This is a genomic window from Streptomyces massasporeus (genome assembly GCF_014648995.1).
Classification (GTDB): domain Bacteria; phylum Actinomycetota; class Actinomycetes; order Streptomycetales; family Streptomycetaceae; genus Streptomyces; species Streptomyces massasporeus.
Genome location: NZ_BMSE01000004.1, coordinates 227,952 through 284,675 on the forward strand (window position 1 = coordinate 227,952; position 56,724 = coordinate 284,675).

Annotated in this window: 52 protein-coding genes and 1 pseudogene (1 of these 53 cut by a window edge); 28 read left to right on the forward strand and 25 right to left on the reverse strand. The window is 70.8% G+C overall.

The window, feature by feature from the left end:
- On the reverse strand, positions 1–519 hold the 5' portion of the coding sequence (locus tag IE153_RS12595; RefSeq protein WP_189589800.1) for an ATP-binding protein. The gene continues 171 nt to the left of window position 1, outside the view; only the first 519 of its 690 coding nucleotides appear in the window; its start codon is at positions 517–519; its stop codon lies off the left edge, out of view.
- A 243-nt stretch (positions 520–762) separates the two neighbouring features.
- Between IE153_RS12595 and IE153_RS12600 the strand changes: the two genes are divergently transcribed.
- The 3 genes from IE153_RS12600 (at position 763) to IE153_RS12610 (ending at position 2,769) form a co-directional block, all read left to right on the forward strand.
- On the forward strand, positions 763–1,623 hold the full coding sequence (locus IE153_RS12600; RefSeq protein WP_189589801.1) for a Sco1979 family transcriptional regulator: 861 nt from the start codon (positions 763–765) through the stop codon (positions 1,621–1,623).
- Positions 1,624–1,878 (forward strand): DUF397 domain-containing protein, encoded by a 255-nt coding sequence (locus tag IE153_RS12605; protein WP_030852880.1) that lies wholly within the window; start codon positions 1,624–1,626, stop codon positions 1,876–1,878.
- 78 nt (positions 1,879–1,956) lie between these two features.
- Positions 1,957–2,769, forward strand: a complete 813-nt coding sequence (locus tag IE153_RS12610; protein ID WP_189589802.1) for an SAM-dependent methyltransferase — start codon at positions 1,957–1,959, stop codon at positions 2,767–2,769.
- A gap of 289 nt (positions 2,770–3,058) precedes the next feature.
- On the opposite strand, the gene pdxR is transcribed toward IE153_RS12610, so the two are convergent.
- Entirely contained in the window at positions 3,059–4,471 is a 1,413-nt protein-coding gene (pdxR, locus tag IE153_RS12615) for a MocR-like pyridoxine biosynthesis transcription factor PdxR (protein ID WP_189589803.1), read from the reverse strand.
- Positions 4,472–4,518: 47 nt separating this feature from the next.
- Between pdxR and IE153_RS12620 the strand changes: the two genes are divergently transcribed.
- Positions 4,519–5,004 (forward strand): carboxymuconolactone decarboxylase family protein, encoded by a 486-nt coding sequence (locus tag IE153_RS12620; RefSeq protein ID WP_189589804.1) that lies wholly within the window; start codon positions 4,519–4,521, stop codon positions 5,002–5,004.
- Positions 5,005–5,037: 33 nt separating this feature from the next.
- On the opposite strand, the gene IE153_RS12625 is transcribed toward IE153_RS12620, so the two are convergent.
- The 3 genes from IE153_RS12625 to IE153_RS12635 form a co-directional block, all read right to left on the reverse strand.
- Positions 5,038–6,528, reverse strand: a complete 1,491-nt coding sequence (locus IE153_RS12625; protein WP_189589805.1) for a glutamate synthase subunit beta — start codon at positions 6,526–6,528, stop codon at positions 5,038–5,040.
- 242 nt (positions 6,529–6,770) lie between these two features.
- Complete coding sequence (locus IE153_RS12630; protein ID WP_189589806.1) at positions 6,771–7,250, reverse strand: anthrone oxygenase family protein; 480 nt, start codon at positions 7,248–7,250, stop codon at positions 6,771–6,773.
- 260 nt (positions 7,251–7,510) lie between these two features.
- A complete protein-coding gene (locus tag IE153_RS12635) occupies positions 7,511–8,209 on the reverse strand; it encodes a DUF2293 domain-containing protein (RefSeq protein ID WP_189589807.1) in 699 nt (232 codons plus the stop codon).
- A 123-nt stretch (positions 8,210–8,332) separates the two neighbouring features.
- Between IE153_RS12635 and IE153_RS12640 the strand changes: the two genes are divergently transcribed.
- Entirely contained in the window at positions 8,333–8,974 is a 642-nt protein-coding gene (locus IE153_RS12640) for a nucleoside/nucleotide kinase family protein (protein WP_189589808.1), read from the forward strand.
- Between the two features lie 141 nt (positions 8,975–9,115).
- Positions 9,116–9,544, forward strand: a complete 429-nt coding sequence (locus tag IE153_RS12645; RefSeq protein ID WP_185010008.1) for a CBS domain-containing protein — start codon at positions 9,116–9,118, stop codon at positions 9,542–9,544.
- 56 nt (positions 9,545–9,600) lie between these two features.
- Here the strand turns inward: IE153_RS12645 and IE153_RS12650 are convergent, their stop codons facing one another.
- Positions 9,601–10,728 (reverse strand): magnesium and cobalt transport protein CorA, encoded by a 1,128-nt coding sequence (locus tag IE153_RS12650; RefSeq protein WP_189589809.1) that lies wholly within the window; start codon positions 10,726–10,728, stop codon positions 9,601–9,603.
- A gap of 267 nt (positions 10,729–10,995) precedes the next feature.
- Between IE153_RS12650 and IE153_RS12655 the strand changes: the two genes are divergently transcribed.
- Positions 10,996–11,787, forward strand: coding sequence for a methyltransferase (locus IE153_RS12655; RefSeq protein ID WP_189589810.1), 792 nt, complete (start codon positions 10,996–10,998; stop codon positions 11,785–11,787).
- A 27-nt stretch (positions 11,788–11,814) separates the two neighbouring features.
- Here IE153_RS12655 and IE153_RS12660 read toward each other — a convergent pair whose 3' ends face one another.
- Positions 11,815–12,780 carry a carbohydrate kinase family protein gene (locus tag IE153_RS12660; protein ID WP_189589811.1) on the reverse strand — a complete coding sequence of 322 codons (966 nt, stop codon included), beginning with the start codon at positions 12,778–12,780 and terminating at the stop codon, positions 11,815–11,817.
- Positions 12,777–13,685: a pseudouridine-5'-phosphate glycosidase gene (locus IE153_RS12665; protein ID WP_189589812.1), complete on the reverse strand. Its 909-nt coding sequence runs from the start codon at positions 13,683–13,685 to the stop codon at positions 12,777–12,779. The genes IE153_RS12660 and IE153_RS12665 overlap by 4 nt, the downstream gene beginning before the upstream one ends.
- Positions 13,686–13,791: 106 nt before the next feature.
- Between IE153_RS12665 and IE153_RS12670 the strand changes: the two genes are divergently transcribed.
- Positions 13,792–14,220, forward strand: coding sequence for a VOC family protein (locus IE153_RS12670; protein ID WP_189589813.1), 429 nt, complete (start codon positions 13,792–13,794; stop codon positions 14,218–14,220).
- A 13-nt stretch (positions 14,221–14,233) separates the two neighbouring features.
- On the opposite strand, the gene IE153_RS12675 is transcribed toward IE153_RS12670, so the two are convergent.
- Positions 14,234–14,788: a methylated-DNA--[protein]-cysteine S-methyltransferase gene (locus IE153_RS12675; protein ID WP_189589814.1), complete on the reverse strand. Its 555-nt coding sequence runs from the start codon at positions 14,786–14,788 to the stop codon at positions 14,234–14,236.
- Positions 14,789–14,840: 52 nt separating this feature from the next.
- Positions 14,841–15,713, reverse strand: coding sequence for a glycerophosphodiester phosphodiesterase (locus tag IE153_RS12680; RefSeq protein ID WP_189589815.1), 873 nt, complete (start codon positions 15,711–15,713; stop codon positions 14,841–14,843).
- 289 nt (positions 15,714–16,002) lie between these two features.
- On the opposite strand from IE153_RS12680, the gene IE153_RS12685 reads away from it, so the two are divergent.
- The 7 genes from IE153_RS12685 (at position 16,003) to IE153_RS12715 (ending at position 24,700) form a co-directional block, all read left to right on the forward strand.
- On the forward strand, positions 16,003–16,869 hold the full coding sequence (locus IE153_RS12685; RefSeq protein WP_189589816.1) for an MHYT domain-containing protein: 867 nt from the start codon (positions 16,003–16,005) through the stop codon (positions 16,867–16,869).
- A gap of 40 nt (positions 16,870–16,909) precedes the next feature.
- Positions 16,910–19,060 (forward strand): excinuclease ABC subunit UvrB, encoded by a 2,151-nt coding sequence (gene uvrB, locus IE153_RS12690; protein WP_189589817.1) that lies wholly within the window; start codon positions 16,910–16,912, stop codon positions 19,058–19,060.
- A 139-nt stretch (positions 19,061–19,199) separates the two neighbouring features.
- The gene (locus IE153_RS12695; RefSeq protein ID WP_031109141.1) at positions 19,200–19,778 is read left to right on the forward strand and encodes a TerD family protein; all 579 of its coding nucleotides are present in this window, start codon (positions 19,200–19,202) and stop codon (positions 19,776–19,778) included.
- Between the two features lie 76 nt (positions 19,779–19,854).
- Positions 19,855–21,870, forward strand: coding sequence for a TerD family protein (locus IE153_RS12700; protein ID WP_189589818.1), 2,016 nt, complete (start codon positions 19,855–19,857; stop codon positions 21,868–21,870).
- A 222-nt stretch (positions 21,871–22,092) separates the two neighbouring features.
- Positions 22,093–23,094 carry a TerC/Alx family metal homeostasis membrane protein gene (locus tag IE153_RS12705; protein WP_189589819.1) on the forward strand — a complete coding sequence of 334 codons (1,002 nt, stop codon included), beginning with the start codon at positions 22,093–22,095 and terminating at the stop codon, positions 23,092–23,094.
- Positions 23,095–23,224: 130 nt separating this feature from the next.
- Complete coding sequence (locus IE153_RS12710) at positions 23,225–23,527, forward strand: hypothetical protein (protein WP_189589820.1); 303 nt, start codon at positions 23,225–23,227, stop codon at positions 23,525–23,527.
- Between the two features lie 72 nt (positions 23,528–23,599).
- Positions 23,600–24,700 carry a calcium:cation antiporter gene (locus IE153_RS12715; RefSeq protein WP_189589821.1) on the forward strand — a complete coding sequence of 367 codons (1,101 nt, stop codon included), beginning with the start codon at positions 23,600–23,602 and terminating at the stop codon, positions 24,698–24,700.
- Positions 24,701–24,773: 73 nt separating this feature from the next.
- On the opposite strand, the gene IE153_RS12720 is transcribed toward IE153_RS12715, so the two are convergent.
- Both IE153_RS12720 and IE153_RS12725 read right to left on the reverse strand, forming a co-directional pair.
- Positions 24,774–26,048, reverse strand: a complete 1,275-nt coding sequence (locus tag IE153_RS12720; protein WP_189589822.1) for an MFS transporter — start codon at positions 26,046–26,048, stop codon at positions 24,774–24,776.
- A 94-nt stretch (positions 26,049–26,142) separates the two neighbouring features.
- Complete coding sequence (locus tag IE153_RS12725; protein WP_189589998.1) at positions 26,143–27,189, reverse strand: S66 family peptidase; 1,047 nt, start codon at positions 27,187–27,189, stop codon at positions 26,143–26,145.
- 112 nt (positions 27,190–27,301) lie between these two features.
- On the opposite strand from IE153_RS12725, the gene aroQ reads away from it, so the two are divergent.
- The gene (aroQ, locus tag IE153_RS12730; RefSeq protein WP_031143876.1) at positions 27,302–27,775 is read left to right on the forward strand and encodes a type II 3-dehydroquinate dehydratase; all 474 of its coding nucleotides are present in this window, start codon (positions 27,302–27,304) and stop codon (positions 27,773–27,775) included.
- Between the two features lie 55 nt (positions 27,776–27,830).
- Here aroQ and IE153_RS12735 read toward each other — a convergent pair whose 3' ends face one another.
- From IE153_RS12735 to IE153_RS12755, 5 genes and pseudogenes are all read right to left on the reverse strand, one after another.
- Positions 27,831–28,583 (reverse strand): amino acid ABC transporter ATP-binding protein, encoded by a 753-nt coding sequence (locus tag IE153_RS12735; protein ID WP_189589823.1) that lies wholly within the window; start codon positions 28,581–28,583, stop codon positions 27,831–27,833.
- Positions 28,580–29,476, reverse strand: coding sequence for an amino acid ABC transporter permease (locus IE153_RS12740; protein ID WP_189589824.1), 897 nt, complete (start codon positions 29,474–29,476; stop codon positions 28,580–28,582). The genes IE153_RS12735 and IE153_RS12740 overlap by 4 nt, the downstream gene beginning before the upstream one ends.
- Complete coding sequence (locus IE153_RS12745; protein WP_189589825.1) at positions 29,473–30,345, reverse strand: ABC transporter substrate-binding protein; 873 nt, start codon at positions 30,343–30,345, stop codon at positions 29,473–29,475. Before IE153_RS12745 ends, IE153_RS12740 begins: the two co-directional genes overlap by 4 nt.
- A gap of 308 nt (positions 30,346–30,653) precedes the next feature.
- Positions 30,654–30,841, reverse strand: a pseudogene (locus tag IE153_RS12750) (MBL fold metallo-hydrolase); the annotation flags it as partial.
- A gap of 120 nt (positions 30,842–30,961) precedes the next feature.
- The gene (locus IE153_RS12755) at positions 30,962–31,585 is read right to left on the reverse strand and encodes a TetR/AcrR family transcriptional regulator (RefSeq protein WP_189589826.1); all 624 of its coding nucleotides are present in this window, start codon (positions 31,583–31,585) and stop codon (positions 30,962–30,964) included.
- Between the two features lie 418 nt (positions 31,586–32,003).
- Here IE153_RS12755 and IE153_RS12760 point away from each other — a divergent pair, with 418 nt between their 5' ends.
- The 4 genes from IE153_RS12760 (at position 32,004) to IE153_RS12775 (ending at position 39,658) form a co-directional block, all read left to right on the forward strand.
- The gene (locus IE153_RS12760; protein ID WP_189589999.1) at positions 32,004–33,026 is read left to right on the forward strand and encodes an NAD(P)/FAD-dependent oxidoreductase; all 1,023 of its coding nucleotides are present in this window, start codon (positions 32,004–32,006) and stop codon (positions 33,024–33,026) included.
- Between the two features lie 93 nt (positions 33,027–33,119).
- Complete coding sequence (locus IE153_RS12765) at positions 33,120–34,751, forward strand: MFS transporter (protein ID WP_189589827.1); 1,632 nt, start codon at positions 33,120–33,122, stop codon at positions 34,749–34,751.
- A gap of 961 nt (positions 34,752–35,712) precedes the next feature.
- Positions 35,713–36,120, forward strand: a complete 408-nt coding sequence (locus IE153_RS12770; protein WP_229828977.1) for a hypothetical protein — start codon at positions 35,713–35,715, stop codon at positions 36,118–36,120.
- A gap of 400 nt (positions 36,121–36,520) precedes the next feature.
- On the forward strand, positions 36,521–39,658 hold the full coding sequence (locus IE153_RS12775) for an RHS repeat-associated core domain-containing protein (RefSeq protein ID WP_229828978.1): 3,138 nt from the start codon (positions 36,521–36,523) through the stop codon (positions 39,656–39,658).
- Positions 39,659–39,893: 235 nt separating this feature from the next.
- Here the strand turns inward: IE153_RS12775 and IE153_RS12780 are convergent, their stop codons facing one another.
- A complete protein-coding gene (locus IE153_RS12780) occupies positions 39,894–40,265 on the reverse strand; it encodes a helicase associated domain-containing protein (protein WP_435811958.1) in 372 nt (123 codons plus the stop codon).
- Between IE153_RS12780 and IE153_RS42570 the strand changes: the two genes are divergently transcribed.
- Entirely contained in the window at positions 40,207–40,815 is a 609-nt protein-coding gene (locus IE153_RS42570) for an RHS repeat-associated core domain-containing protein (protein WP_438817915.1), read from the forward strand. The genes IE153_RS12780 and IE153_RS42570 overlap by 59 nt on opposite strands.
- 29 nt (positions 40,816–40,844) lie before the next feature.
- A complete protein-coding gene (locus IE153_RS42345; protein WP_268251770.1) occupies positions 40,845–40,976 on the forward strand; it encodes a hypothetical protein in 132 nt (43 codons plus the stop codon).
- Between the two features lie 473 nt (positions 40,977–41,449).
- Here the strand turns inward: IE153_RS42345 and IE153_RS12790 are convergent, their stop codons facing one another.
- On the reverse strand, positions 41,450–42,100 hold the full coding sequence (locus IE153_RS12790) for an MBL fold metallo-hydrolase (protein WP_189589829.1): 651 nt from the start codon (positions 42,098–42,100) through the stop codon (positions 41,450–41,452).
- A 55-nt stretch (positions 42,101–42,155) separates the two neighbouring features.
- Positions 42,156–42,845, reverse strand: coding sequence for a maleylpyruvate isomerase family mycothiol-dependent enzyme (locus IE153_RS12795; RefSeq protein WP_189589830.1), 690 nt, complete (start codon positions 42,843–42,845; stop codon positions 42,156–42,158).
- Positions 42,846–43,067: 222 nt separating this feature from the next.
- Here IE153_RS12795 and uvrA point away from each other — a divergent pair, with 222 nt between their 5' ends.
- A complete protein-coding gene (gene uvrA / locus IE153_RS12800) occupies positions 43,068–46,109 on the forward strand; it encodes an excinuclease ABC subunit UvrA (protein WP_189589831.1) in 3,042 nt (1,013 codons plus the stop codon).
- Positions 46,110–46,179: 70 nt separating this feature from the next.
- Here the strand turns inward: uvrA and IE153_RS12805 are convergent, their stop codons facing one another.
- Entirely contained in the window at positions 46,180–46,731 is a 552-nt protein-coding gene (locus tag IE153_RS12805) for a YceI family protein (protein WP_189589832.1), read from the reverse strand.
- Positions 46,732–46,832: 101 nt separating this feature from the next.
- On the opposite strand from IE153_RS12805, the gene IE153_RS12810 reads away from it, so the two are divergent.
- Positions 46,833–47,702 (forward strand): helix-turn-helix domain-containing protein, encoded by an 870-nt coding sequence (locus tag IE153_RS12810; RefSeq protein ID WP_189589833.1) that lies wholly within the window; start codon positions 46,833–46,835, stop codon positions 47,700–47,702.
- A 34-nt stretch (positions 47,703–47,736) separates the two neighbouring features.
- On the opposite strand, the gene IE153_RS12815 is transcribed toward IE153_RS12810, so the two are convergent.
- The 4 genes from IE153_RS12815 to IE153_RS12830 all read right to left on the reverse strand — a co-directional run bounded on the left by IE153_RS12815 (position 47,737) and on the right by IE153_RS12830 (position 51,256).
- Positions 47,737–48,645, reverse strand: coding sequence for a carbohydrate kinase family protein (locus IE153_RS12815; RefSeq protein WP_189589834.1), 909 nt, complete (start codon positions 48,643–48,645; stop codon positions 47,737–47,739).
- On the reverse strand, positions 48,642–49,685 hold the full coding sequence (locus IE153_RS12820; protein ID WP_189589835.1) for a LacI family DNA-binding transcriptional regulator: 1,044 nt from the start codon (positions 49,683–49,685) through the stop codon (positions 48,642–48,644). Before IE153_RS12820 ends, IE153_RS12815 begins: the two co-directional genes overlap by 4 nt.
- 210 nt (positions 49,686–49,895) lie before the next feature.
- Positions 49,896–50,843 carry a hypothetical protein gene (locus tag IE153_RS12825; RefSeq protein WP_189589836.1) on the reverse strand — a complete coding sequence of 316 codons (948 nt, stop codon included), beginning with the start codon at positions 50,841–50,843 and terminating at the stop codon, positions 49,896–49,898.
- A 251-nt stretch (positions 50,844–51,094) separates the two neighbouring features.
- Positions 51,095–51,256 (reverse strand): hypothetical protein, encoded by a 162-nt coding sequence (locus IE153_RS12830; protein ID WP_167551654.1) that lies wholly within the window; start codon positions 51,254–51,256, stop codon positions 51,095–51,097.
- Between the two features lie 253 nt (positions 51,257–51,509).
- On the opposite strand from IE153_RS12830, the gene uvrC reads away from it, so the two are divergent.
- From uvrC to whiA, 4 genes are read left to right on the forward strand one after another with little or no spacing between them, the layout of a single operon-like run.
- On the forward strand, positions 51,510–53,603 hold the full coding sequence (gene uvrC / locus IE153_RS12835) for an excinuclease ABC subunit UvrC (RefSeq protein ID WP_189589837.1): 2,094 nt from the start codon (positions 51,510–51,512) through the stop codon (positions 53,601–53,603).
- A complete protein-coding gene (rapZ, locus tag IE153_RS12840) occupies positions 53,600–54,559 on the forward strand; it encodes an RNase adapter RapZ (protein ID WP_189589838.1) in 960 nt (319 codons plus the stop codon). Before uvrC ends, rapZ begins: the two co-directional genes overlap by 4 nt.
- The gene (locus IE153_RS12845; protein WP_189589839.1) at positions 54,556–55,650 is read left to right on the forward strand and encodes a gluconeogenesis factor YvcK family protein; all 1,095 of its coding nucleotides are present in this window, start codon (positions 54,556–54,558) and stop codon (positions 55,648–55,650) included. Before rapZ ends, IE153_RS12845 begins: the two co-directional genes overlap by 4 nt.
- Complete coding sequence (gene whiA / locus IE153_RS12850) at positions 55,641–56,630, forward strand: DNA-binding protein WhiA (RefSeq protein ID WP_031143855.1); 990 nt, start codon at positions 55,641–55,643, stop codon at positions 56,628–56,630. Before IE153_RS12845 ends, whiA begins: the two co-directional genes overlap by 10 nt.
- Positions 56,631–56,724 lie beyond the last annotated feature (94 nt).

Here is a 56,724-nt window from a genome sequence, read left to right on the forward strand (position 1 = left end):
GCCGGGGGCGTCCGAGGCGTCCGGGGTGTCCGCCGTGCGGGGCAGCTCGGCCCAGACCAGCAGCCCGGGGCCGTTCTCATGGGCACCCCAGGAATGACAGAGGGCGTCGACGAGGAGCAGTCCCCTCCCGTGCTCCTCCTCGGGCCGTGTCCGGCCGGCGGCGTGGGGCTGGCCGGGGGCGCAGCCCTCGTCGCGCACGGCTATCCGCACCAGGTCGTCGCCGTCGAGCAGCTCGCACACTATGTGGGTGCTCGCCGTGTGCACGATGGCGTTGGTGACCAGCTCGGAGACCACCAGGGCCGCGCTGTCGCACGTGTCCTCGCACACCGACCAGCCCGTCAGCCGGGCCCGCGTCAGGCGTCTGGCCTGGGCGGGAGAACCCGGATGTGCGGCCAGCTCGAAACGGAACCGGCGCTCGGCAGCGGCCCCGAGGGGGGCCTCTCCCGTAGCGGCGCCAAGCCCGGGCGGGCTTGCGGCGGCGTCTGTTCCTAAGGGCGCGGACGGAATCACGCTTGCCACTATCGCCCCGCCGTGAACACTTGGCAAGTGTCACTCTGAAAATTGCAGAGTGCTGTGTGACGGTCTGGAAGGCCGTGGCACACTGCTCGCAACAGCACCCCGCGCGGCGCCAGTTGAGATCGTCGAAGATCAGTTCGAAACGTTTGTTCGGATCAGTTCTTCGAAAGGGTCCTCGAATGGCGCCGCCGGGCTGTCAGCGTTCTTTTCCGGCCGGCTCGTCAGAACTCTTCGTGGAGGTGGAGCGTGAGTGAACCGCGGTCCGCGCCGACGGTCGGTCAGGTCGTACTCGGCCGACGCCTGTTGGACCTGAGAGAACGCGCGGGGATGAGGCGCGAGGAGGCCGCGCGTATCCTGCGCGTCGCCCCCGCCACGGTCCGGCGTATGGAGATGGCCGAGGTCGCGCTCAAAATCCCCTATCTGCAACTGCTCCTCAAGGCCTACGGAATCTCCGACGAGGAAGCCGAAGCCTTCGTCCAACTGGCCGAGGACGCCAACAGGCCCGGCTGGTGGCAGCGTTTCCACGACATCCTGCCCGGCTGGTTCTCGATGTACGTGAGCCTCGAGGGCGCGGCCAGTGTCATCCGCAGTTACGAGCCCCATTTCGTCCCCGGGCTGCTGCAGACCGAGGACTACGCGCGCGGAGTGCTCCGGTCGGGCGCCATCGGCCAGACCCGGCCCGAGGACATCGAGCGCCATGTCGCCCTGCGCATGCGGCGCCAGGACCTGCTCACCCGTGAGGACGCCCCCCGGCTCTGGGTCGTGATGGACGAGACCGCGCTGCGGCGCCCGGTCGGTGGCCCGGAGGTGATGCGCGCCCAGATCGACAAACTGCTCGACGCCACGAAGCTGCCCAACGTGACGTTGCAGATCGCCGCGTTCGCGGGCGGGCCGCACCCGGGCACGTACGGGCCGTTCGTGCTGTTCCGATTCGCCGTGCCCGAACTGCCGGACATGGTCTACAGCGAGTACCTGACCGGCGCGGTCTATCTCGACGCGCGCACCGAGGTGGCGACCCACCTCGAGGTCATGGACCGCATGGCGGCGCAGGCCGCTACGGCACATCGCACGAAGGAGATCCTTCGGGACCTCCGCAAGGAGCTGTGAATGGATCGCATCAAGCCGCGCAAACACGTCTACAACGGCATGCCCGCGCGCGACTTGGGCAGCGAAGGCTGGCACAAGCCGTGGAGCGGTGGAAACGGAGGCAACTGCCTGGAGGCGATGAAACTCGCCGACGGACGGATCGCCCTCAGGCAGTCCACCGACCCGGACGGGCCGGCGCTGATCTACACCACCGACGAGATGACCGCCTTCATCGAAGGAGCCAAGGCGGGGGAGGCTGACTTCCTGCTGTCCTGACGTGATTGCCGATTCTGTTGTTCGACTTCCTTGATTCGGTGCTGAATTGACCACCCTCTGTGCCTTACGGAGCGCCTCATGACCGGGCAGGACCCCATGCCGGCCGTCCAGATCGACACGACCAGACCCCATCCCGCGCGGATGTACGACTGGTACCTCGGCGGAAAGGACAACTACCCGGTCGACGAGGAGATGGGCCGGCAGATGCTCACCCTCGACCCCCGGGTGCCGGTGATGGCGCGGGTCAACCGCGCGTTCATGCACCGGGCCACGCGCTGGCTTGCCCGCAGCGGCGTACGGCAGTTCCTGGACATCGGCACCGGCATCCCGACCGAGCCCAACCTCCACCAGGTCGCGCAGGAGACCGCGCCCGGCGCCCGGGTCGTCTACTGCGACAACGACCCCATCGTCCTGGCGCACGCGGCCGCGCTGCTGCGCGGCACGGACGAGGGGGCGACCGAGTACCTCCAGGCCGACGTGCGCGACCCGGACGCCATCCTGGAGGGCGCGAGGAAGGTCCTGGACTTCACCCGGCCCGTCGCGCTGTCGCTGATCGCACTGCTGCACTTCGTCTCCGACGAGGACGGCGCCCACGACCTGGTCCGCCGGCTGCTCGCCGAACTGCCGTCCGGCAGCTACCTGGTGATGACCCACGCGACCGCCGACTTCACCCCGGAGGAGTCGAAGGCGGCCACCGAGAAGCTGCGCGCCGCGGGCGTCACCCTGGCCCTGCGCTCCCGCGGGGAGTTCACCCGCTTCTTCGACGGCCTCGACCTCGTCGAGCCCGGCGTCGAAGTGCCGCACCACTGGCACCCCGAGCTGGGCGAGCCCGTGACCGGCCAGGACGACGGGGTGATCCCGGGCTACGGGGCGGTCGGGCGCAAGGCCTAGGTCGTGTCCGCAAAGTCCCGTCGTTCGCCCGGAGGGCGGGCCCCGCGGCGTCGTGGGGGCCCCTCCCGGTCGAGCGCAGCCGAGACTGGGGGAGCGTGCTCTCGGCGTGCCGGGCGGAGTCCCTCGTACTGGATGTACTTGGGGCTTCGTCCGGTGCGGCGAGTGGGGGTGCCCCCTGCTCGAGCGGAGTCGAGAGCTTGGGGGAGCGTGCCAGGCGTCGCGGGGCAGGCGGGACTTTGCGGACACGACCTGGGCCCCTCGGGGTCCTCCAGGTTCCGCCTCGGGCCGGTCACGGCGGCGGCAGTGCACCGCACAGCGCCTCCAGGGCCGGCCCGTAGGCGTGCTCGGAGGGGGTCGCGTACCCGACCACGAGACCGTCGTCCGCCGGCATGTCCGTCTCCGGGTGCCGGAACGCGGCGAGGCCGTCGAGGGCGATGCCCTGCCAGGCGGCGGCCTTGACCGCGGACGCCTCGGTGCCGGGCGGCAACCGCAGCACCGCGTGCAGCCCGGCCGCCACGCCGGTCACCTCGATGTGCGGCGCGTGCACGGCCAGTGCCGCGACGAGCCGGTCCCGGCGGCTGCGGTACCGCTGCCGCATCCGCCGTACGTGCCGGTCGTACGATCCCGAGACGAGGAAGTCCGCCAGGCTCAGCTGGTCGAGGACACTCGCCCACGCCTCGCGCTCACCCTTGGTGGCCAGGACGGCGTCGACGTACCGCTCGGGGAGCACCATCCAGCCCAGCCGCACCGCCGGTGACAGGCTCTTGCTGACCGAGCCGATGTGGATCACGCGCTCGGGGTCGAGCCCCTGCACGGCGCCGACCGGCTTGCGGTCGTAACGGAACTCCCCGTCGTAGTCGTCCTCCAGGACCAGCCCGTCCCGCGTGCCCGCCCAGTCGATCAGGGCGGCCCGGCGCCCGGGGTGCAGCGGTCCGCCGGTGGGGAACTGGTGCGCCGGCGTGAGCAGCACCGCCCGCTCGGGCCCCAACCGGTCGACCCGCGCCCCGTGTTCGTCGAGGGGGAGCGGCACAGTCCGCACACCGGCGGCGGCCAGGACCTCCCGGTGGAACCCGAGTCCGTACGCCTCCACCGCCAGGGGCCCGCGCAGGACGCCGCCTCCGAACAGCAGCCGCAGCGCGTGCGCGAAACCGGAACAGATCACGATCCGGTCCGGCGCGGTCCGCACGCCACGCGCGCGGGCCAGGTACTCGGTGAGCGCCTCCCGCAGTTCCCGCCGGCCGGCGGGGTCGCCCGGCCCGAACACCTCGTTGGGCGCCTGCTGGAGGGCCCGCCGGTAGGAGGCCAGCCAGGCGGTGCGCGGGAACGCCGAGACGTCCGGCGTGCCCTGCATCAGGTCGTGCCGGGGGCCACGCGGGCGTGGGGGCGCCTTCTTGGGCACGCGTGCGGCGGGTCGCAGCGGCTCGGCCCGCTCCGCGACCCTGGTCCCCGAGCCCTGCCGGGCCGTGAGCCAGCCCTCGGCGACCAGCTCCGCGTACGCGTCCGCCACCGTGTTGCGGGCGACGCCGAGGTCCGCCGCGAGCGAGCGGTACGGCGGCAGCCGCGTGCCCGGAGCGAGCCGCCCGCTGCGCACGGCCTCGCGCAGCGCCCGGATCAGCGCCGCCCGTCTGCCGCCCGGCCCGGTCAGCTCCAGATGCAGGTCGGAACCGATCCGCTCCGCTGAATTGACCCAGGAATCAGTCATGGAAATGCACCCTACAGTGGGTCTTTTCGGCTCGTAGGTTGAAGGGCATGACGACGAGCACGAGCACCGACAGCACCCAGATGACGGCGACCCGGCTGGACTTCGGCAGGTCAGCCCCGAAGGCCTTCCGGGCCCTCATCGCCTTCGACGCCGCCGCCCGCGAGGGCATCGACCCGGCCCTGGTCGAACTGATCCAGATCCGCTCCTCGCACCTCAACCACTGCGCGTACTGCCTCCACATGCACACCAACGACGCCCGCAAGGCCGGCGAGAGCGAGGACCGGCTGCACATGGTCGCGGTGTGGCGCGAGGCCCGCCCCTTCTTCACCGAGCGGGAGCAGGCGGCCCTCGCCCTCACCGACGCCATGACCCTCATCGCCGACGCCGGCGTCCCGGACGACGTCTACGCGCGGGCCGCGGCGCAGTTCGACGAGCGGGAACTGGCCCAGGTTCTCGCTCTGATCTGCACGATCAACACGTGGAACCGGGTGGCGCTGTCGACGGGGAAGGTGGCGGGGACGGACGAGCGGTGACGTCCGTGGGAGCCCGGCGGCAGGGCGCTACACCTACACCGCCATGGGCCGGTCGTGCGGTCCGATCGGGGCCGGCAGCCTCGAACTGCCCGTCAGATGACGGTCGACGGCCGCCGCCACCGCCCGCCCCTCGGCGATCGCCCACACGATGAGCGACTGTCCCCGGGCCGCGTCCCCCGCGGCGAACACCCCGGGCACGTTCGTGGCGAAACCGGAGTCCCGCGCGATCGTCCCGCGGGGCTCCATCTCCAGCCCCAGCTGGTCGACGAGCCCGTCCTCCCGGTCGGGCCCCAAGAAGCCGAGGGCGAGCAGCACGAGGTCGGCGGGGAGCGTCCGCCCGGTGCCCTCCACCGGGCTGCGCCGCGCGTCCACCTCGGTCAGGTGCAGCGACCGCACATGCCCCTGCGCGTCACCGTCGAAGCGCAGCGTGGACGCCGCGAACAGCCGCGCGTCCGCGTCGGCGACCGGGGCGGTGCGCAGGTCACGGGCCTCTTCATGGGCGGCGGACAGCCGGTATACCCGCATCGGGTACGTCGGCCAGGGCTCGGTGTCCTCGTCGCGCACCGCGTCCGGCAGCGCGTAGATGTCCAGCTGGGTCACGGACGCGGCGCCCTCCCGGACGGCCGTGCCCAGGCAGTCCGCCCCGGTGTCGCCGCCGCCGACGATGACGACGTGCTTTCCTGCGGCCGACAGCGGAGAGCTCTCCAGATCACCTTCACGCACCCGGTTGGACAGCGGGAGGTACTCCATCGCCTGGTGAATGCCCGTCAGCTCCCGCCCCGGCACCGGAAGTTCACGCCACGCCGTCGCCCCGGTGGCGAGCACCACGGCGTCGTAGCGGGTGCGCAGCTCGTCGGCCCCGATGTCCCGCCCGACCGCCGTCGACGTCCGGAACTTCGTCCCCTCGGCCCGCATCTGTTCCAGGCGCCGCTCCAGATGGCGCTTCTCCATCTTGAACTCGGGGATGCCGTACCGCATCAGCCCGCCGGGCCGGTCGTCCCGTTCGTACACGGCGACCGTGTGCCCGGCCCGCGTCAGCTGCTGAGCCGCGGCCAGTCCGGTGGGGCCCGAGCCGATCACCGCCACCGTCCTGCCGGAGAGCCGCTCCGGAGGCCTCGGCGGTGCGAAGCCCTCCTCCCAGGCTCGGTCGGCGATCGCGCACTCGACGTTCTTGATGGTGACGGCCGGCTGGTTGATCGCCAGCACACACCCCGCCTCGCACGGCGCCGGGCACAACCGGCCGGTGAACTCCGGGAAGTTGTTCGTGGCGTGCAGCCGGTCGGCGGCCGCCCGCCAGTCCTCCCTGGACACCAGGTCGTTCCACTCGGGGATCAGGTTGCCCAGCGGGCAGGCGTCGTGGCAGAAGGGGATGCCGCAGTCCATGCAACGGTCGGCCTGCTTGCTGATGATCGGCAGCAGCGCCCCGGGGACATAGACCTCGTCCCAGTCCCGCGCCCTTTCCTCCACCGGCCGGCGCGGCCAGTCCTGGCGGGGCGTGGTCATGAAACCCTTGGGATCGGCCATGGCCGTCTTCCTTGCGTGCGCGTGTGACAGGCCGTGCGTCGTCGGGCGGCGCTCTTGTCGGTCGTGGTGCGGCTCTCGTGCGGGGCCGCGTCCTCTTACTCGTGGTGCGGCGGTCTTTTCGCCACGATACGTCCGCCTCCGGGCCGGTGCCTGTCGCCGCGTGGCGCGGCCTTCAGGTGAGCGCCGGCACGTACGACAGTACGGCCTTCGGGTGAGCGCCGGCACGTACGACAGCACGGCCGTCAGGTCAGCGCCAGCACGTACGACAGCGCCGCCCCGGCCGAGGCCGCCGTGCGGACGTGGTTCCACAGCGTCCACTCGCGCACATACGCCGGCCAGTACGCCGCCGCCTCCGGGGTGCCCGGCTCCAGCTCGGCCAGCGCGTCGTTGCGCGGCACGTTCGCGACCATGGTCAGCCCGAACGACCCGAACAGATACAGCGCGCTGCCCACCAGCAGCGCCACGGCCCCCTCGTCCGGCCACAGCACGAACGTCACCACGGCGATCACCGCGCACAGCACCGCCGACCCCAGGAACACGATCATGAACGGCGGCGTCACCGCGGCCACGTTGATCGCTTTCATCGCGGCCACCCCCTGCGCCGACGGCAGCATGCCGAGGCCCCGCATCACGAAGGTCGAGAACCCGCAGAACACCCCGGCCACCAGTCCGGTCCCGAGCACACCCAGCACCGTCAGCACGAAGTACGGTCCGTCGATCATGTCCCTCTCCCGCCCGTCGAGCCGGGATCCTGCCCGGCACCCTTCCTCACCACAAGTGAATTCCCGTACGGGCACAGTGACCATGGCCGAGGGGCGCGGAGCCATAAGCAGGCGTCCACGGTCCACCGAACGGCTCTCTCCGCGGGACGTCCAAGGCCCCGGAAACAACCGGCGGCACCCCGGCTGCACCCGGCAGGACCTGGCGGGGCCTTCGACGCCCATGCGGCACCCGGCGGCTCCAGGCCCCGGGCCCTCTCGCGTCACCCCGCCGAGCCGAGACCCGCCTCGGTCCAGCCCCGCAGCACCGTCGCCACCGCCGCCGCGATCCGCCGCCGCGCCTCGTGTCTGGGCACGCCGCTCATCAGCAGCCGGTCGTACGGCGTGTCCAGATGCCGTACGGACGCCACGACCGCCGCGGTCACCGCGCCCTCGGACAGCGCACGCCCCGCCGCGCTGCGGCCCACCCGCCCGCTGCCCCGCTCCGAGGCGTGCAGGGCGACGGCCCGCGCCCGGTCGGCCGGGCACCCGGGAAACAGCCGGCGTATCTCCGTCGCGAACGCCTGCGCGAACAGGGCGTCCTGAGCCGCCCGCCGCCGCGCGTCCCGCACTCGGCGCCGCCGTCTCGCCTCGGCGTCCGCCAGACACCGCAGCTCGGCCCGCGCGAGCGCCTCCTCCTCGACCAGGACGCCCTGCCGCTCGTACCGGCCCTTGCGCCGGTTGAACCGCACGACAACCGCCGACAGCGTGCTCTCCTCCCTGGACCTGCGGGTCAGCGCGGTGTCGCCGCTCGGCAGGAACACCAGATGCCCGAGGTCGGCGCAGTCGAGGCAGCGTGGGGCACCGTCCTCGAGGATCAGCAGCGGCAGCGGCCCTCGCCGGCACTCGGCGCAGTACCGCCGCTTGAGGGGCTGGAAGACGAGAAGTCCGGTGAGGGGCGGGAGCGTCACACGGGGGGCCATACAGGGTTCATTCCCCCTGACAGCGGCGCGAACTACGCACTTCACGACAGACCTGGCGACCCTTTCGTGCCCCCGGGGAGGCGGCCGTGGGTGGATCCCTCTACCGCCCCGGCCTGACGCATCATGGGCCGTGTGCGACTCGAAGCGATCACCTGGGAACGGCTCGGCGACCTGCTCGCCGAACGCCTGCTCGATCTGAAGCCCGCCGACGGCAGCCCCTGGCCGCGCATCGCCTTCGACGGCGCCCCGGCAGCCCGCCCGGGAGACCTCGCCCACCGGGTCTCGGAGGCGCTGCGCGTACGCGGCCGCTCCTCGCTCGTCGTCGGCACGGATGGCTTCTGGCGCCCCGCCTCCGTACGGCTGGAGTACGGCCACCAGGACGTCGAGGCCTACTACAGCGGCTGGTACGACACCGGCGCCCTGTGGCGCGAGGTGTTCGGCCCGCTCGAAGCCGACGGCACCGGTCGCGTCCTGCCCGACCTGTGGGACCCTGCCGCCGACCGTGCCACCCGCAGCCCCTACGTCGAACTCCCGCCCGGTGGCGTGCTGTTGCTGCACGGGCCCTTCCTCCTCAAGCACTGGTTCCCCTTCGATCTGAGCGTCCACGTCCTCCTCTCCCAGGGCGCCCTGCGCCGTCGCACCCCCGAGGCCGAGCACTGGACCCTCCCGGCCTTCGAGCGCTACGCGCAGGAGTCGGACCCGGTGGCGACGGCGGACGTCCTGGTGCGGGCCGACGATCCGCGCCATCCGGCGTGGGGCGGCTGAAGCGCGCCCCGGGTTCGCTGCCCGGTCGGCGGGCGCCCGGCTTCCGTGTGCGGGCATCCGGTGGCACGGCGAGAATGAAGGGCGCCGGGACTCGCGGTGCGTCCCGCTCCGCGCCGGCCGTCCGGCACCGGGAGGTACTCCATGACCACCGCCGGAGACATCATGCACCGCGGCGCCCAGTGGATCCCCGCCCACGAAACCCTCGACCGCGCCGCCCAGCTCATGCGCGAGCTGAACGTCGGCGCCCTGCCCATCAGCGACGAGAACGAGCGGCTCTGCGGCATCCTCACCGACCGTGACATCGTCGTCGGCTGCGTCGCCATGGGTCACGACCCCGCCAGGATCACCGCGGGTGAGATGGCCAAGGGCACGCCCCGCTGGATCGACGCCGACGCCGATGTCGGCGAGGTGCTCCACGAGATGCGGGAGTACCAGATCCGCCGGCTGCCCGTGATCAAGGACAAGCGTCTCGTCGGCATGATCAGCGAAGCCGACCTGGCCCGGCATCTCGCGAAGGACCAGATCGCCTCCTGGGCGGAGAGCGTCTACGCCACGACCGCGATGCACTGACCCCGCGGGTCACTCCGCCCGCGCCCCACGGGGCTCTGTGCGGGGCGCCGCCCGCGTCAGAGCCAGCCGCTGCGCCGGAACCCCCGGTACAGCGCGAGACACGCCACGGATATCACGCCGATGACCATGCCGTAGCCGTACCGCCAGTGCAGCTCCGGCATGTGGTCGAAGTTCATGCCGTAGACCCCGCAGACCATCGTCGGCACGGCGACGATCGCGGCCCACGCCGTGATCTTCCGCATGTCCTCGTTCTGCGCGACCGTGACCTGTGCGAGGTGTGCCTGGAGGATGGAGTTGAGCAGTTCGTCGAAGGCGGCGATCTGCTCCTTCGCCCGCAGAAGATGATCCGAGACGTCGCGGAAGTACGCCTGTATCTCCGGGTCGACCGCCCGGATCGGCCGGGTGGCGAGATCCTCGAGCGGCCGGCTGAGCGGCACCACCGCCCGCTTCAGCTCGAGCAGTTCACGCTTGAGCTGGTAGATGCGCCCCGGGTCGGCCCGCGCGCCGGTCTCCGAGAACACGTCGGTCTCGACCTGGTCGATGTCCGCCTGCACCGCGTCCGTGACCGTGAGGAAGTCGTCGACCACGTGGTCCGCGAGCGCGTGCAGCACCGCCGACGGGCCCTTGGCGAGCTGACCGGGATCGGACTCCAGCTCCTCGCGCAGCGGGCCCAGTGAGCCGTGCCGGCCGTGCCGCACCGTGATCACGAAGTCCGCGCCGACGAACACCATGATCTCGCCGGTGTTCACCACCTCGCTGGTGGCCGTCAGCTCCTCGTGTTCGACGTAGCAGACCGTCTTGAAGACCGCGAAGAGCGTCTCGCCGTAGCGCTCCAGCTTGGGACGCTGATGGGCCTCGATCGCGTCCTCGACGGCCAGCGGGTGCAGGTCGAAGAGCTCGGCGATGCCGGCGAACTCCTGGTCGGTGGGCTCGTGCAGACCGAGCCAGACGAAGCCCTCCCGGCTCTTGCGCACCCGCTCCACGGTGTCCACCAGATCGCCGCGCTCGGGGATGCGGACACCCTCCCGGTACGTCACGCAGTTCACCACCGAGGAGCCCAGCGGGGAGCGGGCCGGGTGACTCAGGTCGACGCGCGGGCGCCGCCGGGCCAGCCGAGCCACCTTGCGAAGACCGCCGACCCCGCCGAGGCTCGTGACCTTCCGCAGATTCCCTGCCATGGACATCCGGATCTCCTTGCGTGGCACCCATTGCGCCGTTCCTGTGCTGTGGCGCGCCAGTCTGCCAGGCCTGCGTGAGCTGCGGGTAAGCCTGTGGATACGGCCCGTTCCGCTTGGTTCCCGGCTGTGGACGAACCAGGGCGCCGACGCCGCGCCCTGCCACATCGACGCATGCCCGCGCCGGACGGTTCTCAGTGCGGACGCGTCCGACGCGCTTCTCCTGCCGGAGCGTCGACCGGTACGGATAAGTCGGACAACTGGGATGATCGCGGCATGACGCGAACCGACGGGTACCTCCTGGACAACCGGCAGACCGAGGCGGCAGAGCATTTCAGCGCCTTCGCCGCTCTCTTCGACCCCACGACGTTCCGGCACCTCGAAGAGCTCGGCGTCGGATCCGGCTGGCGATGCTGGGAGGTCGGCGCCGGCACCACCGTGGTGTCCTGGCTGGCCAAGAGGGTCGGCCCGACCGGCCGCGTCGTCGCGACCGACACCGACACCGCACGGCTCGCCTCCGCCGCCCGGCCGCCCGTCGAGGTGCGGGTCCACGACCTCGGCGGGCAGGAGCCGCCGGGGGAGGGCTTCGACCTGGTGCACGCCCGCCTCGCCCTCGTCCACGTCACCGACCGCGAACGGGCGTTGCGGTCCATGGTCAAGGCTCTGCGCCCCGGAGGCCGGCTCCTCGTCGAGGACGCCGACCCCGCGCTCCAGCCGCTCCTCTGCCCCGACGAGCACGGCCCCGAGCAGCAGCTCGCGAACCGGCTGCGGCACGGCTTCCGCAGACTGCTCGCCGATCGCGGGACCGACCTGCCGTGCGGCCGCACCCTGCCGCGCCTGCTTCGGGACGCCGGGCTGACCCGGGTCCACGCCGACGCCTACTTCCCCCTCGCCTCGCCGGCCTGCGCGGCCCTGGAGTCGGTCACGGTCCGCCAGATCCGCGACCAGCTCGTCACCGCCGGCCTGGCCACGGACCAGGACATCGACCGGCACCTCGAGAACGTCACGTCCGGCGCGCTCGATCTGACGACGGCACCGATGATCTCGGCGTGGGGCCGCAAGCAGTAGTCGGTGCTTCGGGCCGGGCCGGGCCGGTCAGCCCGGCGCGGGCGGTCTGCCGCCCACCCGTTCCACCGCTCGCGCACCCGCCCGGCACCCCTCCGCCGCGGCGTCCTGCGGCCCGGCGCCCGCCAGCAGCGCGGCGAGGAACGCGCCGGTGAAGGCGTCACCGGCGCCGGTGGTGTCCCGCGGAGTCGCCGGTACGGCCGGGACACGGGCACGCACCTTCCCCGAGCGGGCCACGAGCGCCCCCTCGTGGCCCTGCTTGGCGACGACCAACGGCACGCGCCGGCTCAGCTCGGCCGCCGCCTCGGCCGCGTCCGCCAGCCCTGTCAGCAGGCACGCCTCGTCCCGGCTGGGCAGCAGGACGTCCACGCCCTCGACGAGGGACAGGAACCGCTCCGCGCCCAGCTCCGCGAGGAAACCGGCCGATGCCGGGTCCAGACTCACCGGCACTCCCCGCGCGTGTGCGGCCTTCAGCGCCACCGCCACCAGGTCCCGGCTCGGCCCGGAGAACAGGAGGTAGCCCGACAGATGCAGCCGGGCCACGCCGTCGAGGAGCGCGTCCGACCAGTCGGCGGGCCCGAGCCGCAAGGCCGCGCCACTGTCGGTGAGGAACGTCCGCTCCGCACAAGCGCCCCCGTCGACCATGCAGATCACCGTGCCGGTCGGCGCGAGCGGGTCGACGACGAGCTGTGGACGTACTCCCTGGGCGACCAGTTCCCGCTCGTGCCAGGCTGCCGCGTCCGCCCCGACACACCCGAGCAGACGTACGTCCGCCGCGCCTCGGTGCGCCGCCCAGCACGCCACATTGGCGCCCGCCCCGCCCGCCACCGTCCGGATCGAGGCCGCCGTGTCCGTGCCGGCCGCGAGCGGTCCTCGGTGCCGCGCGACGACGTCGGTGATGACATCCCCGACGACCAGCAGCCCCCCGCCCGCCGCCGAACCCGTGCCCCGGGAACCGGATCCCCCTCCCGGCCCCGCCCCGCCGCCCGCCGTCATCCCCGGGCCCGGGCCGCCGCGATCCGTGCCGCAAGGCGTACGTTGCCGCGGACCGCGGCCAGATTGGCGCTCAGGGAGGCGCCGTCCGTGTGCCGCACCAGATAGTCGAGCAGGAACGGCGTGACCGCCTGCCCGGTGACGCCTTCCTCCTGGCACGCGTTGAGCGCGGCCGCGAGCACGCGCGCGTGCAGGTCCGGATCGAGCTGCTCCTCCTCGGGGACGGGGTTGGCGACGATCAGCGCCGACTCCGGCGCGCCGAGCGCGTCCTGCGCCTGCATGACGCCCGCCACCTGCTCCGGCGTCTCCAGCGTCCAGTCCACCGGATGCCCCGAGTCGGAGAGGTAGAAGCCGGGGAACCGGCCGGTGCCGTAACCCGCCACGGCGACCCCCAGCGTCTCCAGCCGCTGCAGGGTCGCCAGCACGTCCAGAATCGACTTCACCCCGGCACACACCACCGTGATGCGCGTGCGCGCCAGCAGCCCCAGGTCGGCCGACTCGTCCTGCGTCACCGTCCACTCCCGGTGCACCCCGCCGAGCCCGCCCGTCGCGAAGACCCGCACGCCCGCCTGCGCCGCCAGCAACGCGGTGGCCGACACCGTGGTCGCCCCGCTCGCCCCGGACGCCACCGCGAGCGGCAGATCACGGTGGCCGAGCTTGCGGATCCCGTCCTCGTTCGCGACCCGCTCCAGCTGCTCCTTGTCCAGGCCGACGTGAGGGCGCCCGTCCAGCACGGCGATCGTGGCGGGGACCGCGCCCTCCTGCCGTACGGCCGTCTCCAGCTCCAGCGCCACCTGGAGGTTGCGCGGCCGGGGCAGCCCGTGCGCGATGATCGTGGACTCCAGGGCGACGACGGGCCGGCCCGCGTCGATCGCCTCCCGCACTTCCTCGGACACCACCAGCACCACGCGCCTGCCTCCTGTCAGTCGGTCAGTCGTCTTCCCTCATCTCTGGCGACCGGCGGGACGGGCCAAACCCTTGCGGGCTGCCGGAGTCGTCACGAGCCTGGGGTGCATGACGGACCACACACCACGCCTCGACCATGTCGTCCTCTGGGTGCGCGACCCGCTCGCCGCCGCCGACTTCTACGAGAAGGCCGTCGGATTGGAGGCGGTACGGCTCGCGGAGTTCGCGGCGGGTGAGGCGCCGTTCCCCTCCGTGCGCGTCAGCGACGACACCATTCTCGATCTCATGCCGCTGAGCTTCGTGGAGCGCATGACGATGCTGCCCGGCTCCGCCGAGAGCGCGGGGCATCCGGTCAACCACGTCTGCCTGGCGCTGCCACGCGGCGACTTCGACGCCCTCCTCAGCCGCCTCGAGGAGCGCTCCGTACCGGTGTCCGACCTCGCGCACGACTCCTTCGGAGCCCGGGGCAAGGCCACCCGCAGCTTCTACTTCCGCGACCCGGACGGCAATGTCTTCGAGGCCCGGCACTACGACTGACCAGGCGCGCTTCCTAGAAGAGCGGCTCCGGAAGCACGCCCTCCAGGGCGAGCAGCCTCCGCTTGGTCTCCAGCCCGCCCCCGAAGCCGCCGATGCCGCCGCCGCTCTCGACGACCCGGTGACAGGGCACCACCACCGGCAGCGGGTTGGCGCCCATCGCCATGCCCACGGCCTGGGCGGCGCCCGGCTGACCGACCCGCCCGGCCAGGTCGCCGTATCCGACCACCTGGCCGTACGGCACGCCCGAGGCCAGCTCGCGCAGGACCTCCCGGTTGAAGCCGGAGATCAGCGACCAGTCCAGCGGCAAGTCGAAGGCGCGTCGCTCACCCGCGAAGTACGCCTCGACCTGGCGTATCGCCTCGGCCAGCAGTGGGGAGCCGGGCGCCTCGACGGGCTCGGTGCCCAGCCGCGACGCCAGCCGCTCGACGGCCTTGTCCCGCACCGCGTCCGTGGCGTGGAACACGACGTTGACCAGGCCGTCCCGGCTCGCGGCCAGCAGCAGCGGCCCGATCCCGCTCTCGACGACCGCCCACACGACCCGCGGCTCGACCTGCTCTCGGCTGTCCATGCGCCCACAGTAGGACCCACCACTGACAACGCCGTCCGGGCTGAACGCCGGATCAGCCGCCCACGGCCTTGCGCACCACGTCCGGCTTGTTCGTGATGATCCCGTCGACCCCGTACCCGGCGACCCGCTGGGCCGTCCTCGCGTCGTCGACCGTCCAGGCGAAGACCTCCATCGGCCTGCCGTGCGGCCCGTCGAATGCCTGCACGGAGGACACGTACGCCGGGGACAGCGAGCTGTACGAGGGGTTGATCTGGTCGGCGAACTCGGCGCAGTCGAGCAGGTCCGACACCGGCGGCGTCCCCAGGAGGCCCGTCTTCACACCGGGCTTCAGCTCGTGCACCGTCCGCACGCTGTCCGCGCTGAAGCTCTGCACGATCAGCCGGTCCGCCAGAGGCGACCGGTCGAGCCAGCCCTCGTTGCCGAGGACCTTCAGCGTCTGCCGTTCGATGCCCGGGTACAGCTCGGGGTTCTTGATCTCCAGGAGCAGCTTCTGGCGATGGCGCTCCAAGCGGTGCACGAACTGCTCCAGCGTCGGCACGCGCGTGCCCGCGTACGCGGGTCCGAACCAGCTGCCCGCGTCCAGCCGGGCGATCTCCGCAGCGGTGAAGTCCTTCACCTTCCAGGGGGCCCGGCCGGGGAAGACCTCCTCGGCGTCGGTGGTGCGGCGCAGGTTGTCGTCGTGGATGACGACCAGCTCGCCGTCCCTCGTGCGCTGCACGTCGTTCTCCACCCAGTGGATGCCCAGCTCCGCCGCTCTGTCCACGGAGGTCAGGGTGTTCTCGGGCGCGTACGCGGAGGCACCGCGGTGAGCGATGACCAGCGGCGATGTGCCGGCTTGCGCGGCACGGGCGGGGGAGACGGGGAACAGCAGGGCGGCGGTCCCCAGGAGTGCGGTGGTCGAGGCGGCAACAGCGCGCGCGTGCATGCGTACTCCTCGCGACGAGCGAACGGCGACATCACAGACAGCACAACTGTGACAGCAGAGGGTCAACGCGAGAGGGGTACAGGATGGCCACACGTTGAACGGAGGTGACCCAACTCCGCTCACTGGTACCGCACAACTGCGGCAAGGCCGTGTTTCTTTGCCGGAAAATCGTTCGACCATTCCGGTGGGGGTCATACTCTCTGCGTCAACCCTGACCGCTCTGGCGGTCCTGGGAGGGGGCGTACATCGGGAATTCCGGGACGTACAAGGGCGGGAAGGGCAGCCGCGCATGCAGGGCACGGTCGACGGATTCAGCTATGGCCTGGTCACACCCCTGGTGGCCTACTTCATGGCCTGCCTCGGCGGCGCGCTGGGCCTGCGTTGCACCACCAGATCCATGCTCGTCGCCCAGTCCTGGCGCCCCGGCTGGCTCGCCCTCGGCTCCGCCGCCATCGGCTCCGGCATATGGACCATGCACTTCGTTGCGATGATGGGGTTCACGGTCCGCGGCACTCCGATCCACTACGACAAGGCGATGACCTTCGCGAGCCTGGCCGTCGCCATCGTCATGGTGGGCGTCGGGATCTTCATCGTCGGCTACCGGGGAGCCCGCGGGACGGCCCTGTTCACCGGCGGCACCATCACCGGCCTGGGCATCGCGTCGATGCACTACCTCGGCATGGCCAGCATGAGCCTGGACGGAAAGCTGGAGTACAACACCGTCACCGTCGGCATCTCCGTCGCCATCGCCATGGCCGCCGCGACCGCCGCCCTCTGGGCTGCCGGCCAGGTCAGGGGCTTCCTGTGGAGCGTGGGCGCGAGCCTCGTCATGGGACTGGCCGTCAGCGGCATGCACTACACCGGCATGGCCGCCCTCAGCGTCCACCTGCACGGCACGTCCGAACCCGCCACGGGAGACTCGCCCGCGAGCCTGCTCGCACCCATGCTGATCGGGCCGCTCGCCTTCCTGCTCCTCGCGGGCGTCGTGGTGATGTTCGACCCGCTGATGGTCATGGGGAAGCCCGCCGTAGTCCCCGTCGAGCACAAGCCCGGCATCCCCGCCCACACCCACGTCCGGCACTCCGCCCGCCGCCTGCGGTTCCGCCCCCGCCGCACCGTGGAGCACAGGGGCTCCCGCACCCCGCAGAACCGCTGATCAGAGCCCGTTGTCAGTGCGGGGTCGTACGGTGGATCCCATGCGGCCCGTTTCAAAGATCGAACGCACGGTGGCGCCCTTCGAGGTCGTCAGCCCCTACCAGCCGAACGGCGACCAGCCGACGGCCATCGCCGACCTCGCCCGGCGCGTCGAGGTGGGCGAGAAGGACGTCGTACTGCTCGGCGCGACCGGCACCGGCAAGTCCGCCACCACCGCGTGGATGATCGAGAAGCTCCAGCGCCCCACACTCGTGATGGCGCCGAACAAGACACTGGCCGCCCAGCTGGCCAACGAGTTCCGCGAGCTCCTCCCGAACAACGCCGTCGAGTACTTCGTCTCGTACTACGACTACTACCAGCCCGAGGCGTACGTCCCGCAGTCGGACACCTACATCGAGAAGGACTCCTCGATCAACGAGGAGGTCGAGCGCCTGCGCCACTCCGCGACCAACTCGCTGCTCACCCGCCGCGACGTCGTCGTGGTCGCCTCGGTCTCCTGCATCTACGGCCTCGGCACCCCGCAGGAGTACGTGGACCGCATGGTCCCCCTCAAGGTCGGCGAGGAGATCGACCGCGACGAGCTGCTGCGCCGCTTCGTGGACATCCAGTACACGCGCAACGACCTGGCCTTCACCCGCGGCACCTTCCGCGTCCGCGGCGACACCATCGAGATCTTCCCGGTCTACGAGGAGCTGGCCGTCCGCATCGAGATGTTCGGCGACGAGATCGAGGCGCTGTCCACCCTGCACCCGCTCACCGGCGAGATCATCAGCGACGACGAGCACCTCTACGTCTTCCCGGCCTCCCACTACGTCGCAGGACCCGAGCGCCTGGAGCGGGCCGTCAACGACATCGAGAAGGAGCTGGCCGAGCGCCTGACGGAGCTGGAGAAGCAGGGCAAGCTGCTGGAGGCCCAGCGCCTGCGCATGCGGACCACGTACGACATCGAGATGCTGCGCCAGATCGGCAGCTGCTCCGGCGTGGAGAACTACTCGATGCACTTCGACGGCCGCTCGCCCGGCTCCCCGCCGAACACCCTGCTGGACTACTTCCCGGACGACTTCCTCCTCGTCATCGACGAGTCGCACGTCACCGTCCCGCAGATCGGCGCCATGTACGAGGGCGACGCCTCCCGCAAGCGCACCCTCGTCGACCACGGCTTCCGGCTGCCCTCGGCCCTGGACAACCGCCCCCTGAAATGGGAGGAGTTCCAGGAACGCATCGGCCAGACGGTCTACCTGTCGGCCACCCCGGGCAACTACGAGATGTCCCGCTCGGACGGCTTCGTCGAGCAGATCATCCGCCCCACCGGCCTCGTCGACCCGGAAGTCGTCGTCAAGCCCACCGAGGGTCAGATCGACGACCTGGTGCACGAGATCCGGCTGCGCACGGAGAAGGACGAGCGCGTCCTGGTCACCACACTCACCAAGAAGATGGCCGAGGACCTCACGGACTACTTCCTGGAGCTGGGCATCCAGGTGCGCTATCTGCACAGCGACGTCGACACCCTGCGCCGCGTCGAACTGCTGCGTGAACTGCGCGCCGGCGAGTACGACGTGCTGGTCGGCATCAACCTCCTGCGCGAGGGCCTCGACCTGCCCGAGGTGTCCCTGGTGGCGATTCTGGATGCCGACAAGGAGGGCTTCCTGCGCTCCGGCACGTCCCTGATCCAGACCATCGGCCGCGCCGCGCGCAACGTGTCCGGTCAGGTCCACATGTACGCCGACAAGATCACTCCGGCGATGGAGAAGGCCATCGAGGAGACCAACCGGCGCCGCGAGAAGCAGATCGCGTACAACACCGAGCGGGGCATCGACCCCCAGCCGCTCCGCAAGAAGATCAACGACATCGTCGCCCAGATCGCCCGCGAGGACATCGACACCGAGCAGCTGCTCGGCTCGGGCTACCGCAAGGCTAAGAAGGACGGCGGGGGCACCAAGGCGCCCGTGCCCTCCCTCGGCAAGGCGGCCGGAGCGGCCAAGCCCGCCAAGGGCAAGGGCAAGGGCAAGGCCGAGGAGACGGTGCCGACCGACCGCCCCGCGGCCGAGCTGGCCGGGCAGATCGAGGAGCTCACCGCGCGGATGCGGGCCGCCGCCGCGGAGCTCCAGTTCGAGATCGCGGCCCGGCTGCGCGACGAGGTCTCCGAGATGAAGAAGGAACTGCGCCAGATGAAGGAGGCTGGTCTGGCCTGACAGCGTGCCGCGTACGCGCAGTGTTGCAAGACCGACACAAAGTGCGGACCGGGGTACGTCGCTGTCAGTGCCCCTGCGTAGGGTTCTGGTCAACCGCGACTACGCGGCAACAGGGGACGTTCGAGAGGGGAATCAGCGCGTGACCGTCAACATGACCAAGGGTCAGGCCATCAGTCTGCAGAAGAACGACGGTGGCAGCCTGACTGCGGTTCGTATGGGTCTTGGCTGGCAGGCGGCTCCCCGGCGCGGCCTGTTCGGCTCGCGCACGCGAGAGATCGACCTCGACGCCTCCGCCGTCCTGTTCGCGGACAAGCAGCCGGTCGACGTCGTCTTCTTCCGCCACCTGGTGAGCGACGACGGCTCGGTTCGCCACACCGGTGACAACCTCGTCGGCGGTGTCGGCCAGGGCGGCGACGACGAGGCGATCCTCGTCGACCTCGCGCGGGTTCCGGTCCACATCGACCAGATCGTCTTCACCGTGAACTCCTTCACGGGCCAGACCTTCCAGGAGGTGCAGAACGCGTTCTGCCGCCTGGTCGACGAGACCAACGGCCAGGAGCTCGCCCGCTACACGCTCGCCGGCGGTGGCCAGTACACGGCCCAGATCATGGCCAAGGTCCACCGCGCGGGCCAGGGCTGGTCGATGACGGCCCTGGGCAACCCGGCCAACGGCCGCACCTTCCAGGACCTGATGCCGGCGATCCTGCCGGTGCTCTGACGCACCCCGGGCCCCGGACCGGCGGGCCCGGCGAGCAGCACACGACTTCACACAACGACACAGGGGGACGAAGGCGATGACGGCCGAGCTGGTGCGGGGGCAGAACCACCCGCTCTCCCAGGCCCGTCTCGAGATCCGGATCTCGGCCGGCACGCCGATCGTGGCCGTGGCCGCGCTCGGCGACGAGAACGGCCGGATCCACGGCGTGGAGTGGGTGGCCCACCCGGGCGCACCCACCCAGCCGGGTCTCGAGGTCTCCCGGCAGGCCGCCGCCGACCACCGCCTCGCGGTGGACCTGGACGCCGTGCCGGAGGCCGTCCACCGTGTCAGCGTGCTGCTCGCCCTGCCCGTCGGCGGGACAGGCCCGGTCCGTTTCGGTGCCGTGGCGGCCCCGTTCGTCGCCGTCACCGGCCTCGGCGGCGACGAGGTCGCCAGCTACACCATCACCGGCCTGGAGGCCGAGTCGGCCGTCGTCGCCCTGGAGCTCTACCGACGCCAGGACGCCTGGAAGGTGCGCGCCGTCGGTCAGGGCTACGCGGGCGGCCTCGCCGAACTCCTCACCGACCAGGGCCTGCCGCAGGCCCACCAGCTCGCCGGCACCGTCAGCGAGGCGGTGGCCCAGGGACTCGCCCGCTCGGTGCAGGCGCCCCCGCCGCGCACGGCGGACGGCGACCGTTCCCGGCAGACAGCGGCTCCCGCCCTCGGCCCGGACCAGGGCGGCACCGCGCCCCAGCCCGGTCCCGTGCCACCGGTGTCCCCGTACGGCGGCCAGACGCCCGGCGGCCCCGGACAGCCCGCCCCGCAGCAGCCGTATCCCGGCACCGCGCCGGACCCGAGCGCCGTCACCCAGCCGTCCGCGCCCACGGCGGGCGGCCCGATCGACTACAGCCACCCGCGCCGTCAGAACGCCGCCCCGCCCCCGCCTCCGCCCACCGCGCCCCCGGCCGCACCCGGGCAGCCCGCCCAGCCCGTCGCGGGCGACGCGACCGGCTGGTCCATGGAGGAGCGGCTCTACAACCAGGTGTGGGGCATGTTCGAGGACCTGGCCCGCACCACCGCCGCCTATCGCAGCGCCGTCGACTTCGCCGAGTCGCGCATGGACAAGGAGCTGGAGCAGGTCCTCTCCGACCCGCGCAGCCGGATAGGCGGACAGGGCGACGCGGCCCGCGAGGCGGCCCGGGCCCGGCACACCCAGCTCGTCACCCAGGCCCGCGAGGCACTCGACCGGGACCTCACCCAGCTCGCGGCCGAGGCCGACGTCGTCGAACCGGCCCTGCCACCGGCGTACGCCCGCTGGGACAATCCGGCGTGGCACGCCTACCGGGTGCCGATGGAGATCCCCATGGCCCTGCGGCTGGGTGACCTCCACCTCCCCGAGGCCGACCGGATCCGCATCCCGATGCTGGTCCGGCTGCCGCTGGAGCGGGGCCTGTGGATCGACAGCGGAGCGGCCGGGGCGTCCGACGGTTCGTTCACCGATTCGCACACCATGAGTCGTCTCGCCATGGAGACGGCGGTCGCGCACGCGGCCCGGCTGCTGGCCGTCTACCCGGCGGGCGAGTTCACCGTCCATGTCATCGACCCGGCCGGCTCCGGGGCGCAGCCGTTGGCGCCCCTGGTGCAGACCGGGGTGCTCGCGGCCCCGCCCGCGCTCGGCGCCGCCGGGGTGGCGGACGTGCTGGGCCGGCTCACCCAGCGGGTCGACCTGGTGCAGATGGCGATCCGGGGCGGCGCCGCCGACTCCCTCCCGCCCGGGTTCGACACCTCGCAGCAGCTCCTGATCGTCAACGACTTCCCGCACGGTTTCGACGACCGGGCCGTGAACCAGCTGCGCTACCTGGCCGACGAGGGGCCGGCCTTCGGCGTCCACCTGATGATGGTGGCCGACCGGGAGGAGTCCTCCGGCTACGGGCCCCTGCTCGACCCGCTGTGGCGTTCGCTGCTGCGACTGACGCCGGTGGCCGACGATCACCTCGCCGACCCGTGGGTCGGTCATGCCTGGACGTACGAGCCGTCGCTCGTGCCGCCCGGAAGTCAGGTCCTCCAGCAGGTGCTCGCCCAGGTCGCGGCAGCTCGCACCAAGTTCACGTAAAGCCCTCTGATCAGGGATTTTGGCCTTTCTTTTGCCAAGCGCTTTACCTGTTCTTGGTGATTGGGTACTGTTGACGGCACGGAGGGGAGTACTCCCTGTCTGCTGCGGCGTACCCGTCAATACGGATCAGGCCAGATCCCGGGGCGTCGGCCCATCTTTGGGTGGAAGAGACCTCCGGCAGCGACGACGCTGACATTTGCCGTTACGACTGCCGGAGGCGCAGTGGATGTTTCCGTGACCCTATGGGTCCTGACGATCGTGGGCCTTGCCGCCCTCATCGCGGTCGACTTCTTCATCGGCCGCAAGCCGCACGACGTGTCGATCAAGGAAGCCGGGATCTGGACGGTCGTCTGGATCGTGCTGGCCGCGCTCTTCGGGCTCGGTCTGCTCCTGTTCGCCGGTGGCCAGCCCGCCGGTGAGTTCTTCGCGGGCTTCATCACCGAGAAGTCACTCAGCGTCGACAACCTCTTCGTCTTTGTCCTGATCATGGCGAAGTTCGCGGTGCCGTCGCAGTACCAGCAGCGTGTGCTGCTGATCGGTGTCCTCATCGCCCTGGTCCTGCGAGCGATCTTCATCGCCGCCGGCGCGGCGATCCTCGCCAGCTTCGCCTGGGTCTTCTACATCTTCGGCGCCTTCCTCATCTACACCGCCTGGAAGCTCATCCAGGAGGCCCGGGCCGACGAGGAGGACGAGGAGTTCGAGGAGAACAAGCTGCTCAAGGCCGCCGAGCGCCGCTTCGGCGTGGCGGACCGGTACCACGGCACCAAGCTGTGGATCGAGGAGAACGGCAAGCGGGTCATGACCCCGATGCTGGTCGTGATGCTCGCGATCGGCACCACCGACGTCCTGTTCGCCCTCGACTCCATCCCGGCGATCTTCGGACTGACCCAGGACCCGTACATCGTCTTCACGGCCAACGCGTTCGCCCTGATGGGCCTGCGCCAGCTGTACTTCCTCATCGGCGGCCTGCTGAAGAAGCTGGTTCACCTCTCCTACGGCCTGTCGATCATCCTGGGCTTCATCGGCGTGAAGCTGGTGCTGCACGCCCTGCACGAGTCCGGGGTGCACGTCCCCGAGATCAGCATTCCGGTCTCGCTCGGCGTGATCTGTGCCGTGCTGATCGTCACCACGATCACCAGCCTGCGCGCTTCCAAGAAGCAGGCGGCGGCCGAGGCGGCGCAGAGTGAGAGCGGAGGCGCTCCGAAGGACAGCATCGACGTCTGACGGCGTCGGGCGTAGGAACAACCATCACCGGGATCGGTGCTCGGCGAATTGCCGACCACCGGTCCCGGTGCTTGCTTGTTTCCTGAGCGCGTTCCCCGGCCCGGGGGCGCCGCGGCCGGCTGGAGGCGCCATGAAGTTCGTGCAGATCATCGAGTTCGAGACCGAACGTCTGGAGGAGATGCAGCAGGTACTCGACGAGGCGGGGCAGCGCAACGCCGGCCGCGCCGGCGGCCCCACCCACAGCACGCTGCTGAAGGACCGGGACAAGCCCCACCGCTATCTGGCGCTGATCGAGTTCGAATCGTTCGACGAGGCCATGCGCAACAGCGACGACCCCGAGACGACCAGGCTGGCCGAGCGGCTCAACGCGCTCAGCATCGGCGAGCGGGTGTACACCAACTGCGACGTACTGGACATGCGTGACCTCAAGTAGCCCGACAAGGGTGCCCCGGGGGCCCGGCACGACCGGAGTGCGGGGCCCCTGCGGGTCTGCGACCATCTCTGCATGATCGCTCGGCGCAGGCGGCTCGCGGCACAGTGGACGACCCTGGTGCCCCTGCTCGCGGCCGTGCTGCTGGTCCTGACCTGGGGACGGGACCTTTCGGTCGCCGTCGTCGCCCTGGTGACCCTGGTCCTCGCGGGAGCGGTCCTGGCCGCTGTGCATCACGCCGAAGTGGTGGCCCATCGGGTCGGAGAACCGTTCGGCTCCCTCGTGCTCGCCGTAGCCGTCACGATCATCGAGGTCGCCCTCATCGTCACCCTGATGGTCGATGGCGGGGACAAGAGCGCGACCCTGGCCCGGGACACGGTCTTCGCGGCGGTGATGATCACCTGCAACGGCATCGTCGGCCTGTGCCTCCTCGTCGCCTCACTGCGGCACGGCACGGCCGTCTTCAACCCGGAGGGCACCGGCGCCGCACTCGCCACCGTCGCGACCCTGGCCACACTCAGCCTGGTCCTGCCGACGTTCACCACCAGCAAGCCGGGACCGGAGTTCTCCACCGTCCAGCTGACCTTCGCGGCGCTGTCCTCGCTGATCCTGTACGGCCTGTTCGTCGCCACGCAGACCGTGCGGCACCGGGACTACTTCCTGCCGATCACCCGGCACGGCGAGGTGATCACCGCCGAGGAACACGCAGAGGCTCCGACCGCCGCCACCGCCCGGACCAGCCTCGCCCTGCTGGGTCTGGCCCTGGTCGGCGTGGTCGGCCTGGCCAAGGGGGTCTCACCCACCATCGAGTCCGGGGTGGATGCCGCCGGGCTCCACCAGGCAGTCGTCGGCGTGATCATCGCGCTGCTGGTGCTGCTCCCGGAGACCATCGCCGCGCTGCGCTCCGCCCGCCGCGACCGTGTGCAGACCAGTCTGAACCTGGCCCTCGGTTCGGCCATGGCCAGCATCGGCCTGACCATCCCGGCCGTCGCACTCGCCTCCCTGTGGCTCTCCGGCCCCCTCGTCCTCGGTCTCGGCGCCACCCACATGGTGCTGCTCGCCCTGACGGTGGTGGTCGCCTCGCTGACCGTGGTGCCGGGCCGGGCCACGCCGCTCCAGGGCGGGGTCCACCTGGTGCTGTTCGCGGCGTATCTGGAGCTGGCGATCAACCCGTAGACGCGCGCAAACGCTCACGCAAGCGCTTACGCGCCACTGGGCACGGCACCGGCGCCGGCACCGCCACCCCGGCTCATCCCGCAGCGGTCTCCGCGGCCGCGCCCACCCGCACCGGACGCGTCTCCGGCAGCAACGCGAAGCACCCCAGGCTGAACAGCGCGATCGCCGTGAGATACGCGGCCACACCCCACGGCACCCGGCCGCCCTGCTCGGCCAGGGCGGTCGCCACGATCGGTGTGAGGGCGCCTCCGACGACCCCGCCGAGGTTGTAGCCGACGGCGGCGCCGGTGCAGCGCACCCGCGGCTCGTACAGCTCCGGCAGGTACGCGGCGATCACGGCGAACATCGTGATGAACGCGAGCATCGCCCCGAGGAAACCGAGGAACATCGGCAGCGGCGCACCGGTGGAGAGGAGCGCGACCATCGGGAACATCCACAGGGCCGCGGCCGCGCACCCGATCAGGCACAGGGGCCGCCGACCGAAACGGTCCCCGAGCAGCGCCACCAGCGGAGTGAGAGCCCCCTTCACGAGCACCGCGCCCATGATGCAGGTCAGCATGACGGAGCGGCTCACCCCGAGCCGCTCCGTCCCGTAGGCGAGGGACCAGGTCGTCACGGCGTAGAAGATCGCATAACCGATCGCGAGGCCGCCGCCGGTCAGCAGGAGGAGCCGCCAGTGGTCGCGGACGACCTCGACGAGCGGCACGCGCGCGTGGTCGTCGAGCTGGAGGAAGCTGGGGCTCTCGGTGAGCGACGACCGCAACCATAGCCCCGCGACGGCCAGCACCCCCGCAGCCCAGAACGGCACCCGCCACCCCCACGCGGCGAACTGCGCCTCCGTGAGCGTCGAGGACAGCCCCAGCACCACACCGTTGGCGAGCAGAAACCCCAGCGCGGGCCCGACCTGCGGGAAGCTCGACCACAGCACGCGCCGTTCGGCCGGCGCGTGCTCCACGGCCAGCAGCACCGCCCCGCCCCACTCCCCGCCGAGCCCCAGCCCCTGGAGGAAGCGCAGCACCAGGAGCAACAGGGGAGCGGCCACGCCGATCGACTCGTACGTCGGCACACAGCCGACCGCGACCGTGGATGCCCCGGTCAGCAGCAGGGAGGCGACGAGGACCGGCCGCCGCCCGCGCCGGTCCCCGATGTGCCCGAACAGCACCGAGCCGAGCGGCCGGGCCACGAAGCCCACACCGAAGGTGGCGAAGGCGGCCAGCGTCCCGGCCACCGGGGAGAAGGTCGGGAAGAACAACGGCCCCAGGATCAGGGCCGCCGCAGTGCCATAGACGAAGAAGTCGTAGAACTCGATGGCCGTGCCGGCCAGTGAGGCGGCCGCGAGGCGCGGCATGGAGGGTGCCCTTACGGCGCGTACGTCGTGCATGCCGCGTCAACTACCCACCGTGATCGGCGGTTACGGGGGCGCGCGGAGGGCTCGGGGGCCCTCAGTACGTGACCGTGATGCGCCGGGCGGGCCCGTCCACGCGCACGGTGCCGCCGTACGGGATCACCAGTTGCGGATCGGTGTGCCCGAAGTCCACGTCGAAGACGATCGTGGTGTCGGGCGCGTAGGTCCGCATGGCGCGCAGTACGGCCTCGCGCTGGTCGGCGGCGTAACGGGCAGCCTGCTCGGGGGTGTTGGGCCGCTCGAAGAACCACGTCTTCGGCCTCCCCATCAGCAGGGCCGGGAAGCGCCCCAGCAGCCCCCGCTCGCCCATGTTCCGCAGGGTGCAGAAGACCTCCGTGGCGCTCGGCATGTCCTCGGAGGTCTCCAGGAGCAGGACGCCGCCGTCGTACTCGGACAGGTCGCGCGCGATCTCCCGGTCGGCCATCAGCAGCCAGGCGACGATCTCCAGGCAGCCGCCCCAACTGCGGCCCTCGACCACCCGGTCGGGGTTCACCCAGGTCCAGCCGGACCCGGGCCGGGTCTCCGGCTCCGCGTCGAAGGTCGCCGGGTCCGCCCAGTCCCGGTCGATGTCACGCCACCGCTCGGCGGGCCTCAACTCGTACGGTCCCGGGGTGAACAGGGCCGCGCGCAGGGACTCGGCGGTCTGCGGGTGCATGGCGCCGGGGCGGCCCAGTTCGCTCATCACGCTCCCGCCGTGGAAGCCGACGATGCCGCAGGTGCGCAGGAAGGCGAGCAGGTTCGTGTTGTCGCTCATCCCGAAGAAGGGCTTCGGGTTGGCCCGGATCAACTCCCGGTCCAGGTACGGCAGCACAGTGATCTGGTCGTCCCCGCCGATCGAGGCGATGACGGCCTTGATCCCCGGGTCGGCGAAGGCGGCGTGGATGTCGGCGGCCCGTTCCCGGGGCGTGGAGCCCATCGTGCGGGTCGCCGGATACTCGACCGGCTCCAGCCCGTACTCCTTGCGCAGCCGCTCCAGGCCGAGCTCGTAGGGGAGCGGGAAGAGCCCCGGCAGACCGGAGGAGGGCGAGATCACGGCGATGCGGTCACCGGGGGACGGCTTCGGCGGATAGGTCGGGCTGGTCAGGCTCGTCATGCCGGGAGGCTACGGCCCGACAGGCCGCCGTCGCACCGTGATAAACCGGCAGGGAGCAGCGGTCCGTCCCGGGCCGCCCGACCCCGAACGGACCGGAGGAACCGTGCCCCGCACCCTGGCCCACGCCCCGATCATGATCCTCAACGGCCCCAACCTGAACCTGCTCGGCCAGCGCCAGCCGGAGATCTACGGCTCCGACACCCTCGCAGACGTCGAGGCCCTGTGCGCCAAGGCGGCGGCCGCGCACGGGGGCACGGTCGACTTCCGCCAGTCCAACCACGAGGGCGAGCTGGTCGACTGGATCCACGAGGCGCGGCTGAACCACTGCGGCATCGTGATCAACCCCGGTGCGTACTCGCACACCTCCGTCGCCATCCTGGACGCCCTCAACACGTGTGACGGCCTGCCGGTGCTGGAGGTCCACATCTCCAACATCCACCAGCGCGAGTCGTTCCGGCACCACTCCTACGTCTCGCTGCGCGCCGACGGGGTCATCGCGGGCTGCGGGGTGCAGGGGTACGTGTTCGGTGTGGAGCGCGTCGCGGCGCTGGCGGGGGCGGGCAAGGCCGACACGTGAGCAGGAGCCGGTAAGCCCCGCCGACCATGGCGGGCGCACCCTACCGCCCTGCTTCCTACAGCCGCCCCGCCTCCACGATCCGCCGCAGGAAGCGCCGCGTGCGCTCCTGTTGCGGATCCCCGAAGACCTGCTCGGCGGTGCCGCGTTCCAGCACCACGCCGCCCTCCAGGAAGCACACCTGGTCGGCGACCTCGCGGGCGAAGCCCATCTCGTGCGTGGCCAGCACCATGGTCATGCCCTCGTCCTTCAGGTCGCGGACGACGGTGAGCACCTCGCCCACCAGCTCGGGATCGAGGGCCGCGGTGATCTCGTCGAGCAGCAGCAGCCGGGGCCGTACGGCCAGGGCGCGGACGATCGCGACCCGTTGCTGCTGTCCGCCGCTCAGCCGGTCCGGGTACGCGTCCGCCTTCCCGCCGAGCCCCAGCCGCTCCAGCAGCTCACGCGCGCGTGCCTCGGCCTCGGCGCGGGCGACACCGTGCACGCGCCGCGGGGCGAGCGTGATGTTCTCCGACACGGTCATGTGCGGGAAAAGGTTGTACGCCTGGAAGACCACGCCGATCCGGCGGCGCACGGCGTCCTGGTCGGCGCGCGGGTCGGTGATCTCCTCGTCGTCCAGCCAGATCGCCCCGTCGTCGATCTCCTCCAGCAGGTTGGCACACCGCAGCAGCGTGGACTTGCCGGACCCGGAGGCGCCGATCAACGCGGTGACCGTGTGCGGGGCGACCTCCAGGTCGACGTCCCGCAGGACGACCGAGCCGCCGAAGGTCTTGCGGACGGACTCCATGCGCAGCACGGGCGTCTGGCTCATACGGCTCCTCCATGGGCCTGCCGGCGATCCATCCGGGCCGTCACCCAGTCCGTGAAGCGGGTCATGGGGATGGTCAGCGCGACGAAGACCAGCCCGGCGACGATGTACGGCGTGTAGTTGAGGCTGCGGCCCACGATGATGTCGGCGGCCCGTACGGCGTCCACCGCACCGCCGATCGAGACCAGCCCGGTGTCCTTCTGCAGCGACACCAGGTCGTTCAGGAGCGGCGGCACCTGGCGGCGCACCGCCTGGGGCAGCACCACGTACCGCAGCGCCTGCCGGTTGTTCAGCCCCAGCGAGCGGGCCGCGGCGCGCTGCGAGGGGTGCACGGACTCGATTCCGGCGCGGAACACCTCGGCGACGTACGCCGAGTACGTCAGGGTGAGCGCGGTGCCGCCGAGCAGCACCGGGTCGACGGTCACCCCCTGGAGCCGCAGCGCCGGGACGCCGAGGACCACGATCATCAGGTTGATGATGAGCGGCAGCCCCCGGAAGAAGTCCGTGTACGCGGCGGCCAGGAAGCGCAGCGGGAAGAACACCGGTCCGCGCAGCGTGCGGGCGACGGCGATCAGCATGCCGAGGACGAGTACCGCGACCCCGCAGATCAGCAGTAGCCGGACGTTCAGCCACAGGCCTTCGAGGACCTTCGGGAACGCCTCGCGCGCGTACCCCCAGTCGAAGAAGGTCTCCTTGGTGCGCGGCCAGCCCGGGGCGTTGACGACGACCAGGTAGAGGACGACCGCGGTGAGGAGGGTCGAGAGCGCGCCGATCGCCGTCGCGCGCCGGGCGCGGGCGCGCTTGTGGCGCTCCCGGTCCAGCCGTCGCGGCGACGGCACGTAGTCGTCCGCCGCTTCGTGCTCGCCGGAGCCCAGCTCCTCCTTGTGGACGGTCACTTGAGCACCGGAGCGTCGACGGCGTCCGACAGCCACTGCTGCTCGATCTTCGCGAGCGTGCCGTCCTCGCGCAGGGCGTCCACGGCCCGCGAGACGCAGGAGGTGAGAGCGCTGCCCTTGTCCAGCACGAGGCCGAACTGCTCCGGCGTGCCGCCCTGGTGCGCGAACTGACCGACGATCGTCGCGTCGGTGATCTCGGCCCCGGTGATGTAGAAGGCGGTCGGCAGGTCGACGACGATGGCGTCGACCTGGCCGTTCTTCAGCGCGGACTTGGCCTGGTCGTTCTTGGCGTAGACGGCCGCGGCCTGCTTCGGCTTCACCACGTCGTCGATGTAGTTCAGGCTGGTGGTGCCGACCTGCGCGCCCAGCTTCACGTCCTTCAGGTCGGCCACGCTCTTCGCCTTCGCGGCCTTGGAGCCCTTCAGCGCGACGACGGCCTGGCGCACGTCGTAGTAGCCGGAGGAGAAGTCCACGGCCTTCTTGCGCTCCTCGCTGACGGACACCTGGTTGATGTCGAAGTCGAAGGTCTTCTCACCGGGCGCGAAGGCCTTGTTGAAGGGGACGGTCTGCCAGGCGACCTTGTCCTTGCCGTAGCCGAGTTGTTCGGCGACGGCGTAGGCGACCGCGGACTCGAAGCCCTTGCCGTTGGCCGGCTTGTCGTCCTTGAACCACGGCTCGTAGGCGGGCTCGTCGGTGGCGATGGTCAGCTTGCCCGAGGTCCGGGTGGCCAACTCGCCCTTCTCGCACGCGTTCCCGGCGGACGACGACGGCTTGTCCGCCTCCTCGGGCTGCGGGGCGCAGCTCACGGCGGCGGCGAGGACGACGACGGCGACGGCGGCGCGGCGCAGGGCACGCGGAGCAGGATGCATGGCGGGAGATTGACAGCCGACGGGCCCGTTTGTCGAGGTCACGGCGCCACATGTCCGGATGGTGGGAACGGGTGTTGCGGTTGTGTGAACGGGTCCCGATGCCGGTCGTGCTGGTGTGTGCCGGGGCCGCCGGCCGAGGGCGGGGATCGACAGGCCGGCGGCCCGACCGCACAGGAGCCGTCATCCTGCGCGGGGCTGGTACCAGTTGACTGCGCAACTACGTTCGAGGGGAGCGCGCGTGCGACACCGGCGTGTGCGAACGATTCACACGGGGCGCGTGCGCGGCGCGCGCCGAGGGGGAGCGTGCCTCACCACCCGCGCGCGTGCCACTCCGGCAGGTGCGGGCGCTCCGCGCCCAGCGACGTGTCGTTGCCGTGCCAGGGGTAGACCCAGGTCTCGTCCGGGAGGGTGCCGAAGATCTTGGTCTCGACGTCGTGGATGAGGCTGGCGAACGCCTTCGGTCCTTGTGGGTGTTGCCCACACCGCCGGGGAACACCACAGCACGCGCCAACACACGAGGTCACGGCGGCGCGCAAACCTACGGGCCGTGCCTCCGCGGCGTCGAAGTGGGCCGACCGCATCAGATGCCTGTGCAATGAGGCAGGCCGTGCCCTTGTCAGTGGTGGCGCGGGCGGGGCAGCAAGGCGAACGCGCTCTCCGCAATGGAGGTCAGGCGGTCGGGGCTGTGGCCGTACGCGCCTACGACATCGGTCCCGCGGATGATGGTCAGCAGGAGGTAGGCGAGGTCGTCGGGATCCGCGTCGGGGTCGATGTCGCCGTTGCGCTGGGCCGCTCGCACACACTCGGCCACCGCCGTCCGGACTACGGAGAAGCAGTCGTTGGCCAGACGTTTCACCTCGGGGTCGGAGGCGCCGATCTCCAGGGCCATTTTGGCGGCGAAGCAGGCTGCGGCCGTCCGGTCGGGGGCGGGGGGTACGTCGGCGGCGAGTGGCACCCCGTGGACGGCGCGGAGCAGGTACGCGTGCAGTCGATCCAGGGCGCCCTCGTCCGGTCCGGCGAGCAACTTCCGCGGACCCTGCCCCAGCCGGGCGAAGTAGCCGGCCATCGCCTGCAGTAGCACGCCGTGTTTGCCGTCGAACGCGGCGTAGAGGCTGCCGCGGCCCAGGCCGGTGGCGGCGCTGATGTCGTCGACGCTCGTGCCGTTGTAGCCCGAGGTGCGGAACTGCCGCTCGGCGGCGTGGAGGACGTGGTCGGGGTCGAAGCTTCGTGGTCTCGCCATACATCGAAGGTAAAGCCGACCCACCGTTATTGACAACCCAGTACAGAACCATCTAGGTTTCTGACTGTTCAGTACACAACCATCCTGAGCTCACCGGACAGGGTGTGTGTACGCCTGGCGCGATGGAGAGCAACCCATGCCTTTGCGCTCCTCCGCGCCGCCCAACGTTGCGACGCCTTCCAGGCCGGTAAGGCCCGTCTGATCCTCGCGATCCTGGCGACGGCGAGCTCCATCGCCGGACTGGATCTGTACATCACGAACGTCGGGCTGTCCTCGGCGCGGGGCACTTCCTGCACCTCGAACAGCCCAAGACGGTCGCCGACCGCATCCTCGGCTTTCTGAACAACTGACCCCCCTCCAACCACCCAGAACTCGAAGGGTTGACCGAACCATGACTGACAAGGAAAGGCAGGAGGCCATGGCTGTGGCGACTCCTCCGTACGCGAGCGACGCACTGGCCGAGGGGACCGTCGACGCGGTGGTGATCGGCGGGGGCGCCGCGGGGCTGAACGGTGCACTGATCCTCGCCCGCTCCCGCCGCTCGGTCGTCGTGATCGACAGCGGCTCCCCGCGCAACGCGCCCGCGGAGGCCGTGCACGGCTTCATCGCCCTGGACGGCACCCCGCCGTCCGAGATCCTTCGACGGGGCCGGGAGCAGGTGCGCCAGTACGGCGGACGCGTCGTGTTCGGCGAGGTGGTCTCGGCCGAGTCCGCCGCCCCGTCGGCAGACGGGGACCTGCGGTTCACCGTCACCCTGGCCGACGGCCGCAGCATCACCGCTCGCCGCATCCTGGTGGCCACCGGCCTCACGGATGTGCTGCCACAGGTGCCCGGGCTCGCCGAGCACTGGGGGCACAGTGTGGTGCACTGCCCGTACTGCCACGGCTGGGAGATGCGCGACGAGCCCATCGGCATCCTCGCCACCGGCCCGGCCTCCATCGGCCACGCGTATCTGTTCCGCCAGCTGACCGAGGACCTGACCTACTTCACCCACGGCACCGACCTGGACGAGGACAGCCGCGCCCGCTTCGCCGCCCGCGGCATCCGCATCATCGACACCCCGGTCACCGAGGTCGTCGACGACGAGGACGGTGCCCTCGCCGGGGTGCGCCTGGCCGACGGCCAGGTCGTGGCCCGCCGCGTCCTCGCGGTCGCCCCGCAGATGCAGGCCCGCACCCAGGGCCTGGAAGGTCTGGGCCTGCCGGTGCAGGACCTGCCGAACAACATGGGCCGCGGTTTCGCCTCTGGCATGGCCGGCACCACCGAGGTGCCGGGTGTGTGGGTGGCCGGCAACGCCACCGATCCGGTCGCCCAGGTCGGGGCCTCCGCAGCGGCCGGCGCACTGGCCGGCGACTACATCAACAGGATGCTGGCCACCGCGGACACCGACGCGGCCCTCCAGGGGATCGCCGAGGGAAGCCCGCAAGGGGCCACAGGATGATCTCGAAGCCCTGAGATCTAGCCCGTCGCCCGCTCCCCTCACGGGCAATTACGTGATTCCCCTCGTCCGCCCCGTCCCTCTCAGGAGCTACTGATGCCCTTCCTTGCACATACCCCCGTGGAGAAGATGACCGGGCCGTACGCGCAGCGCTGGTGGGCGCTGCTCGTGCTGTGCCTGAGCCTGCTGATCACGGTGATGGCGAACACGTCGCTGATCGTCGCCGCCCCCGACATGACCACCGACCTGGGCCTGAGCAGCAGCGATCTGCAGTGGGTCGTCGATAGCTACACCGTTCCGTACGCGGCGCTGATGCTGGTGCTGGGTGCGATCGGTGACAAGTACAGCCGACGCGGCGCGCTGGTGCTGGGTCTGCTGATCTTCGCCGGCGGTTCGGTGATGGGGAGCATGGTCGACGAGACCTCACTGGTCATCGTGGCCCGCGCGATCATGGGTGTCGGTGCCGCGGTCGTGATGCCGGCCACGCTGTCCCTGGTGGTCGCGACCTTCCCCCGGAGCGAGCGGGCCAAGGCCATCACCGCCTGGGCCGCGACCTCCGGGGTGGCGGTAGCCGTCGGCCCGCTGGTCTCCGGCTGGCTGCTCGAGGACCACGCCTGGGGCTCGACCTTCCTGATCAACGTGCCGATCGCCGTGGCCGCCGTGTTCGGCGCGCTCGCCCTGGTACCGCCGTCCAAGGCGGAGGGAATGGGCCGGATCGACTACGTCGGTGGTCTGCTGTCGATCGTCACGGTCGGCTCCCTGATCTACGCCGCCATCGAGGGCCCGCACTCCGGCTGGGGCGCCGGCCCCGTCACCGCCGCCGTGGTCGCCGGTGTCGGTCTGGTCGCCTTCGTCGCCTGGGAGCTGCGGCACCCGCACCCGATGCTGGATGTCCGAAAGTTCGCGCTGCGGCCCTTCACCGGCTCGATGCTCGCGGTGATGTTCTTCTTCTTCGGCATGTTCGCCGTGATCTACTACTCGACGCAGTTCCTGCAGTTCGTCCTCGGCTACGGCGCCCTGGACACGGGTGTACGTCTGCTGCCGCTGGGCGGTGCGGTGTTCCTCGGGTCCGCGGTGACCGGGGTGCTCGCCCCGAAGCTGGGGGTGAGGGTGATGGCCGTGACCGGCATGGCCGTCGGCACGGCGGGCATGTTCCTGCTCACCCAGATCGACAAGGGGTCGACGTACGGGGACTTCCTGGCGCCGCTGATGATGCTGGGCCTCGCGCTCGGACTGGCCATCTCCCCGGCGACCGACACGATCATGGGCTCCTTCCCCGAGTCCGAGTTGGGCGTCGGCGGCGGGGTCAACGACACCGCGCTGGAGCTGGGCGGGGCGCTGGGCATCGCGGTGCTGGGCTCGCTGCTGGGCACGGCCTACCGGGACGAGCTGACCGACCTGGTGGGCAACCGGCTCCCGGCGGAGGCGATGGAGACCGCCAAGGACTCGGTCGGCGCCGGCCTGGCCGTCGCGGAGCGGGTCGCGCAGGATCCCTCCGCCGGGCCCCAGCAGGCCCAGGCCGCCGTGGACGCCGTCCACCAGGCCTTCGCCCATGGAGTCGCCCAGACCAGCCTCATCGGCGGGATCATCATGGCCGCCGGAACACTGATCGTCCTCGCTGTCCTGCCGGGCCGGCGCGGGTTCGCGAAGCAGAGCGCCGAGCCGGGGGCCGGGACGACGGCGAGCGAGGAGGCGGCTGTGCGGGAGCACACCGGGTCCACCCGCTAGATCGCCGGCGGGGCGTCCACTGGATCGCCGGGGCCGCGTCCGCCCGGGTCGCCGGGCACCGCCTCCGTCGGATCGCCCGCCAGGCGCGTCGGGCAGGAGCCCGGCGGCGCGAGACGCGCCGGGCGCGGGCGTGGTCCACGGTCCACGGCCACGCGGATCCTCTGCCGGAACACCTCACCGTCCTCGGCCTCCGGGCCGCCCCGGGGCTCTCCTCCGGGGCGGCCCGGAGGCCAAGGGCCGTGAGGGAACCCGGCCCGGCAGACCGCAGCCCATACAGCAGTCCCCCTGATCATGGCGGTCACGCCGTCGGGCTCCGGGCAGCCGCCCGCTCCCGGCTCTGTGGCGCCTGTACCTGTCCCTGGACACGGCGTGGCGCAACCGGACGAGTCCGGCATGACCCTGGACGCCACCGCCGCCCCCCGGTGCAGCTCACCCGCGTACGGACCGCCGTCGGCCGCCCCGGCGAGCACCCGTTCCGCTGAGCACCCGCCCCGGTGAGCGGCCGATCAAACAACGTCGTGTGCCCAGGTGTTACCCGAGCATTCATGTGAGGCACGTCACTACTGGAGGGGCATCTATGGATGCTCAGACAGCAAGGGACACCACCTTCACTTTCCATAATCATGAACGCGGCTTGACCCTGGTTTCGAAAGGGAGTGCATTCCAAATCCGTTCGATAACGGCATGTGATTACCTTAGCTGTGTGTGATCAAAGTGCGGAATTATGTAGTCCGCACCCTCTCGCAGGGATGATGTGAAGGCGCATCGGGGAATGCGCCTTTCATTCATGTGGCATCGAGTCATGCGGGTTGTTCGATTCTGCATGCCCAGGGGAGGGATTCACGTGAAGCGTGCTCACCGGACGCTGTCGCTGGCGGCGGCAGGATTCGCAACGGTATTGGCATGCGCGGGCACCGCGTCCGCGGGGACGGGGCCGACGCCGGCGGACCGGCAGCCGCCCATGTCATCTGTGCCGTCGGAGGCGGGTAATCCGCTGTCCGCACGTGCTCAGGCCGCCGGTGTGTGCTCGGACGCCTATCAGATCGGCACGACGTCGTACGCCTACCGGGGTACGGAGCAGATCGCCTCGGTCAAGCAGTTCTACTCGCCCGAGTGCAAGGAGAACTACGGCTACGTGTGGGTGTGGAAGTCGTTCCTGGACAAAGGGATCAACTTCGACCTCCAGGTCGGCGTGTGGTCCTACGACCGCGAGACGCTGCTGGGCGCTCGCACCGAGTTCGACACGCACAACCAGGAGTTCTGGGGCAACGGCGCCGACACGGTGGATGACTGCACCTCCGGCGACGGCACCCTGACCATCGCCGACGAGCAGGGCGGCTATTCCGCCAGGACGTCCAAGCGCTGCTGACCCGGTCGCGGCGCGGCTGCCCGTCGATTCGATACGCAGTGCCCAACCGCCGGCCCCGCGCTGATCCAGTGCGTCGTCCTGAGCCGGGGTCACCACGCAAGGCAGACACCGAGTGCGGGTGACAGCCGCCCACCGGCTGCCACCCGCCGAGGTCTGCCTCCCGTCAACCGGTTGTGAAGGCCCGAACGATCCAACGATCCAAGGAGAGACCGTCGTGCACTCTGTCATGCCCGAAAACAAGGCGCCCAGAAGCGGCATCAGACGCGGCAGACGTACCGCCTCCACCGCCGCAGTCGCCACAACAACCGGCGCGGCGCTGTTACTTGCTCTCTTACCTATGCAGGCGTCAGCGTCGCCCGGCCTCGACGAACCGTCTCCGAAGCCGAACTCGTCCTCCCCCGTGGGGCAGACCAAGGCGCCCAGAAGCTCGCCCATCGGGGTCGCGGGCAAGGACCGCGAGCTGGTGACGGCCGGCATCCTGCAGTCCACCTTCCAGGGCCTGGGGATCGGCCAGGTCCCGTGGTCGGAGTTCCACGAGGCCCCGCTGTCGGACTCGGTCGGTGCGCAGGTCAACTACGGCAACGGCAACTTGCTGGTCAGCGTGAACGCCTTCGACATCGCCGACGTCGGCCCCGGCCTGTCGCTGGGGCACGCCTACAACGGCCTGAACACCAGTTGGAAGGCGACGACCGGCAGTGACCACCTGATCCACGAGCCCAACACCACGTCGGTGTACGTGCAGGGCCCCTCCAGCACGATCGCCGTGTTCGAGCGGGACGGCTCGAACTTCACCCCGGCCCCCGGCTACAAGCAGGACCTGACCGAGTCCTCGGACAAGAAGTCCTTCACGCTCACCTCCCGCAAGAACGGGCAGAAGACCACCTTCAGCCGCTCCGGCACAACCGGGGACGCACGGGTGAGCAAGGTCGAGGACAAGAACGGCAACGCCACCACCATCGCCTACTCCGGCGCTTTCACCTCGAAGATCACCGCCGCCTCCGGCCGCACCCTGACCTTCGCCAACGACGGCCAGCAGATCACCAAGGTCACTGACAACACCGGCCGGTTCGCCACCTACACGTGGTCCGGGGACGATCTGAAGACGTTCACCGACACCGACGGCAAGACCACCGTCTTCGACTACGACACCTCGCACCGCATGACGAAGGTGACTACCCCGGAGGGCCGCGAGACCCGCTTCACCTGGGACACCAACCGGCTCGCCTCGATCACCCGCGTCGTCGACAAGACCGCCGGAACCGGTGCCACCACCGCCTTCCGCTACATCCTCCCGCAGCCCGGCAGCGAGGGAGAGGGTGTGGTCCGGATCACCGACCCGCGCGGCAAGAACACCGAGAAGACGGTCGACGCCCGCTGGCGAGTGAAGAAGACCACCGACCCGCTGGGCCACGAGCGTTCCAAGACGTGGGGTCCGGACAACAATGTCACCAGCGCGGTCGACGGGATGGGGGTCGGATCGACTCCGGGCAACACCGTCAAGTTCGACTACGACGACTCCTTCAATCCGAAGTCGGCGACCCAGCCCACCGGCGCGCAGTCCACGATGGCCTGGACCCAGAAGGCCGGCGGCCACTACCCCGAGACCCTCACCTCCGCCAGCGGCGACAAGGTCACCAATGGTTACGACACCTCGGGCAACATGATGTCGCAGACCGACACCACCACCGGTTCCGACGGCGCGAAGTGGACCTACGACTACAACCCGAAGTCGGGAGCGATGGACTGCGGGGGGCTGCCCGGCCAGCGCTGCTCGGCCACCGACCCCGAGGACCACAAGACGTCGTTCACCTACGACTCCAAGGGCAACCTGGCCAAGGTCGACCGTCCCTCCGCACAGGAGGACATCACCTACACCTACGACGATCTGGGCCGCACCGACACTGTCACCGACGGCCGAGGCGTGAAGACGGTCTACACCTACGACAAGCGCGACCGACTCAAGACCCAGACCAGTGACGGCAAGACCGCCACCTTCACCTACGACGCCGACGGCAACATCAAGACCCGCACCACCCCGGCCGGCACCAGCAGCTACACCTACGACGAGCAGAACCGCGAACGCACCCGCACCCTGCCCGCGGGTGGAATCAGTTCGGTCACCTATGACGCCGCCGGCAACGTGAAGACCGCCACCGACGCGGGCGGCACTCTCACCTACGACTACAACGACGCCAACCAGCTCACCATCCTCACCCAGCCGGGCGGCGCCAAGACCACCTACGCCTACGACAAGAACGGCGACCGCACCACCACCACCTACCCCGGCGGCACGGTGCAGAAGACGGACTACGACAAGTCCAGCCGCGCCCAGAAGATCGAGGTCAAGAACGGCACCACCGTCCTGTCCACGATCACCTACGACTACAACAAGTCCGGCAAGGACACCGACAAGATCAACAAGCGGACCACCGACGGCGCCGCACTCGCCTACACCTACGACTCCAAGGGCCGCCTGACCAAGGCCGTGGAGACCAAGGACGGCTCCACCACCGCCGGCTGGGCCTACTGTTACGACAAGGCTGGCAACATGACCGGCCGTTCCACCGGCACCAGCCTGCCCGCCTGCGACAACGCCCAGTCCGTTCGCGAGTACAACAACGCCAACGAACTGACCTCCCTTGGCGGTAACACGAGCTTCTCCTACGACGGCGACGGCAACGAGACCTCCGCCGCCTCTCCCACCGGTACCCGTACGAGCGGCCAGTGGACACCATTCACCCAGCTGTCCGGCCTGACAGCCTCGGGTGCTGCCTCGAACTACACCTACGCCGGACTCGACCACAACGACCGCCTCACGCGCGGGACTTCGACCTTCACCAACGCCGCGACGGGCATGACCCGTGAGAACACCACCGGTTTCGTCCGCGAAGCGTCGGGCACGTTGACAGCCATGACCACCGGCGGGGCAAGCCAGTACTACCTCACCGACGTCCAGGGCAGCGTCATCGGCCTCGTCGACGCCTCCGGCAAGCGCACCGCCACCTACAGCTACGGCCCCTACGGCGAAGCGCGCACCACCACCGGCACCAACCAGCCCTACCGCTACACCGGCACCTACCTCGACCCCAGCGGCCTCTACAAGATGGGCGCCCGCTACTACGACCCCCAACTCGGCCGCTTCACCCAGCCCGACCCCTCCGGCAAGGAAAGCAACCCCTACGCCTACGCAGCCGGAGACCCCATCAACCGCACCGACCCCAGCGGACTACTCTCACTGGGCGAAGGACTCGGCCTGGCAGGAACCGTAGTCGGACTTGTCGCCCTGGCCCCGGTATCGGCGCCCGTGGCAATCGGAGCGGCCGCAGTGGGCACCGGCTTGAGTGTTGCGGGGTCCATCGCATCGGGCAATTCTGCAGGGGAAACTGCAGCGGTCGGAATCCTGGGACTAGGGACGGGTGGCGTCGGAGCCGCGACAAAGCTGGCTGGTATAGGGGGAAAAACAGGCCTGGGGGTTGACCTCGGATACACCGCATTGGGTTACTTCGGCGGTGCAGGAATAACGGGCGGATGGCTCTGAAAGGTGAAAACAAGTGGACCTAGCGGTAGTGGGCATCGGGTTCGAGGACAACACAGCAGCCACCGTCATCCTCGGAGCGATAGTCATGGTGGTGGCATTCGCCCTGCTCTACTGGCGACTCAAGCGTGAAAAGAAGTAACGAGACGCTCTGATCTGGCTGAAGCCACTACACACGGGAGCCCCCGGCTGACTCTCGGCCGGGGGCTCTTCTTTTCAGGTTGCTGGTGTCTGCAACCTATGCCCATCGCATGCCGATGGCGGACAGTAGCTCCACCCGTTCCGGGGACAGCGTTGCGGCCCTGCTGCGCTGGTTGCTGATCCATGCTCCGAGCCGGAGTTCCCGTTCCTCCTGGTCGCCGACGGCGGTCCGTTCGACGTGCTTCCGAGGTACCCGCAGGTGTCCTTCGCGCTCGTAGAACTGCTTGGCGGCCTGGTAGTTCAGCGCCCATTTGTCGGCCTGTGTACGGCGCGGGGGCGGCTTCTCGTCCTCGGCCGCGGGCTCGATCCCAAGCACCTGCTCGCACATCCACTGCTGCACGGTCGTCAGGTTGTCCCACCCGAGCCGGACCGAGCGCACCCACCGGCCGAGGTCCTCGCCCTGGTGCACGACGTCGCCGGGCTCGGTCGGCAGCGGGTGGCCGGCCTCCAGGTGGAGCCGGACGAGGTGGAAGCAGCCCTACCGCTACACCGGCACCTACCTCGACCCCAGCGGCCTCTACAAGATGGGCGCCCGCTACTACGGCCCCCAACTCGGCCGCTTCACCCAGTCCGACCCCTCCGGCAAGGAAAGCAACCCCTACGCCCACGCCGTCGGAGATTCCGTCAACCGCATCGACCCGAGTGGCCTGGAATTCCTCGGGTTGTCCGGGGGCGAATGGCTCAGCTACGGCGGCCAAGCGCTGGGGTTTGCCTCCATCTTCGTACCCGGCGGCGCGCTCGTAGCGGCCGGCCTCACCGCTGCATCGATCGGTATGGAGGCTGCAGGCGGGGCCATGCACGGAAAGAGCGGGTCCTCGATTGCCGCCGTAGCTCTTGTGGGTGCGGTGGGCGGCAAGGTGGGAATCGGAGCAAAGCTGCTCGGCGCTTCCAAAACAATGGACCAGGGCATCGGCGTGGCCTACTGGGCCATGGGCGCGGGTGCCGGCCTATTCATGTGACCGGCTTGTGACAGGCTGAGGAGAAGGACATGTCATTACAGCTTGCTCGTTCCGGCGCCGCTGTCGGGGGCAGCGTCGGAGCCACCATAGCCATCATCATCATCGGGATTCTCATCTTCGCAATCGTCACCCTGCGGCGCCGCAGGAGAGGCGGAAAATGACAGCCGTCTGTCCGCGAAGTGGGAACGACGCGCTGATCGGTGCTCAGCGTGTGTGGAAAGTCCGCGAAATGGGCTGGTCAGGTGTGGTGACGTGACGAAGTCCCTCGTCGTTGGTGTGTTGATCTCACGCAACACACCATCGGCCGGGGGGCTTCGTCGGTTCCGTATCCTTCCATGCACGACTTTCCGCCCGAGTTGATCGAGCACGTCTCCTGGCTCATGGCCGGAGAGGCGTGCACGGCGGGAGCGGCGTTGGCGGGAGCGCCCACAGCAGGGGCAGGCGCCTTCGTAGTGGGCGCGGCTTGCTTCACCGCTGCCGAGTACTTGCGCAACACAGTCGAGAACGCAGCTTCCGACGCCTGGTCGTGCGGGGCTCTTCGGCTGACCGCTTTTGTGCGGTGGCTGCTGGCTCCGACCGACTGCCAGAGACGCGGCTGTTTCCTTGAGAGCACCGGGGCGGCGATGCCGCCGACCTACCAGCCTCGCTCGTGCCACTCGCCGAGGTGAGGCCGCTCGGCGCCGAGCGTGGTGTCGTTGCCGTGGCCCGGGTAGATCCAGGCCTCGTCCGGGAGCACGAAGACCTTCGCTTCCAGGCCCGACATCAACGACTCGAAGTCCTCGGGACGTGTTGTCCGCCCAGGCCCCCCGGGGAACAGGCAGTCCCCGGTGAACACATGGGGATGCCCGTGCGGGTCGTCGTAGACGAGGGCGATCGAACCGGGCGTGTGCCCGACCAGGTGGCGCGCGGTGAGTTCCACGCGCCCCACCCGGATGGTGTCGCCGTCGTCGACCGGCACGTCGGTCCGTACAGGGATGCCCTCGGCGTCCTCCCGGCCCGCGTAGGTGCGGGCGCCGGTGGCCGCCACGACTTCGGCGAGCGCCTGCCAGTGGTCGCCGTGCCGGTGGGTGGTGACGACGGACGCGATGCCGTCGCCACCGATCATGCCGAGCAGCGTCTCCGCCTCGTTCGCGGCGTCGATCAGCAACTGCTCGTCCGTGGCCCTGCAGCGCAGCAGATAGGCGTTGTTGTTCATCGGACCCACCGCGATCTTGGTGATCATCAGGTCCTTGAGCTCGTGCACATCGGCCGGTCCGCCGACCGTCACCTCTCCGCTGTACGTCATGTCCGCCAGCCTATAGCGGGGGAGCGGCCCCGGTGCGGCGGCCGGGGCGGCTGTCCTACAGCGGGGGCAGTGCCGGCAGCGGGCCTCCGTCCACCGTCAGCGCGGCGCCGGTGCGGCGGCCGGCGAGCCAGCCCAGCAGGTCCGCCGGGGAGCCCGTGACGGTCACCTCCGGCCCGCCCTCCGCGTCCCGTCCCGTCCGCCACGCGCGCGTGCCGTCGGTGAGGCGCGTGGGCGGCACGTTCGGATGCCCGGCGAACCGGTCGGCGAGGAAGTCGATCTCCCGCTCGGTGAAATCCGCCGGAAGATCCTCCAGCTCGTAGCCGATCCCCAGGTCCACATGATGCAGCTCCACCTCGACCCACCGCCGGAACGGCACCCGGGACGCGGAGTCCGTGACCCCGTTGCGCAGCTCCACCGTGCGCGCCCAGTCCGCCGGGGTGTCCCCGGCCTCCTGGAAGCGGGCCGCGCTCTCGCGCAGGTCGGCGAGCTGGACGTCGAGGCCGCGCGGGGCGTCCCGCTCGATGTCCGCGTCCCGGGCCTCGCCGGATACGTACATGGGGCGCCCCTCGAGCACGTTCACGAGGGCGTCCGCGTTGCGGGCGAGGTGGGCCAGGACGTGGCCGCGGCTCCAGCCGGGCAGCCGTGACGGGTGGGTCACAGAGGCGTTGTCCAGTTTGCCGACTGCGGTCAGCAGCCGTTCCGTCGCGTCACGTACAGACGCCAGGTCATGAGCGTGATCAATCATGGTGCTGACCCTAGCTCCGCCACTCCTTCGGGTGAAGGTGGTGAAGCAGTGCCGTAATTCGAAAGCACGTGCTATATGGTCGGACGTGGCGTCGGGCATGCTGGAGAGCCGGGGTTTGTTGACAACCCGTGAACCCGACCGGCGTTGTCAGTGGCTCCCCCTAGTCTGAGAAAGACGGGGGCCCCGCCCCTGTCACTTCTCTCAAGAAAGGTGCGGACCGGCGTGGCCGACCGTCTCATCGTTCGTGGAGCGCGCGAGCACAACCTCAAGAACGTCTCGCTCGACCTCCCGCGCGACTCGCTCATCGTCTTCACGGGCCTGTCGGGGTCGGGCAAGTCCTCGCTGGCCTTCGACACCATCTTCGCGGAGGGACAGCGGCGCTACGTGGAGTCCCTCTCCTCGTACGCCCGGCAGTTCCTCGGCCAGATGGACAAGCCGGACGTCGACTTCATCGAGGGCCTCTCCCCGGCCGTCTCCATCGACCAGAAGTCGACCTCGCGCAACCCGCGCTCCACGGTCGGCACCATCACCGAGGTCTACGACTACCTGCGTCTGCTCTTCGCGCGCATCGGCAAGCCGCACTGCCCCGAGTGCTCCCGCCCGATCGCGCGCCAGTCGCCCCAGGCCATCGTCGACCGGGTCCTCGAGCTGCCCGAGGGCAGCCGCTTCCAGGTGCTGTCGCCGCTGGTGCGCGAGCGCAAGGGCGAGTTCGTCGACCTCTTCGGCGATCTCCAGACCAAGGGCTACTCCCGCGCACGGGTGGACGGCGAGACGATCCAGCTGTCGAACCCGCCCACGCTGAAGAAGCAGGAGAAGCACACCATCGAGGTGGTCGTCGACCGCCTCACGGTCAAGGACGGCGCCAAGCGCCGCCTCACCGACTCCGTCGAGACCGCCCTCGGTCTGTCCGGCGGCATGGTCGTGCTCGACTTCGTCGACCTCCCCGAGGACGACCCCGAGCGCGAGCGCATGTTCTCGGAGCACCTGTACTGCCCGTACGACGACCTGTCCTTCGAGGAGCTCGAGCCCCGCTCCTTCTCCTTCAACTCGCCCTTCGGCGCCTGCCCGGACTGCACCGGCATCGGCACGCGCATGGAGGTCGACCCGGAGCTGATCGTCCCGGACCCGGACAAGAGCCTCGACGAGGGCGCCATCCACCCCTGGTCGCACGGCCACACCAAGGACTACTTCGGCCGCCTGATCGGCGCCCTCGCCGACGCGCTGGGCTTCCGCACGGACATCCCCTTCGGCGGCCTGCCGCAGCGCGCCAAGAAGGCCCTGCTCCACGGCCACAAGACCCAGGTCGAGGTCCGCTACCGCAACCGCTACGGCCGTGAGCGCCGGTACACCACGGCCTTCGAGGGTGCCGTCCCGTTCGTCAAGCGCCGGCACAGCGAGGCCGAGAGCGACTCCAGCCGCGAGCGCTTCGAGGGCTACATGCGCGAGGTGCCCTGCCCGACCTGTTCGGGCACGCGCCTGAAGCCGATCGTCCTCGCGGTCACGGTCATGGACAAGTCCATCGCCGAGGTCTCCGCGATGTCGATCAGCGACTGCGCGGACTTCCTGGGCGAGCTGAAGCTCACCGCCCGCGACAAGAAGATCGCCGAGCGTGTGCTGAAGGAGGTCAACGAACGGCTGCGGTTCCTGGTCGATGTCGGCCTCGACTACCTCTCGCTGAACCGCGCGGCCGGCACCCTGTCCGGCGGCGAGGCCCAGCGCATCCGTCTGGCCACCCAGATCGGCTCCGGCCTCGTCGGCGTCCTGTACGTCCTCGACGAGCCGTCCATCGGTCTGCACCAGCGCGACAACCACCGGCTGATCGAGACCCTGGTCCGGCTGCGCGACATGGGCAACACGCTCATCGTCGTCGAGCACGACGAGGACACGATCAAGATGGCCGACTGGGTCGTCGACATCGGCCCCGGCGCCGGTGAGCACGGCGGCAAGGTCGTGCACAGCGGCTCCCTGAAGGAGCTCCTCGCCAACGCCGAATCGCAGACCGGTCAGTACCTGTCCGGCAAGAAGGCCATCCCGCTGCCCGACATCCGCCGCCCGCTGGACCCCTCCCGGCAGCTCACGGTGCACGGCGCCCGGGAGAACAACCTCCAGGACATCGACGTCTCGTTCCCCCTGGGCGTGTTCACCGCCGTCACCGGCGTGTCCGGCTCCGGCAAGTCGACGCTGGTCAACGACATCCTCTACACGCACCTGGCCCGCGAGCTGAACGGCGCCCGGAGCGTGCCCGGGCGGCACACGCGCGTGGACGGCGACGACCTCGTCGACAAGGTCGTGCACGTGGACCAGTCGCCCATCGGCCGCACCCCGCGCTCCAACCCGGCCACGTACACCGGCGTCTTCGACCACATCCGCAAGCTGTTCGCCGAGACCACCGAGGCGAAGGTCCGCGGCTACCTGCCCGGCCGCTTCTCCTTCAACGTCAAGGGCGGCCGCTGCGAGAACTGCGCGGGCGACGGCACCATCAAGATCGAGATGAACTTCCTCCCGGACGTCTACGTCCCGTGCGAGGTCTGCCACGGCGCCCGGTACAACCGGGAGACCCTGGAGGTCCACTACAAGGGCAAGTCCATCGCCGAGGTCCTGAACATGCCGATCGAGGAGGCCACGGCGTTCTTCGAGGCGGTCCCCGCGATCGCCCGGCACCTCAACACGCTGAAGGACGTCGGCCTCGGCTACGTCCGCCTCGGCCAGGCCGCGACCACCCTGTCCGGCGGTGAGGCGCAGCGCGTGAAGCTCGCCAGCGAGCTGCAGAAGCGCTCCACCGGCCGCACGGTCTACGTCCTGGACGAGCCGACCACCGGTCTGCACTTCGAGGACATCAGCAAGCTGCTGACGGTCCTGTCCGGGCTGGTCGACAAGGGCAACACGGTCATCGTCATCGAGCACAACCTCGACGTGATCAAGACGGCCGACTGGATCGTCGACATGGGCCCCGAAGGAGGCGCCGGCGGTGGCCTGGTCGTCGCCGAGGGTACGCCCGAGCAGGTGGCCGGGGTCCCGGCCAGCCACACCGGCAAGTTCCTGCGGGAGATCCTCGGCGCCGACCGCGTCAGCGACGCGTCCTCCGTGAAGGCGCCCCGCAAGACGGCGGCTCGCAAGACGGCGGCTCGCAAGACGGTCGCCGCCAAGACGGCGACGGCCCGCAAGACCGCCACCAAGACGGTCGACAGCACGGCCGCCAAGAAGACGGCGACCAAGACCACCAAGGCCGCCGCGAAGAAGACGACCCGGACCAGCAAGGGCTGAGGATCTCCCTGCCGAACGCGCCGTGCCCCACAGGCCACGACCTGTGGGGCACGGCGCGTTTCGTGTGCGGTCAGGCGGCCTTCGGCTCCACGAACTGCATGTCGAGCTGGATCTTGACCACGTCGCCGAGCAGACCGGGGGCGAAGTCCAGCCCGAAGTCGCTGCGCCGGATCTCGCCCGTCGCCTCGAAGCCGGCGTGCCGGCTGCCGTCCATGGGCACGTCGACCAGCCCGCCGAACTCCACGGCGAACGTCACCGGGCGGGTCACGTCGCCGATCGTCAGCTCGCCCTCCATCGCCCAGTCCTCCCCCTCGCCCGACACCCGCGTCGAGCGGTACGTCATCGTCGGGCGCTTCTCCACATCGAGCAGGTCGGAGGCGCGGACGTGCGCGTCCCGGTCGGCGTTGCCGGTGTCGATCGAGGCCAGGTCGACGGTCGCGGAGACGTGCACGTCCTCGAGTCGCTCCCCGACGAACAGTCCGGCCTCCAGTCGCTCGAAGCGTCCCCGCACCTTGGCGATGCCCAGGTGCCGGACGGTGAAGTTCACGGACGAGTGGAACGGGTCGAGGGCCCACTGACCGGAGGCCAGCGGCAGGGCGGTGAGAGCGGTGTCATTCGTCATGCCCTCCACCTTCACGTCCGCGCGGCCCGGCAGGGAGACCGGCCGGAGCCTGGTAGTGACGGGGCCACCCTCCTCGCCCGGGGGCGCTGTACGTTCGGCGGGTGAGCGACAACGAGTTGGGCACGTACCTGCGCACCTGGCGTGAAGCCGTCACCCCGGCCGAAGCGGGTCTGCCCGCGGGCCCCCGGCGCCGCACCCCGGGCCTGAGGCGTGCCGAGCTGGCCACGCTCGCCGGCGTCAGCGTCGAGTACCTCACCCGGCTGGAACAGGGCCGCGACCGCAACCCGTCCGCCCAGGTGCTCGGCGCCCTCGCCGACGCCCTCAACCTCTCCCTCAACGACCGGATACTGCTGCGCCGCCTCACCAAGGAGGCGGACGGCGGCGATCCGCTGGTCTGCGCCGCGGCCCCGTCACTCAGCCGCTCGGCGCGCCCCACCGTACGGGCCGTGCTGGACCACCTGGAGCCGGCTCCCGCACTGGTGGTCAACTGGATCGGCGACGTCCTCGCCCACACGGCCGGGTACGAGCGACTGGTCCGCCCCCTCGGCCTGCTCGACGACGAGCGCCCCAACCTGCTCCGGTACCTGTTCACCGACGAGCGGGCACGCAGCGCCTACCGCGACTGGGACCGGGTGGCCGACGACCTCGTCGCCCGGCTCCGGCACGGGGTCCCCCTGAGGGACCCCTACCTCGCCGAGCTGGCCGACGAACTGACGGTGACGGCGGGCGCGGACTTCGCCGACCGGTTCGCCGACCTGGCCATGACACCGCGGCGGACGGGATCCCAGCACATCGAGCACCCCGAGGCCGGTTCCCTGCGGCTGCTGCACGAGACGCTCGCGCTCCCCGACGAGGGGCAGCAGCTCGTCGTCCACCTGCCCGCGGACGAGGCCACGGCCGTCGCCCTGGACCGCCTCCACGGCCGCCGCCCGGGCGCACTGCGGGCGGTCGCGATGGGGGAGACCGGCTGAAGCATCCCCGGCACAGCACGGGGCTCTGCCGGTGTCAGCCCTCCAGCTCGTGCGCGTACGGCGGTTCCGCCCCGGCCCGCGAGCAGGTCAGAGCCGCCGCACGGGCCGCGAAGCCCAGCAGTACCGTCCAGCCCGCGGATCCCAGTCCGGCGAGTGCGCGGGCGCTGAGGGCGTCGCGTACCGCGAGCCCGTGCAGCAGGGCCGCGTTGACCGTGTCGCCCGCGCCGATCGTGTCCACGACCTCCACGCGCTCGCCCGGCACCGCGTACTCGCCGCCGTCGGCGGTGAAAGCGGTCAGCCCGTCGCCGCCCCGGGTGATCACGACCGCCGCCGGACCGGCCGACAGCCACTCCCGGGGCGTGCCGCCCAGCCACGCGGCGTCCTCCTCGGACAGCTTCAGCAGCGACACCGACGGCAGCCAGCTCTTAAACCGCGCCCGGTAGGCGTCCGCGTCCGGGATCAGGCCGGCCCTGATGTTCGGGTCCAGCGCGGTGAACACGCCCTGCGCGGCCGCCCGGCGCATCAGCTCCTCGTACGCGCTCGCCCCCGGCTCCAGCACCAGCGAGCAGGTACCGAAGGAGATCGCCCGGGTATCGGACGGCAGCGTGGAGGGCGCCGCGAACAGCCGGTCCGCCGTCCCGTCGACGTAGAAGGAGTACGCCGCCGAGCCGTCCGCGCCGACCGTGGCGACGGCGAGGGTCGTGGGCTCGGAGCCGCGCTGCACCGAGGCCACGTCGACCCCGGTCTCCCGCAGCCGGTCCAGCAGGGCCTCCCCGAAGGCGTCGACCGACACCCGGGAGCAGAAGGCGGCGGGGGAGCCGAGGCGGCCCAGCGCCACGGCCGTGTTGAACGGGCCGCCGCCGAGCGTCGGCTGCAGCGCCGCCAGGGCACCCGTGCCCTGCGGCACCAGGTCGATCAGTGCCTCACCGGCGACGACGATCATGACGGGGTTCCTTCCTCGGACGGGCTGGTACAACCGCACGACGTGCGGTGGACGAAGGTGCAGGGCAGACGCACGGTCCGAGCGGCCCGGTCCGGCTCGGCGAGACGCTCCAGGAGCACGCGGACGGCCCGCGCGCCGATGTCCCTGCCGGGCTGCGCGATCGCGGTGAGCCGGGGCGAGAACAGATCCGCCCACGCGAAGTCGTCGAAGCAGCACAGCGCGATGTCGCCCGGCACGGACAAGCCGTGCGCGCTCAGGGCGCGCAGCACCCCGATGGTCATGGCGTTGTTGCCGGTGACGAGCGCGGTGGGCGGCACGCCCAGGGACAGCAGGGCCTCGGTGGCCCGCCCGGCGCCGGCCGACTCCGAGTCGCCGTGCACCAGCAGCCGCTCGTCGTACGCCAGCCCCGCGAAGGCCAGACCGCTGCGGTAGCCGGTGATCCGCTCGCTGGTGGTGCTGAGCCCCGGCCGCCCGGCCACCAGCCCGATCCGCCGGTGACCGAGCCCGGCGAGATGGGTGACCAGCCGGGACATCGGTTCGGCGTTGTCGGCGCACACCTGGTCGAACCGCGGACCGTCGTGCCCCTCCGGCGCGTCCACCAGCCGGTCCAGGAGCACGGCCGGCACGTCGTGCCGCTCGAGGTAGGCGAGCAGGTCGCGCGGATCGGCGGAGGGGGCGACGATCATGCCGTCCACGCGGCGCTCGTGCAGCAGCTGGACGACCTTGCACTCATGCCCCGGGTCGTCGTGCGGATCGGCGATCAGCAGGCTGTAGCCGGCCTCCAGCGCGGCGGCCTCCACGCCCTGGAGGATCTCCGTGAAGTACGGGTTGCTGATCGCCGACACCGCCAGCCCGATGGAACGGGTGCGGGCCGTCACCAGGGAACGGGCCAGCGTGTTCGTCGTGTAGCCGAGCTCCTCCACGGCGTCCAGGACCGCCTGGCGGGTGTGCGGCAGCACCGGCCGGGTGCCGTTCAGCACATGCGAGACCGTCGCCACGGAGACACCGGCGCTCCGCGCGACGTCGGCCATGGTCGCCATGCCGCTCCCGCCTCCTCCTTCAGGTCCAGGCGGGGAACGTATCGCATCCTGCGACGGACGTAAACGATTGCGCAAGCGTTTACGTCCGCCCGTCCAGACACCGGGCAGCCGTCCAGAGACCAGACACCAGGCAGCAGGCCGGACACCGGGCAACAAAAGGCCAGACACCCGGGCAGCGGCACGAACAGCCGGCCGCCGCCCGGCGAGCCCCTACTCCCAGTCCCAGCCGATCCCCAGGAACCCCGCCCGGAGCCGCGGCTCGACCAGATGCACCGACCGGTGCCGTCCGCTCAGCGCCAGGTCCTGGCATCCGCTGCGCGGCGCCGCCGCCGAGTGCTGGGTGAAGCGGTGACAGCGCACCGGCACGGCCCCCGCGTCGAAGCGCACCTGGAGGGCGTACTGGCCGCCGGGGGAGTCGAAGCCGCGCACGTACTCGCGTGACACACCCGCCGTGCCGTCCTCGACGCCGTAGCGGAACAGGAAGGTGTCCCCGGCCCGCAGCCGGGTGTCGAAGAGCAGCTCGGCCGCGAGCACGCCCGTGTCGCGATGCCAACGGACGCGTCCGGTACGGCAGTTCTCCAGGGCGTGCACCCGCATCAGCTCCGGCGTGGCTCCCCGGTCGCCGTGGTGGACGGCCACGAAGCGGTCGATGCCGTCCCGGTGGGCGCGCACGATGTGGTGCGACTCGCGCTCGGCCAGCTCGCGCCGCGCGCCGATCCGCAGCCGTTCGTGGTGGCCGAGGGTGTGCAGGCCCCCGTCCGGCGGGCAGTCCAGCTCGGCCAGCAACTGGTCCAGGACCCCGGAGGCCTCGACGAGGGAGCGGTAGGAGCGGGCGGCGGACCGCAGCCCGGACGGGCTCTCCCCGGACTCGGCGAGCAGCCGGATCAGCGACTCCTCCGGAAGCTCCAGGATCTCCTCCAGCGCGCGCACGGCCCGCAGTGACTCGGGGCGCTGCGGACGCCGGGCTCCCTGCTGCCAGTAACTCAGGCTCGTGACGCCGACCTTCACACCGTGGCGGGACAGATGGTGCTGCACGCGCTGCAGGGGCAGTCCGCGGGCGGCGATCGCGGCCCGCAGGGCGACGTGGAAGGGGCCGCCTCGCAGGGCCGAGTCCAGTTCCGCGGTGGCGGCGTCCGCGTGCTGTGTGGCGTGCGGCATGCAGGGGCCTCTCTCTGAGTCGGCAACGGCTGGTCAGACCGTTCGCACGGGGCCGTCACAGAGGCGCAGGGCAGCTCTTCACATCCGTACGCCGTCGTTCAGGGCCCCGAGTTCCCCCGCATTGAAGCGTGTTGACCTGGTCCCGACAACACCTGATGCCGGACAGTGACGTACATGCTCCCGGCCGGTTCCGTCCGGACATGCGAACGCCCGGGGCGTGCGCCCCGGGCGTTCGCAGTCGACCTGTGCTTCTAGGAGCGGTCGCTTCCGCCCTGTTCCCTCAGGGCCAGGCGCTTGGCCCGCGCGATGTCGGGATCGCGCGGGTCCAGGGCGTCGCGCAGCGCCAACGGCTCGTCCGTGTACCTGCGGGCACGGGCCGCCCGCCGGGTTTTCTCGATCCGCATCTGCTTCATGTGCGCAGCCCTCCGACCCGTGGCCCGCGCGCCCCCAGGGGGAACGACGGTCCGCACCGACAACCTGTGCCTGCACCCGGGACGGGCCCCGCCCGCCGGACGTCGCCGTGTCCCGTGGGTGAGCCACATTCCCGTTCCCGGGGGGCCGTAACCCCTGGGCGGGACATGCCGTTGGAAACTGCCTCCCGGCCGGGCCGTGATCGTGTCCCGCGGCCGCGCCGGAGTGTCGGTGCTCGCCAGTAGGGTGTGAGACATGGCCGACCCCTCCAGCTACCGCCCCAAACCGGGTGAGATCCCCGACTCGCCGGGGGTCTACAGGTTCCGTGACGAGCACCGCCGGGTGATCTACGTCGGAAAGGCGAAAAGCCTGCGCCAGCGCCTGGCGAACTACTTCCAGGACCTGGCGGGCCTGCACCCGCGCACCCGCTCCATGGTCACCACGGCCGCGTCCGTGGAGTGGACGGTGGTGTCCACGGAGGTCGAGGCGCTCCAGCTGGAGTACTCGTGGATCAAGGAGTACGACCCCCGGTTCAACGTCAAGTACCGCGACGACAAGAGCTACCCGTACCTCGCGGTGACGATGAACGAGGAGTACCCGCGTGTGCAGGTGATGCGCGGTCACAAGAAGAAGGGCGTCCGGTACTTCGGGCCGTACGCGCACGCGTGGGCGATCCGCGACACCGTCGACCTGCTGCTGCGCGTCTTCCCCGTACGCACCTGCTCGGCCGGCGTGTTCAAGAACGCGGCCCGCACCGGCCGCCCCTGCCTCCTGGGCTACATCGGCAAGTGCTCGGCCCCCTGCGTGGACCGGGTCTCCGCCGAGGAGCACCGCGAACTGGCCGACGAGTTCTGCGACTTCATGACCGGCCGGACCAACACCTACATCCGCCGGCTGGAGAAGCAGATGGCGGAAGCGGCCGACGAGATGGAGTACGAGCGCGCGGCCCGGCTGCGCGACGACATCGGCGCCCTGAAGAAGGCCATGGAGAAGAACGCGGTCGTGCTCGCCGACGCGACCGACGCCGACCTGATCGCGGTCGCCGAGGACGAGCTGGAGGCCGCCGTCCAGATCTTCCACGTACGCGGCGGACGCGTGCGCGGCCAGCGCGGCTGGGTGACCGACAAGGTGGAGGAGATCACCACCGGCGCCCTCGTCGAGCACGCCCTGCAGCAGCTGTACGGGGAGGAGACGGGCGACGCCGTCCCCAAGGAGGTCCTGGTCCCGGCCCTGCCCGACCCCGTCGAGCCGGTCCAGGAGTGGCTCGCCGGGCGGCGCGGCTCCGGCGTCTCCCTGCGCATCCCGCAGCGCGGCGACAAGAAGGCCCTCATGGAGACCGTGGAGCGCAACGCCCAGCAGGCGCTCGTGCTGCACAAGACCAAGCGCGCCTCCGACCTGACCACGCGCTCGCGCGCCCTGGAGGAGATCGCCGACGCCCTCGACCTGGACAGCGCCCCGCTCAGGATCGAGTGCTACGACATCTCCCACCTCCAGGGTGACGACGTCGTGGCCTCCATGGTCGTCTTCGAGGACGGGCTCGCCCGCAAGAGCGAGTACCGCCGCTTCCAGATCAAGGGCTTCGCCGGACAGGACGACGTCCGCTCCATGCACGAGGTGATCACCCGCCGCTTCCGTCGCTATCTCGCCGAGAAGGAGAAGACGGGGGAGTGGACCGACGGCGAGAACGCCGAGACCCCTGACCACGCCGAGACCCTTGAGATCGACAGGAACGGCGAGATCGTCGAGGCCGGCCCCACCGAGGACGACGGCCGCCCCAAGAAGTTCGCCTACCCGCCCCAGCTCGTGGTCGTCGACGGCGGCGCCCCGCAGGTCGCGGCCGCCCAGCGCGCCCTGGACGAGCTCGGCATCGACGACATCGCCGTGTGCGGCCTCGCCAAGCGCCTCGAGGAGGTCTGGCTGCCCGGCGACGACGACCCGGTGGTCCTGCCCCGCACCAGCGAGGGCCTGTACCTGCTCCAGCGCGTCCGTGACGAGGCCCACAGGTTCGCGATCACCTACCAGCGCGCGAAGCGGTCCAAGCGCTTCCGCTCCAGCCCCCTGGACGATGTCCCCGGCCTCGGGGACACGCGCAAGCAGGCACTTCTGAAGCACTTCGGTTCGTTGAAGAAACTGCGATCCGCCACGATCGACCAGATCTGCGAGGTCCCCGGCATAGGCCGCAAGACGGCCGAGACGATCGCCGTGGCCCTCGCCCGCTCGGCCCCGGCCGCACCCGCCGTCAACACGGCGACTGGAGAGATCATGGAAGAGGAACCGGGCACGATGGGTTCCAGTGGGGAGCCCGTGGCAGCGGGCGCCCCGGACGAACGACGGGGGCAGGAGACATGAATGTGAACGAGCACCACGGGCAACAAGAGCAAGCCGGAGACGGAGCACAGGTGAGTACGGGCACGCCCAACGACAAGGCCCAGGTCCCGGACGCGGCCATCCCCGAGCTGGTGATCATCTCCGGCATGTCCGGGGCGGGCCGCTCGACGGCCGCGAAGTGCCTGGAGGACCTCGGCTGGTTCGTCGTGGACAACCTGCCGCCCGCGCTGATCCCCACCATGGTGGAGCTCGGCGCCCGCTCCCAGGGCAACGTGGCGAGGATCGCCGTCGTCGTCGACGTCCGCGGCCGCCGCTTCTTCGACAACCTCCGCGAGTCCCTCGCCGACCTGGAGTCGAAGAACGTCACGCGGCGGATCGTCTTCCTGGAGTCCTCGGACGAGGCCCTGGTCCGCCGCTTCGAGTCGGTGCGCCGCCCGCACCCCCTCCAGGGCGACGGCCGCATCGTCGACGGCATCGCCGCCGAGCGCGAGCTGCTGCGCGAGCTGCGCGGCGACGCCGACCTGGTGATCGACACCTCCAGCCTGAACGTGCACGAGCTGCGCGCCAAGATGGACGCCCAGTTCGCCGGCGAGGAGGAGCCGGAGCTGCGGGCCACGGTCATGTCGTTCGGCTACAAGTACGGCCTGCCGGTCGACGCCGACCTCGTCGTCGACTGCCGCTTCCTGCCGAACCCGCACTGGGTCCCGGAGCTGCGCCCGTACACCGGCCTCAACGACGAGGTCTCCGGGTACGTCTTCAACCAGCCCGGCGCCAAGGAGTTCCTGGACCGCTACACGGAGCTCCTCCAGCTCGTCGCCACCGGCTACCGCCGCGAGGGCAAGCGCTACGTGACCATCGCCGTGGGCTGCACGGGCGGCAAGCACCGCTCCGTCGCCATGTCGGAGAAGCTCGCCGCCCGGCTCGCCGCCGAGGGCGTGGAGACGGTGGTCGTACACCGGGACATGGGACGCGAATGACACGACGTACACCGCGGCTGAGCCGGCTGCGCCGGGTGGTGCCCGAAGGCAATGGCGGGAAGGGCGCCCCCGGCGGCAAGGGCGGCCGGCCCGCCGAGGCCCGGGGCGGCAAGCCGCGCCGCCGGGGCACCCAGCCCAAGGTCGTCGCCCTCGGCGGCGGCATGGGCCTGTCCGCCTCGCTCGCCGCGCTGCGCCGGATCACCGGCGACCTCACCGCCGTCGTCACCGTGGCCGACGACGGCGGCTCCAGCGGCCGGCTGCGCGACGAGCTGGGCGTGCTGCCGCCCGGCGACCTGCGCAAGGCGCTGGCCGCCCTGTGCGGTGACGACGACTGGGGCCAGACCTGGGCCCGGGTCATCCAGCACCGCTTCCAGTCCCAGGGCGACCTGCACGAACACGCGGTCGGCAACCTGCTGATCGTGGCCCTCTGGGAGCAGCTCGGCGACCACGTGCAGGCCCTCGACCTGGTCGGACGCCTGCTCGGCGCCCAGGGTCGCGTGCTGCCCATGTCCGCCGTGCCGCTGGAGCTGCAGGCCCTGGTCAAGGGGCACGACCCGGAGCGCCCGGAGGAGGTCGACACGGTCCGCGGCCAGGCGACCGTCGCCCTCACCCCGGGCGAGGTGCAGTCCGTGCACCTCGTGCCGAACGACCCGCCGGCCGTGCCCGAGGCGGTCGAGGCCGTCCTGGACGCGGACTGGGTGGTGCTCGGCCCCGGCTCCTGGTTCTCCTCGGTCATCCCGCACCTGCTGGTGCCCGAGCTGCTGGACGCGCTCACGCAGACGAAGGCCCGCCGGGTACTCTCCCTGAACCTCGCGCCGCAGCCCGGAGAAACCGAGGGCTTCTCCCCGCAGCGTCATTTGGAGGTTTTGGGACGACACGCCCCTAAACTCGCCCTGGACGTGGTGCTGGCCGACGAGGCCGCCGTGCCCGACCGTGACTCCCTGACCGATGCCGCCAAGCGGTTCGGGGCCGCGGTCGAGCTGGCGCCGGTGGCCAGACCCGACGGAACCCCGAGGCACGACCCGGAGCTGTTGGCCGCCGCGTACGACCGTATTTTTCGGATGCATGGAAGGATCGGCCCATGGCGATGACGGCAGCGGTGAAGGACGAGATCTCCCGGCTCCCCGTCACCCGGACCTGCTGCAGAAAGGCGGAGGTCTCCGCCATTCTGCGGTTCGCCGGCGGCCTTCACCTGGTGAGCGGTCGGATCGTGATCGAGGCGGAGCTGGACACCGCGATGGCGGCCCGCCGTCTCAAGCGGGACATCCTGGAGATCTTCGGCCACAGCTCCGAGCTGATCGTGATGGCTCCGGGCGGGCTGCGGCGAGGCTCGCGCTACGTGGTGCGCGTGGTGGCGGGCGGCGACCAGCTCGCCCGCCAGACCGGCCTGGTCGACGGGCGGGGCCGCCCGATCCGCGGCCTGCCCCCGCAGGTGGTCTCGGGGGCCACCTGCGACGCCGAGGCCGCCTGGCGTGGCGCGTTCCTGGCGCACGGCTCGCTCACCGAGCCCGGCCGCTCCTCCTCCCTGGAGGTGACCTGCCCGGGCCCCGAGGCGGCGCTCGCCCTGGTCGGCGCCGCCCGCCGGCTGTCGATCGCCGCCAAGGCCCGCGAGGTGCGCGGCGTGGACCGGGTCGTCGTCCGCGACGGTGACGCGATCGGCGCGCTGCTGACGCGCCTCGGCGCCCACGAGTCGGTGCTGGCCTGGGAGGAGCGCCGGATGCGCCGCGAGGTGCGTGCCACGGCGAACCGGCTGGCCAACTTCGACGACGCCAACCTGCGCCGCTCGGCCCGCGCGGCCGTCGCCGCCGGTGCCCGGGTGCAGCGCGCCCTGGAGATCCTCGCTGACGACGTGCCCGAGCACCTCGCCGCGGCCGGCCGGCTGCGCATGGAGCACAAGCAGGCCTCCCTGGAGGAGCTGGGCGCGCTCGCCGACCCGCCGCTGACCAAGGACGCGGTCGCCGGCCGGATCCGTCGCCTGCTGGCCATGGCCGACAAGCGCGCCTCCGACCTCGGCATCCCGGGCACGGAGGCCAACCTCAGCGACGAGCTGGCCGACAACCTGGTGGGCTGATCCCACACGACGTCAAGAAGCCGGAGCCGGAGCCCACTTGGGTGACCGGCGCCGGCTTTTGCGTGTCGCAGAGGCACCCTTGACTCGATCATGG

Coding starts and splice junctions, on each gene's coding strand:
- IE153_RS12700 (WP_189589818.1), top strand. CDS start 19,855: ATGACGGCCGAGCTGGTGCGGGGGCAGAACCACCCGCTCTCCCAGGCC.
- IE153_RS12770 (WP_229828977.1), top strand. CDS start 35,713: ATGTCATCTGTGCCGTCGGAGGCGGGTAATCCGCTGTCCGCACGTGCT.
- uvrC (WP_189589837.1), top strand. CDS start 51,510: ATGGCCGACCCCTCCAGCTACCGCCCCAAACCGGGTGAGATCCCCGAC.
- whiA (WP_031143855.1), top strand. CDS start 55,641: ATGGCGATGACGGCAGCGGTGAAGGACGAGATCTCCCGGCTCCCCGTC.
- IE153_RS12720 (WP_189589822.1), bottom strand. CDS start 26,048: ATGCCGCGCCTCGCGGCCGCCTCACTGGCCGGCACGGCCATCGAGTTC.
- IE153_RS12650 (WP_189589809.1), bottom strand. CDS start 10,728: ATGTCCATGGCAGGGAATCTGCGGAAGGTCACGAGCCTCGGCGGGGTC.
- IE153_RS12640 (WP_189589808.1), top strand. CDS start 8,333: ATGGGCCGTGTGCGACTCGAAGCGATCACCTGGGAACGGCTCGGCGAC.
- IE153_RS12845 (WP_189589839.1), top strand. CDS start 54,556: ATGACACGACGTACACCGCGGCTGAGCCGGCTGCGCCGGGTGGTGCCC.
- IE153_RS12745 (WP_189589825.1), bottom strand. CDS start 30,345: ATGCATCCTGCTCCGCGTGCCCTGCGCCGCGCCGCCGTCGCCGTCGTC.
- IE153_RS12610 (WP_189589802.1), top strand. CDS start 1,957: ATGACCGGGCAGGACCCCATGCCGGCCGTCCAGATCGACACGACCAGA.
- IE153_RS12635 (WP_189589807.1), bottom strand. CDS start 8,209: ATGGCCCCCCGTGTGACGCTCCCGCCCCTCACCGGACTTCTCGTCTTC.
- IE153_RS12625 (WP_189589805.1), bottom strand. CDS start 6,528: ATGGCCGATCCCAAGGGTTTCATGACCACGCCCCGCCAGGACTGGCCG.
- IE153_RS12755 (WP_189589826.1), bottom strand. CDS start 31,585: ATGGCGAGACCACGAAGCTTCGACCCCGACCACGTCCTCCACGCCGCC.
- IE153_RS12830 (WP_167551654.1), bottom strand. CDS start 51,256: ATGAAGCAGATGCGGATCGAGAAAACCCGGCGGGCGGCCCGTGCCCGC.
- IE153_RS12660 (WP_189589811.1), bottom strand. CDS start 12,780: ATGACGGCGGGCGGCGGGGCGGGGCCGGGAGGGGGATCCGGTTCCCGG.
- uvrB (WP_189589817.1), top strand. CDS start 16,910: ATGCGGCCCGTTTCAAAGATCGAACGCACGGTGGCGCCCTTCGAGGTC.
- IE153_RS12680 (WP_189589815.1), bottom strand. CDS start 15,713: ATGCACGCGCGCGCTGTTGCCGCCTCGACCACCGCACTCCTGGGGACC.
- IE153_RS12655 (WP_189589810.1), top strand. CDS start 10,996: ATGACGCGAACCGACGGGTACCTCCTGGACAACCGGCAGACCGAGGCG.
- IE153_RS12675 (WP_189589814.1), bottom strand. CDS start 14,788: ATGGACAGCCGAGAGCAGGTCGAGCCGCGGGTCGTGTGGGCGGTCGTC.
- pdxR (WP_189589803.1), bottom strand. CDS start 4,471: ATGACTGATTCCTGGGTCAATTCAGCGGAGCGGATCGGTTCCGACCTG.
- IE153_RS12765 (WP_189589827.1), top strand. CDS start 33,120: ATGCCCTTCCTTGCACATACCCCCGTGGAGAAGATGACCGGGCCGTAC.
- IE153_RS12825 (WP_189589836.1), bottom strand. CDS start 50,843: ATGCCGCACGCCACACAGCACGCGGACGCCGCCACCGCGGAACTGGAC.
- IE153_RS12630 (WP_189589806.1), bottom strand. CDS start 7,250: ATGATCGACGGACCGTACTTCGTGCTGACGGTGCTGGGTGTGCTCGGG.
- IE153_RS12805 (WP_189589832.1), bottom strand. CDS start 46,731: ATGACGAATGACACCGCTCTCACCGCCCTGCCGCTGGCCTCCGGTCAG.
- IE153_RS12710 (WP_189589820.1), top strand. CDS start 23,225: ATGAAGTTCGTGCAGATCATCGAGTTCGAGACCGAACGTCTGGAGGAG.
- IE153_RS12815 (WP_189589834.1), bottom strand. CDS start 48,645: ATGATCGTCGTCGCCGGTGAGGCACTGATCGACCTGGTGCCGCAGGGC.
- IE153_RS12645 (WP_185010008.1), top strand. CDS start 9,116: ATGACCACCGCCGGAGACATCATGCACCGCGGCGCCCAGTGGATCCCC.
- IE153_RS12715 (WP_189589821.1), top strand. CDS start 23,600: ATGATCGCTCGGCGCAGGCGGCTCGCGGCACAGTGGACGACCCTGGTG.
- IE153_RS12790 (WP_189589829.1), bottom strand. CDS start 42,100: ATGACGTACAGCGGAGAGGTGACGGTCGGCGGACCGGCCGATGTGCAC.
- IE153_RS42345 (WP_268251770.1), top strand. CDS start 40,845: ATGTCATTACAGCTTGCTCGTTCCGGCGCCGCTGTCGGGGGCAGCGTC.
- IE153_RS12735 (WP_189589823.1), bottom strand. CDS start 28,583: ATGAGCCAGACGCCCGTGCTGCGCATGGAGTCCGTCCGCAAGACCTTC.
- IE153_RS12760 (WP_189589999.1), top strand. CDS start 32,004: ATGGCTGTGGCGACTCCTCCGTACGCGAGCGACGCACTGGCCGAGGGG.
- IE153_RS12605 (WP_030852880.1), top strand. CDS start 1,624: ATGGATCGCATCAAGCCGCGCAAACACGTCTACAACGGCATGCCCGCG.
- rapZ (WP_189589838.1), top strand. CDS start 53,600: ATGAATGTGAACGAGCACCACGGGCAACAAGAGCAAGCCGGAGACGGA.
- IE153_RS12685 (WP_189589816.1), top strand. CDS start 16,003: ATGCAGGGCACGGTCGACGGATTCAGCTATGGCCTGGTCACACCCCTG.
- IE153_RS12620 (WP_189589804.1), top strand. CDS start 4,519: ATGACGACGAGCACGAGCACCGACAGCACCCAGATGACGGCGACCCGG.
- IE153_RS12795 (WP_189589830.1), bottom strand. CDS start 42,845: ATGATTGATCACGCTCATGACCTGGCGTCTGTACGTGACGCGACGGAA.
- IE153_RS12670 (WP_189589813.1), top strand. CDS start 13,792: ATGACGGACCACACACCACGCCTCGACCATGTCGTCCTCTGGGTGCGC.
- IE153_RS12820 (WP_189589835.1), bottom strand. CDS start 49,685: ATGGCGACCATGGCCGACGTCGCGCGGAGCGCCGGTGTCTCCGTGGCG.